This window comes from Streptomyces sp. TAA486, assembly GCF_000426165.1.
Genome location: NZ_AUEV01000023.1, coordinates 1 through 56,713 on the forward strand (window position 1 = coordinate 1; position 56,713 = coordinate 56,713).

Below are 56,713 nucleotides of genomic sequence, written 5' to 3' on the forward strand. Positions count from 1 at the left end.
TCGGCTGGGGAGGTGACCCGGCAGTTCGGGACCACGCGGCTGAGTTGTTCGGCGACGGTTCTGTCGAAGACCGTTACCACCAATGGGACGTTGGGCCGAATGTGCTCGGTCGTCAGTGCGTAGCGCAGGGACTCGACGTCGTCGTCGAGCAGGACCGCGACTCCCGCGACTTCTCCGTCCAGCGCACCGCGCAGTTCCTCGTCCGTGGGCCGGCCGAGATGGCATACACGGTGTCCGGCCGACTGCAGCGAACCGCACACCCTGCGCGCCATGTCGGCGCCGATCACCACGAAGTACCGTCCGGATGCCCCGTGTTCGCCACCGCCGTCATCCCGGTCGCGGGGTCTGTCGTCGACTAGCGCGCTGCCGCGCTCGTCTTCACGGGGGTGCTCAGAGAGAGAAGACACAGTCATCGGACCGGTAGGGGTCGCAGTTGAGGCAACGGAAGTCGCTGCAGCCGCCGCATCTGATCAGCAACTGGCCGCAGTGGCAACGGAGATGGAGCGGACGCGGCGAAGGGAGCGGCTCAGGCGGTGTTGCGCCGCCAGACCTCTCGATGCTCATGGTGTCCCTCTCGTGATGGATCGTCGGAGAGCCCCGGTGCGTGGTCGGTCCGGCACGGCCGAGCCACCACCGGGGGGCTGGGGGAGGGAAGGTTTGATTCCGAGGCGTACCCCGGGCAGTCCGCCCGATGGGGCGGCCCTCCAAGGGGTCTATGAGTACAGCCACCCACTCCGGTGACGGCGCCCGCTGGGCACGCCGACCCGCACATGTGGGAAGCGGGGCGCCGGGGATTGCCCGGCGACGAAAAGCACGTGCCCAGACGCTAGGAGTGCCACCGGTTCAGCACCATGAACAGATGTCACACCCCGCGGGCCCGTGTTCATACAAGTGCTCAACACCGGAAAATCGTCACTATGACCCACGGGCGGGCGCACAGTTGGAATGAGTCCGTCGCCGCTGCAGCCGAACTGGCTGAAACTCCGTCTGAGGGCCCCAGACGAAGAAGAGCCTTGGACACGAAGAGCGAAGCGGCCGATTCCAAGAACGGAGCCGGCCCCTCGGGGGCATAGATGAGGGGGAACTGATCACCAGTACCTATTCGGCGTCGGTTTGCGTGACAGCCTGCGGAGGCTGGGCGGAGGGCACGAGACTCGAACCAGTGAGGGGCTGAACCCAACACGCTTTCCAAGTCTGTTCGTACTGCTCGGAGCCGCGTACGACCTCGTTGACCAGGGTTAGCAACCGTGCTTGAGCTGCGGCGGAAGCGTCTCTTCGTACGTTCGTGAACGGCGATGCTCGCCGAGAAGGCCTCCGACCTGATTCTCGGCAACACCCCCTCGCTCCAGCGACGATAGGGAATCACCGCTGGAGTACTAGCTGGTGCCGGCGACGGCGGCGCCCACGGTGGCGGCGCCCACGACGGCGACGAGTTCGTACTGCATTGCCTCAAGGGCCCTACGTACTGCGGGAGCGGCCCAGTTGTCATGTGCCAGCTTCGCCGTGCGCCGTTCGACGTCCCGGGCCGGGACCCCGGGGAAGGCGCACTCGTACATACCAGCAGCACTCAGCACAACCGCCAAGCCGACGGTGCGTTCATCCGGTGTCTCGCCCCGTAGCACCACACCGGCCAACCGATCCCGGAGCGCGACCTCTAGGGAGCTGTCGAGCGTGGGGTAGCGACGTGTGGTGAACAGCCCCAGCGTCCTGCTCACCTCCTCGCCCACTGTCCCCCTTTCCCGAAGCCGGTCCAGTGCCTTACCGCGAACGCTCTTACGGAGCTCACGCACCCAGCTCTGCGCGGTGGCCGGCTTCTCGCGTGCGGCCAGCACCGCAAGCACGTCGTCCAGTACGGCAGAGCCCACAGGTGTCCGGTCGGCTACGACGACCTTGTGGTCGTCCACGTCGAGCCGCCCTGCCAAGGCCAGTTCAAGGAGGACAGCTCCGGCGGCGGCGCAATCTGTCCGCCACGGCTCCGGAAAGCGCCCCCGAGCGTCAATGGAGAGCAGAACTACCTGCTCATCGAGCGTCATTTGCATACCCACAACACTCCCACACGGCTGGCGGCCTAATGGAGGCCCGATGCTGCCGCATGCGAGGCAGCAAGATGACACCGAAACCCCTTCGTTCGGAGATTGACGCATGCCATCGTATGTGATGTCGGAAGCGAGCAGCCGAGGAATCCAATCACCATTCTGATGACGGGATTCCGTGATTTCCGCGCACTCGGCTCCCGAGTCCGGTGCCATACGAGAAGCCACGAAAGTACGAGAAAGAAGGAGACACATCCATGCTGCTTGAGAAGGTCAACAACAGTCACCTGCTGGACACCGTACTGACGGATGCCGCGAACGCGGAGGACCTGTCGCCGGCCGAGCCCGTCCTGTCCACCCCGGCTGCCGTTGCCGGGGGAGCCCTGGTCACCGCGGGTGCGTTCGGAGCCGGCGTCGGGCTCGGGGTCACCCAGGCCCAGGCCGGCTGACAACCGCCACATCGGCGCCCCAAGCAGAATCAAACCGTCGCTCAAGGAGTAAACGTGACTGCAGTCTCCACCAAGGTCAACGCAAGCCAGGAACTCAACGGCGTCTCGATACACGCCGGTGAGAACGAGTGGAACGGCCGGATGTCTCCGGTCCTCGCCACTCCTGCCGCGGTCGGCGCCGGGCTTGCCGGCGCAGCCGCCATTGCCGGTGCGGCAGCCGGCGGCATTGCGGTCGGAAACGCCGCCGGGCAGGCCGCGGGCGGCTGACTCACGCCGCCCGATGCCGCCTCTCGATAACCACCTGCCACCCACGCCGGTGAGAGGCGGCACATAATTCCTATGGCCGGGGAAGGGAAAGGGAAAAGCAACGATGAACATCTCCTCTGCAGCACGGAGATCAATCTCCTCCCCGGTCATAGGCCGGGAGCGCGCACTGACGACCGCGGAACAGCTCAGCGCGACCGCATATCTCATGAGCAGTCTGGAAATACTGGCAGCCGAACGCGACCGCCAGAAAGGCGGATTGAACAACTGGGATCTGGCCCGGGACAATTACACATGGGCACCGCCGAAGGTGCGCGCGTCGCTCGATTTCCTCGCCAGGCCGGACGTCACCCGGTGGATCCACGGGGCCCGCGCACTTGCCAGCGCCTCGCTGCTCGTACCGGGCACCAGTCGGCACCACCGCGCTGCCGCGAACGGCTTCCTCGCGCTCACCTCGGTCGCCACCTACCCGAGGCACCACTACGGCACCGACGGATCGGATCAGCTCTCCTTCCTCGTGCAGTCCGCGGCCATGATCGCCCGACTCGGCCAGCGGCAGCCCGCACTCGTCGACAGCTGCCTGTGGTACGTGGCGCTCCAGGCCACGCTCTCGTACGCCACATCGGGCTATGTGAAGATCGCCAGCCCCGTCTGGCGCTCCGGCGAGGCCCTGCCGGGCATCATGCGCACCGAGACCTACGGTGACGGCAAGGTCTACGACCTGATGAAGCGCTATCCCAAGGCATCCCGGAAGCTGGCGCACGCGGTACTCGCCATGGAGTGCGCCTTCCCCGCGGTATTCCTCGCCAAGGGACGGCTCACCCCGGCGATGCTCGCCGGACTCGGCTCGTTCCACGTGGTCAACGCCCGGGTGATGGGTCTGAGCCGTTTCGTGTGGGCCTTCCTGGCGACCTATCCCGCGATCCTCTATGTCACCCAGAGCCGTGTCACCCAGAGCCGTGGGTTCACGAAGCCCGGCGGAGGCGGACGATGACCGCAACCACGAGGATCACGATGCATCCCCGCAACGATGCGCTCCCTCGCATCGCCGGCGGCCTGCTGAGCGCCGTCGTCGCGACCGGGCTGACCGTCCAGCAGCTTCGCCACCGCAGGGTGCTGCGAGGCCAGGGCGACGAGTCGTTCTTCGAGACGTCCACGGGCAACGTGCTCGCCTATCAGCTCACCGAGGCCGAAGGACCGGATTCGTCGCCGGTCCTGGTCTGCGAGACCGGCCTGTGCTCCACCGTGGAGCACTGGATCCGGCTGCGCCGCATGCTCGGCTGCGACCACCCGGTTCTGGCGTACAACCGGGCCGGGTACGGACGAAGTGAGTACCGGCTGCGGGAGCCCTTCTCCCTTGCCGCGGCCGTCGCCGACCTGTGCGACCTGGTCCGTGAGGTCTGCCCGTCCAGGCCGGTGGTACTCGTCGGACACTCGCTCGGCGGCCATCTCACGCTACGGGCGATCGAGCCGCTGCGCGACCTGGTGACCGGCGTTGTGCTGCTGGACCCCAGCCACCCCGCCGAGCTGCTGCGGTCGCGCGTACAGGCCGACGGCGCCAACGTGTTGACCTCCGCTCTGGCGCTCATGCCGGAGTCCGCCAGGCTCGGTCTGGGCAGCCTGCTCACCTCGCCTCCCTGGCTGCGGTGGCTGCCTGAGGACATGCGGCCGCTGGTTCTGGACCAGTTCCGCGACTGGAAGCTGTGGAAGGCCACCGTTCGTGAATGGCGCGCGACCCACACCGAGTTCCTCAATCACGACGGCGTGCTGCCGAAGGTTGGCGTACCGCTCCGGTTGGTGGCCGCGGCCACCACGCACGCCAGGGACCCGATCCACGCCGAGCTGCACCGGGAGCTCGTTGGCACGTCGCCCGATGGCGACCTGTGCCTGATCGAGGACGCAAGGCACGACGAGCTCGTGATGAACGAACGGCCCGCGGCCCAGGTAGCAGAGCTGATCCGGGAGTTCACCATCGGGCTCCGCACGAGCGGGCTCCGCCCGACACCCGACGCGCCGGAGGTGCGCTGATGTTGCTGCCCAGGACCAAGAGCGAAGCGATAAGGCGGGCGGTGGAGTTCGGCTTCGCGAGCTGGCTGACGATCACGATACTGAGCCAGCACCCGAACACAGCCTTCGATCGGCTTCGGATAGCCGACAAGGTCGGGCTGCTCATACCCAACTGGCGGTTCTTCGCCCCGACCCCGGCCCGGCACGACTTCCACCTGCTGTACCGGACGCTGGACACCGACGGCGAGCAGTCCGCCTGGCAGTCGGCATCACAGATCAACAAACGGAAATGGGCCCACGCCGTCTGGTTCCCCGGCCGCCGTCAGGAGAAGGCCATCTTCGACGTGTGCGGCGAACTGGGCCGGTTGATCGGCCGTAAGGATGTGAAGGTCGCCGACAGTGCGGCGTACCGGCTGCTTCGCGACTTCGTCATCCGGCACCTCGACGAGTCCGACCCGCGACGGGTCTCGCTCACGGGCTTCCAGTTCCTGGTGGTGCTCTACAGCGGACACGACGACTCCGAGGACCCGCAGTACTCCTTCATCTCTCCCTTCATCCGGCTGTCCGAGCCAGATCCCACGGACCACGCCGACGACGCCGATCACACTGGTGCCGCAGACCAATTGGAGCACGCGGCATGACGAAGAGCGAGGCCGCGCCGCAGGTCGACGACCCCGGCTACGGCCGCAGGTTCGCCGACTTCTACGACAAGCTCTTCCCCAAGAACGCCGGTGCGGAGGCGATTGCCGAGGCTCTCGCATCCATGGCCGATGGCGGTCCCGCCCTGGAACTGGGCGTGGGCACCGGGCGGATCGCCATACCGCTCGCCGAACGCATCGGCGCTGTCATCGGCGTCGACTCCTCCCCGGAGATGCTCGAGGAACTGCGCCGCGACGTGGAACGCGCCGGCGCTCCGGTCCAGGCCGTCCACGGTGACCTGCGCACATACGAGGACGAGTGCAGCTATCCCCTCGTCTACCTGGTGTGCGGGACCCTCTCGATGGTGCTCGAACCCGAGCAGCAGCGGCAGGCGGTCGCCATGGCCGCACACCGCGTTGCACCGGGCGGCCGCCTGGTGATCGAGAACTTCAACACCCCGGGAATCCTCGCCATGAGCCAGGACAGCGGGCACTTCACCTCTTTCGCTCCTTACCCGGACCCCAACACCGGGCTGCTCACCTCCTGGTGGGTCGAGAAGGACACGGGTCTGTGGCAGTCGTCCCACATCTGGTTCGAGGACAACAGCTTCCGCATCGCCTCCGACGTCAACCGGCTCATCCCGCCGGAGGAGGTCGACCGCCACGCCACCGCGTGCGGGCTGGAACTGGTTCACCGCTGGTCGGACTGGCAGGGCACGGCATACGACGAGCGCGGCGCGATGTACATCGCCGTCTACGAGGTCCCCTGACGGGATGGTGAGACGGGCCGGCGAGCCCGGCGCGGAACCCAGCAGCCACCGAAGCACGACCCACCAACTCCGGGACACGACCCACCAACTCCGGAAGGAGCCCGCAATGACCGCCACGCGGTACACCGATCGTCGGCGGGGCCGCGGACGGCACAGCCGCAAGACCGACCGCACCACCTGGGAGGGGACCTGCGGCAAGCCGGAATCAGTCTGGACCGTCTCTCTCCAGCACCGGGCGCTGCTGATCACGGGCATGCTGCTGGGACTGCTCGGTGTGGTCGCCTCGCTCGCCCAGCCCTACGCCATCGGCAAGCTGATCGAGACTGCCGAGCTGGGCCGGTCGCTCGCCGGGCCGATCACTCTGCTCGTCGTACTCTTCTGCGCGGACGCGGCCTTCTCCTCACTCCAGGCCTACGCCATCGGACGAACCGGGGAGAACATCGTCTTCGACGTCCGCCGGATCCTGATCGAACGGCTGCTGCGGGCGAAATTGTCGTCGGTCAACAAGCAGCCACAGGGCGACATCCTCACCCGGACGGTGACCGACACCTCCCTGGTGAAGATCGCGCTTTCGCAGAGCCTCGCGCAGCTCTTCATCAACGGGGCGACGATCATCGGCGGTGTCGCCCTGATGTTCGCCATCGACATCTGGCTCATGCTGATCACGCTGGCCTGTCTGGGAGTGGCCAGCCTGGTGTCCATCGGCCTCGCCCGCAAACTCCGGCAGGTAGCCGTGCAGAACCGCGAGGACACCGGTGCGTTCGGCACCGATGTGCAGCGGGTGCTCTCGGCGCTGCCCACGGTCAAGGCCTCCCGTGCGGAGGACCGGGAGATGCTGCGGATCGGCCAACAGGCCCACCTCGCACGTACGTCGGGAATCCGGGTCAACGCGTTCAACGCGCTGCTGATGCCGTCCATGAACGTCGGTACCCAGGCGGCGCTGGCCATCGTGGTCGGCGTCGGGACGACCCGCGTGGCCGGCGGAGCGATGTCGATCGCTGACCTGACCGCCTTTGTCATGTACCTCTTCTACCTGGTGTCGCCGCTGGTGCTGTTCTTCATGGCCATCGGCCAGTTCGTACAGGGGCGCGCCGCGGTACAGCGGGTGGACGGGCTGACCGTACTGCCCCAGGAGGGGCAGGAGGAACGGGTCCAGCAGCCCGCTCTCGTCGGATCGCTGGTCCAGGACCGGGGCGCGATCGAGTTCCACGACGTCCGGTTCGGGTATGACGGGCAGAGTGCGGAGGCGAACGCGCTGGCGGGCGTGTCCTTCCACGTACCGACGCGCGGACTGACCGCGATCGTCGGCCCGTCCGGAGCGGGCAAGACGACCCTGTTCCAGCTCATCGAGCGCTTCTACCGGCTGGACGGCGGCAGGATCCTTCTCGGCGGCCAGAACATCGAAGCACTGCCCCTGGACACCGTCCGCGGACTGGTGGGCTACGTACAGCAGGACAGCGCGACGATGCGCGGCACCATCCGGGAGAACCTCACATACGCCAACCCGGAGGCCGCAGACGCCGACATCCGCGAGGCCGTGGAGATGGCTGGTCTCTCGGACGTCATCCAAGGTCTGCCACAAGGACTCGACACCGATCTGGGCGATCAGGGCAGCGGGCTCTCCGGCGGTCAGCGGCAGCGGCTGTGCATCGCCCGCACGCTGCTGCAGAAGCCCGCGATCACACTTCTGGACGAGGCCACTTCCCATCTGGACTCCGACTCGGAGCGGGATTTCCGGCAAGTGCTCCAGCGGATCTCCCGGCACTGCGCGGTCGTCGCGATCGCGCACCGCATCTCCACGGTGATCGACGCGGACCAGATCGTCGTGCTGGAGAACGGCAGGGTCCGTGCCACCGGAGTCCACGACGATCTGATGGAGCGGGACGACCTCTACCGCCGTCTCGCCGGCTCCCAGCTCCACGCCGAGTCAGGGCTCGTGGGCGAGCCGGTCATTCCGCGACTGGAGCAACAGCACCCGGCCTACGAGGCGTTCGAGCACCCGCCGCAGCAACTCAGGCCGGATGCGGACGCGTTCCAGCCGCAGAGCGCGGAGGGCACCTCGGACGTCCAGGCCGGTCAGCAGTTCCCGGAACCGGTGGGCGGCACCGTATGACCTCCGCCGACGTGGCGGTTGTGGGTACTGGGCCCAACGGGTTGGCGGCGGGGGTGACTCTGGCCCGGGCGGGTTTGAAGGTGGAGCTGTACGAGGCGGCCGACACCATCGGCGGCGGACTGCGCACCCAGCCGCTCTTCGAGCAGGACGTGGCCCACGACATCTGCGCCGCCGTCCATCCCATGGCCGCCGCCTCCCGCTTCTTCCGCGAATTCGACCTCGCCACCCGCGGCGTGGAACTCCTGCACCCGGAAATCTCCTACGCCCACCCGCTGGAAGGCGGCCGGGCCGGACTCGCCCACCACGACCTGGCCGCCACCTGCAGGGAACTCGGCCCGGACGGCGAACGCTGGCGGACACTGATGCAGCCACTGCTGAACCACAGCCAGGGCGTGGTGGACCTGATCCTCTCCGGCCAGCGCACCCTGCCCCACGACCCGTCCGCCGCACTGGCACTGGCCACCCGGATACCGGTACACGCCAGCCGTCTCGGCGCCGCCCGCTTCGCCACCGAAGAAGCAGCCGCCCTGCTCACCGGCGTCGCCGCACACGCCATGGGCAAACTCCCCAGCCTCGCCTCCGCAGCCGTCACGATGCTGCTGGGTCACCTCGCCCACGGCTCCGGCTGGCCATTGCCACGCGGAGGCAGCGCCCGCATCGCCCGGGCCATGGCCGCCGACATCACCGCACACGGCGGCAGCTTCCACACCAACTGCCCCATCACCAGCCTGGACCAGCTCACCAGCGCCCACACGATCCTGCTGGACACCAGCGTCAAAGGACTACTGACCCTCGCAGAGGACCAACTGCCACCGCGCTACACCCGCCGCCTCAAGCGATACCGCTACGGCCCAGCTGCCGCCAAGGTCGACTTCCTGGTCACCGAACCCATCCCCTGGGCCAACCCCGCCGTGGGGAGAGCCGGAACCGTGCACCTCGGCGGCACCCACGCCCAGATGACCCACCAGGAGACCCTGACCGCCCGCGGCATACCCACCCAGGAACCCTTCGTGCTGCTGGTCGACCCAGCCGTCACGGACCCGGGCCGCGCACGCCCCGGCAAACGCCCGGTATGGGCCTACGCCCACGTCCCCAACGGCGACCCCAGAGAACCCGCAGAACTCGTGCGCTCCCGCATCGAGCACTACGCCCCCGGCTTCACCGACACCATCCTCGCCCACCGCTCCGTCACCGGCGCCGGCTACGAGACCTACAACCCCAACTACGTCGGCGGCGACATCGGCTGCGGCGCCATGACCCTGACCCAGTCCCTCGCCCGCCCCACCCTCAGCATCGACCCCTACCGCACCCCACTACCCGGCCTCTTCCTATGCTCCGCGGCAACCCCACCAGGACCCAGCGTCCACGGCATGTCCGGCTACCTGGCCGCACGATCCGCACTACGCACACGCTTCGGCATCACCACCACACCCTCACTGGCACCCGAGCCGACTGTGGCGGAGGGCATGGGCTGACCCGGGTTCAGATCCAGCCCCGCTCGCGGGCCAACAGTGCCGCCTGTGCCCTGTTGTCAGCCCCCAGGTGCTTCATCACGGCTGCGACTTTGCGCCGGAACGTACGCACCGATACGCCGATGCTCCGTGCGGCGGCCTCGTCCTTGTCGCCCGAACACATGGCCACGAGCACCTCGCGCTTGGTCGCGGCGATCAGCGCTTCGTCGGCTGACTCCTCGTCGCTGGCCGGGAGTTCCTCGGCCTGTTCCCAGATCCGCCAGAAGAGGGCGACGATGCTGGAGACCAACCCGCTCTCGTGGGCTATCAACGCTCCGCGTGACGTTTCAGCGGGATCCACGGGCACCACGGCGACGTTCCGGTCGTAGGCCAGGATGCGTTCCGTGGTCTCGTCGACCACCCGGATCCGTGCTCCTTGGCCCGCCAGTTCGCGCAGATAGGCGGCTGTAGGGGGATGATCGAGCGCGGCGCGCAGCACGATCATGTGCAGCCGGATTCCCCTGCGCAGACAGCGCAGGTCCAGGCGGCGGGCGTACTCGATGCTCTCCGGCTGCAATTCCTCGTAAGGTTCGACGGAGAGCACTTCCTCCCGCGCGAAGAAGGAGAGGTCGTCTATCCGGTTGCGCATCTCCGCCAGATCCGTGAGCTGCTCGACATCACACGAGGCGGTAGTCCGTGAACTCTGCTCGGTACGCAGCGAATCGGCGATCTGCCGACACCCGGTGACCTGCTGGAGTTCGCTGTGCAGCGCTCCCAGTCGCTGGTCCGCGAGCCGCGCGATGGCGGTGTGCGGATCGGTAGGGATCATGCGGCGCCCGCCGATGATGCGCAGCATGCCCAGGTCCAGCAACCTGTCAACACAGTCCGGTACTGACTCCTTGTCGAGGTTCAGCTCCGCGTGGATCTCCTCAACGGGGGTGTTCGGGTTGCGGAGGAAGTACCGGTAGACCTTCTCTTCGGCCGCGCTCACACCGAGCACTGCCATCGCATTGGTTTCCAACCCGCGCCCACGTTGCTCTCGGGTCGGCTGGGGGTTACGACCTGCTCTGATGCGCGACGGACGAGGCGGTGGCGTGGGAGCAGGGACACTAAGAAGCACATCACGCATGGGAGTTGGACTCAGAGCTCCTCATTCAGGGGCAGGTTCATGTGGGCGGGCCACACCGCTCACAGGTGTCGGCCGTACGTGAACTCTGTTGGCAGTTGGTAAGTGACCCCGGCGGTCTTGGTGGAAGGCGCGCTGCTCGTGGGCCCGCGCGCCCGTGCGTCGGGTACTGCCCGACGCGACCGGTCCGGTCGATATCGAGATTCACAGAGTCTGTGGCAGCGTTTCAGGTGGGCTGTCTTCGGTAGCCGGAGGTCTGCCCCCGGTCCGGTGACGCCGACCGCCTTCGACCCGCTTGCCGCGCTTGTGTGTCCTCAGTGCCGTGGATCTGAATGGTCTGGCTCATCGCAGTCATCTCTGGGTTCTAGAGTCATTTTCTTCGGCCCGAAGTGTTGGACTACGAGCCAAAGTGATCTGCCCCATCACCTGTCTTTCGATCCTCACCGGCTGCTGACTGAGTGTGCATCGGCAGATCGTGCAGCGATGAGGGGCGGTGCGAATCCGCACCCGCACAACCTGGCCGGCCGCTACCGGACGTCGGGGGCGACAGGGGCCACCGGGGGTGACCGCAGGACGCCTGGGGCGTACCGATCTGGTTCAGCCGCATGACGGATAGCACCCCCACACAAGTGGAGAGGAACGCAAGAGATCGGAATCAAACACCACTCGACTTCTCACGCACATCGCAATCCCGCCCTGGTCCTTGTCACACAAGCACCATGAACTCCGCCCACTTCGCGGCCACATGCACGATGAGGTGGTGAGTCATGAGCAGGATGCTTCCGCTTCCCTCCGCACTCTTGTGCGCAGCCTGGTGCGCCTGGAGGTAATTGCGCGGACATCTCCGAATGGCGAAAGCGAGAAGGATCAGGCCTCGGTACTGGCCGAACTGCAGAGGACCAGTGGCTGGGCCCTGCGAGCCGCTGTGGCACGTGCCCGGCAGCGGGGAGTGAGCTGGCGTCAGCTCGCCGTCACACTCGACATGCCGGCGATGACGCTGCACCGGCAGTTCAACTCCGGACACGGCGTCTTCGCGATCGGACAGCACCGCGGCGGCCCGCCGCCCACGGAGACGAACACGGAGACGGGAGACCGACAGGCGAACGCGGCCGGACAGGGCACGTTCGCCGACGCCCCGGCCACCTCCACAGGAGCGCCGCCACGCCAGCAGGACGGCGATCCCCCGGCCGTACTGGACCAGCTCGTCGGGCGGGAACGCGAACTCGCGGACCTGCGTCCGCTACTCGCCAAGAACCGCCTGATCACCCTGACCGGTCCGGGTGGCGTGGGCAAGACGCGGCTGGCGCTGGAATGCCTCGCGAAGATCCGCGCTTCCTACGGTGGTGGTGTGCGGTGGGTGAACCTCGGGCCCCTGTCGGATGGCTCGCTGGTCGCGCCCACGGTCGCATCGGCCGTCCTTGGCGGATCCATTCCGACCGGTTCCGTCGAGGAGGCCGTCGCTGACGGCTGCGGTTCCCGGTCCGCCCTCATCGTGCTGGACAACTGCGAGCATGTGATCGAGAGCTGCGCGGAACTCGTCGAACCGTTACTGGAGCGATGTCCCCGGCTCAGTGTGCTGGCGACCAGCCGCGAAGCTCTGCAGATCACCGGTGAGACCGTCTTCCCTGTCACACCCCTGCCCGTACCCGGATCTGGCAGGGGCACCGTGGCCCGCTCCGGCGCCGCCGTCCAACTGTTCGTACACCGGGCGCGCTCGGTGCAACCATCCTTCACCCTCACGGACACGATGGCCGAAACCGTCGCGACGGTGTGCATGCGTCTCGACGGCATCCCACTCGCCATCGAACTGGCCGCGCGGCAGACCGCGTTCCTCTCTCCCACCCGTCTGCTGGAGGACGCCGACCGGCGGCTCGACCTGCTGGTGGGCGGTCTGCGCACCGCGCCGCACCGCCACCAGAGCCTGCGGTCCGCCATCAGCTGGAGCTACGACCTGCTCGACGCGGAGCAGCAGCAGGTGTTCCGTCGGATGTCAGTGCTCCCAGGCGGCTTCGAGGAGCCATTGGCGACGGCTCTGTGCGCCGGTCTCGGACTGTCCGGACACCGTGTGTGGTCACTGCTGACCGCCTTGGCCGACAAGTCCCTGCTGGTGAGCGACCAGGCAGCCACGGGTCGATTCCGCATGCTCGAGTCACTGCGGGTCTTCGGCGGGGAATGCCTCGAAGCGGCAGACGAGACCGAAGAAGTGCACGAGCGGCTGCTGGCCTGGATGGCGGATTTCTCGGAGAGGCTGTTGCTGTGGACCAGCAACCCCGCCGTCGACCTCGCCGGACAACTCGACCGGGAACGCCACAACCTGCACTACGCCGTCACCACCGCTGAACGTCTCGGCGATCCCCGGACACCTCTCCTCGGCGCCGCGCTCACGTCCTGCTGGAACAGGCGCGGCGTTCCCCGCCAGGGCGAGAGGCTCGCGGAGAGGCTGCTCGCAGCCCACCCATCCCCCTCGGTAGGACGCGCCTGCCTGTCCACCATGCTGTCGGAAGCACTCTGCCGACGAGGGCACCATGCGGATGCCGTCGCCCCCGCGGAGGAAGCTCTCAGCATCGCCCAGACCCGAGAGCATCCCACGCTCATCGTCCGCGCGCTCGGTGCGCTCAGCAGAGCACGTAGCTGCCTGGGCGAGCACGACGTGGCGCTCGGGATATATCAGCGGCAGGTGGAGCTGCTCCGCACACTGGAGCAGCCCACACTCCTCGCGATGATCCTGAACCGCCTCGCCTGGAAGCTGCTGATGATCGGCCGGGCCGACGAGGCGACCGGGCACATCGAAGAGGCACTGTCGTTACTTGACAGCGACAACGCGCCCGAGGCACTCGGCGCCACCCTGCACACCGCGGCCGGCGTCTCCATCACCCGGCAGCGGTTCGAAGAGGCCGCCCAGTACTTCACGATGGCGCTCGCCATGCATTCCGTTGACGCCGAGGGCAAGCTGTACAACCTCGAAGGCCTGGCGCTCGTCGCCATGACCGACGGCCAGCCCGAACGCGGACTGCGCCTGCTCTCCACCGCGAAAACGATCCGGGAAAAATCACATCTGGTCGCTGACGCATGGTGGAAGGACATGGTGCAGACGGCCGCGGACCGAGCCCGCCAGGACCTGCCCCCGGCCCGTGCCGCCGCCGCGCTGGCGGACGGGGCGGGGCTCAGCCATGACGAGGCCATCCGCTACGCCCTGCACAACGCCTGGCCGCTGGGCCGTTGCGACCACCCCGATTCGGTTCTCACCTCCCGCCAGTGGCAGGTGGCCGAACTCGTCGCACAGGGCCTGACGAACCAGCAGATCGCCGCACGCCTGCACATCTCCCCACGTACCGCCGCGAGCCATCTGGAAGCCGTGAAGATCAGACTGAACCTGCAGACCCGAGCACACGTGGTCACCTGGGTAGCCGCCACCGAACACACTCGCAAGGAATAGCCACCACACGGGCGGCGGCAGTTCTCAGGCCGCGACTGGCGCGGCTCCGTTATCGCCCTCGCCGTCCTTGGCCGCGACGAACGTGGCGTCGATGGCGTTGCGAGCGCGATCCTGACTGTTTGGCATCAGGTGCGTATGCGCCCGCAGCGTGAACCCAAGGTCGGAGTGGCCGAGGCACTCCGCAAGGGCGTTGATGTTCTCACCCGCGTCCAGCAGCACGGAGGCGTAGAAGGGGACCGATGCACGGGGCGGTGACAGATGTCACCAGACCCTGCATCAGTCCCCCGTGTCCTCGTGGAGCACCGAAAGCCTCGGATCCTCGACGGCGCTGTCGATGGCAGGTGAGGCGGGGCACGCCTCACCTGACCTGCAGTCTCTGATGCTGGTTCAAGTGGCGCGGATGGGGGACGATGTCGCTTCGCCCCCTGCAGGAAGTGATACGGATGCTGAGCCTGGCCGATCTTCTGTACTCCCCGGCGGTCAGGCTCTGTTACTACCCGGGGATCCATACATTGCGGCGGGAGTCCGCCGTGGTCGAGCGCGTGGTGATCACGGATACGGACTGGCGGCTGAGTGAGGCGACGCCGGGCACGGCGACGCTGGCCGTCATACCTGCCGAGGGCGCAGACATCGACGCCGCCGCCATCCCGCAGGCCATAGCCCGCCTGGTGCAGCAGGGAGTCACGGCCGTAGCCCTCACAGCGGCTGACGGTGTGACATTCCCGGACGGCATCGAGCGGGAGGCCGCCCGCCGCGGGGTCCCGGTTCTTGTCCCTGTGCGGCCGGGGTCGGCCACCGCGGAGCGTATCCGCGGTGACCTGGTGGACCTCCAGGTGGTCGTGCAGGAGGCGCACAGGGAGCAGATCGCGTACGGGGCGCGGCTGGCGACGGAGCTGGAGCATCGCGACCCGGAGAATGCCCCGGCCCGTCTGACCCGGTGGCTGGCAGGCGAACTGGCCCGCGTGGAGGCCACGGCACGACGGGTACCGCCGAGCGAGTGGCCTCCCGACATCATCACCGGCAACGAGGTCGCCGAGGAGGCGTACAGACAGGTGCGTGACGGGAAGCGGCCCACCGCTCACATACCGGGGAAACCGCATGTGCTGCTCCATCGCACGAGCGCGACGCGGCCCTTCGAGGTGCTGGTGGCCGCCGGTCCGCGGGAATGGACTCCGCACCTGGTCGATCTGGCGCAGCAGACCGCCCGGCACATCCTCTACTCCCAGGGCGTCGCGCTGCGGCAGCAACTCAGGAAGACGGAACTGGCCGTCCGGGTTGGGATTGTTCAGCAGCTGCTGACGGGGGATGTCGGCCATGCCCGTCGCGCCGCTGCGGGGCTGCCCTCCGGTCAACTCACAGGCCAGGACGCGCGCATGGCCGTACTGCAGTGTGCGACGGCGGAAGACCGTGAGCCGGCCATGTTGGCTGCCGAGGACGCGACCGGGGGGCGTGCTCTGGTGTCGGAATGCCCGGCGGTGAAGCGGGACGTTCTGATCGTGCTGCCGAAACGGATCGCCCGGGACGATGCCGCAGTCCGGTCCATGCTCTCCCCTCTGACAGAGGGCACCGGGGCGGCCGTGGGTGTCTCCAACACGATGCCTTACTGGAGTCTCGCTTTCCTCTACACCACGGCACGGGGGGCTCTGGCCGCGGCCCGGGGCGCCGAGGACCGCATCGTGGTCGCTGCCGGCGGCACCACCTTGAGCGGTGAGCTTCCGCAGCATCTCTACGCAGCGTGGGCCGCCGCGGTGCGAGCCCCCCTGGCACGGCGTTTCCCGGATGGTCAGCGGGACATGGTCCACGCCACCGTCGTCGCCGTAGCGGAGGGCACCACCATCGCCGCCCGGCTGCTGAACCTGGGACACACCACCGTCCGTACCTACATGGAGACCGTCATCGGTGCAATGGGCCTGGACCACCGTCAGGAGACGCACCGGGCCGTGGCCCAACTCGCGCTGACCGCACCGTCCGTACCGGCCGTCGGCGACGCCTCGACCACTCCCGTACAGCCGCTGGCGAGTCTGCTGGGGCATGACGGTCCCCGCAGGTGGGCCGAGGCGGTGCTCTCTCCCCGGACCGACCCGGACTCGATCGAACTGCTGGCGACGTGGCTGCGGAACAACGCGGAGACGATCGCGACAGCCCGCGCCTGCGGGCTCGGCCGGAACACCGTGAGGCGGAGGTTGGAGGCACTCGCGCACAAGTTGGCCCTTCCGCTGACCGACCCGGGCGGTAGTGGGCTGCACGAGGTGCTGTGGGCGCTGGTGATCCGTGGTGACCTGGACGTCGGGCTCCTGCCCGAACCCACCGCAGAAGACCCAGCTCCGCACTGATCCTCAAATCGCCTCCCTGACCAGCCGATTCATCGAAAGCGGACCGGCTGGTCTCTCCTGCGGCGCCAATGCACCACCTGATCGGTGCCTATGCACCACGGGTTTCGGCCACCCGCCTTCTACCTTCCTCTTGAACCACCGGTGACGGCAGCGAGGAGGGGTGATGAACACACCGGAGCGCATCGCGGTGCTGGCGAGCGACCAGGCCGTGCCGAGCCTGCACACCTGGCTGACCGAAGGCGGCTACGAACCGCACTCCTGGACCACAGGCACCCTGCCTGTGCACCGACTCACCACCCTCATCAGTTACCTCCCCACCCTTGACTCGACAACCGCCGCGGTCCTGCCCGCACTTCCGCTCCTCTCTCCGCCCGCCACCTGGGTACAGCTCGGCCCCTTGCCGCTGGCACACGCGGCCGGCTTAGCGGAACGCACAGCCGCCGCCGGGGCGCGGTACATCCACGTCCCGTACGTCCAGCACCCGGGCACTCTCACCCCTGACCGTCCGCTGTGCGTGGCATTCACCTGGGCCGACGACCCTCTCGCCGATCTGATCTGCGCTCTGACCTCACCGCTCCGACTCTGGGCAGGACCGCTCAAAGACCGGTCGGCACCCGGCCCGGACGATGTGGACGCCCTCACAAATTTCATGACGACCACAAACGACTCCCACCCGCGGGAGGACTCATGACCCCCACCACAGATGTCCGCCCGGACAGACCGGGCGGGATACCCAGAAGGGCACTCCTTACCATGACAACGAATCTGATGCGGCGGGCTGCGGTGTGCGCAGCCGGCACCGCCGTACTGCTCGGTGGCGTGGCCGTACCCTCGGTCTCGGCCGCCGGTACTTCCGCGCCGGCGGAGGCGAAGGCGGGCAGCTGGCACTGCAACAGTTCCAGCCGCAGCCTCGACAATCCCGGCTACTCCGGACCGTGGGCGGACAACGTCGCGTTCAAGGTCAAGGTCTGCTCCAAGCGGTCCGGCGGCACGGTCTACGGCAAGTCGCGAGTCAGCTGGTCGACGCCCAGCAGTTACTCGAGCAGCCCCTTCGACGGCGCCCGCCTGCGGACCTACGTAAAGAAGAGCAAGTCCGGGTCGGACCCTGTGCGCTGCTACAAGACCTCGCGGTCCCTCCGGGGCAAGTTCGGGAAGTCGACCGGAAGCTACACCGCCGAAGGAGTCGGCTGCCGGGTCAGCAAGTACGGCCGCGGCGACGCAGCGCTCCGGCTCAACTGGAACAACGACGGCAAGGGCACGCGAACCTACAAGTTCTCGGCCGCACCTCGCGTTTGACGAGCTGACCGGGCACGATCCGAGAGGCACCGAAACCAACAGGGGGGTATTCGGCGTCGTCGAGCGATCTAACCCCGGCAGCGCGATGGCGGTGGCCGGAGACAAGTGAACTCCGGCCACCGCACTACTCCAACGTACGGGAATCCCCTCCGCGCGACGAAGCACCTCGAGAATCACGGCATCAAGCCCGGGAGAGGCTGAGCTGGGTGGACGGCATCCATGTTCTGGATGCGACCGTGCGCTCGTCAGCGACAGTGACCGGCGTGTGCGACGCACACTGGCCGGAGCAGCGGCTTACCTTGCGCCGGACCCTCCCGAATCAGCCACGGCGATCCCGGAAGCCCTCGCTCAGGACCCATGCCGCAGCGTCTGATTGGGCAGCGTGGATCCGCGGACAGGCGAGGACCGGGCGCTTGCCGCACGAGGTCAGAAGCTAGCCCATGCCCTGTTGCGGCGGTATCCAGTCGAGTTTGTGCCGGATGTGTGACGACATCTTGGCGTCCAGTTGCACGTGCAGTTGGATATGCCCGCAGGCCGCGCACACGTAGGCGTCGAACACCGGCTGCTTCGCCCCCAACTTGCCCGCTCCGGGCTGGCGGAGCCCGGCCTGCGACACGTACTCACCCCGGTACACCTCGCCGCTGCCGCACACGCCACAGCGTCCGTAGCGCATATCCGCAGTAGTCATGAGGACGAGCCTAGATGTATCGACCTGATGCGTCGTTGACACGGCTGATCGGTGGCTTGCCTTCGAGTGGGTGTGGCGGGCAATGAACGGCTGTCGGGCAGCGGGATGCCGTGAATGTCGGCGTCAAGGCGGGCGATGACCGTGTACTTCCCGACAGTTGACAGCGCGGGCGGAAGTGCGCCGCCCGCGCTGTTCACCGGCCCAGCCAACGTCTCGGTTCTGTGCCGGCCAGAGCTCTTTCGCAGCTGTTCTTCGACATCTGAACCGGGGGCCGGTCGAACCGGTCTTCGCGGTACGGGAACTGATGACCCGCGGAAGCGCCCTGCGAGCGCCTCCGCGGGTCATCGTCTTTTCCGCCCTCATGTGCACGGAAGTGCACCGGGTGTCGGATGTGCTGCCGAGTAGTCAGGTGCCGCCGTCAAGGGGAGCTGCAATCCCCACACGAAGCCGAGGGCTGGCAAAGCAAACCAAGTTCGGGGCTTCGGTGTTGATGCCGGTCGCTGCTGGCCTGCCAGCAGGCTGGCGGGTGAGGGCATCCAGGCGGGCATCCAGACCTACGTGGCTTGCAGCGAGGCTCAAGGTGCCCGGAACGCTTTGCGTCCCGCGCAGCATGGGTGGGCGGCAGTCGCGGGGAGAGAGTTGCACGTCTCAGTCGTCTCAGGCCGCGGTTGTCGGGTCCGCTGATTCGGCGGCGCGGTGGTGTTCAGCGTTGATGCGCTGGGCTTCTTCGAGTTGGTCTTCGAGGATGATGATGCGGCAGGCAGCCTCGATGGGAGTCCCCTGGTCGACAAGCTCCCGGGCCCGGGCGGCGATGCGCAACTGGTAGCGGGAGTAGCGGCGGTGGCCGCCCTCCGATCGGAGCGGGGTGATGAGGCGGGCTTCTCCGATGGCTCGGAGGAAGCCCTGGGTGGTGCCGAGCATTTCGGCGGCCCGGCCCATCGTGTAGGCGGGGTAATCGTCGTCGTCGAGACGGCTGAACGAGTCGTCTGCTGTCATTGCACCTCTCTGTGGACGCATTGAGGGGTCCTGGCGCCATACGGCACCAGGACCCCGAAGGAACTGCTACACCATCTGCCGACCTTGATGCTGCGTCGGCTTCCTGTTTCCGCAGACCCGACCGAGATGCTGTCGAGGGTGCGGGGATCGCGGTTGCTTGACCGGAGACCACCTCACTATCGATGTCCTGCGGTACCCGGGCTCAAAACTCCGCCCGGGCGATCCTGATGGCGCTTAGGTCCTCCGTTCTTCCCTCGGTGATCAACTACTTACCAAGCGGGATACTGCGTACTGCTGGTGATGCGAACTGCTAGCGGCCTGTGATAGCGCCGCCCTTCGGCAGCCAGCCCCGTCGCCCGTCCTGCGTCTGCTCTGGCTTAGAACCCCACTGCCGAACTTCCCAGTGCGCGCGCCCGCAGCCGACGCCTTCACTGAGGTGCTGCTCACTGAACTTCACTGCTGGGTACTGCGGTCCTGCTCACGGCAGCCCCTGATACTGCGGCCACCCGGTCCGGTCGTCAGTCCGTCGCCGTCCTGCAACAACTCTGGCTTCGGAACTCCACCACCGCACCATCCTGCGAACTTCGGGTACTGCTGGCCGGCAGTTCGTCTCTGCCAGGCCCTGCTGTCTCTCTGGGCTACGGGAGAAACCCTAACCACATCAGCACTCCATGTCTACTCCGGCCAACATAGATTTTTGCGAGTTCGACGGTGAGGTAATCGACCTCGAACGGTGAGCGGACAGGTGCGAGGGTCGTCACCAGTCGGGTCAACAGGCTCTGCCGGGGCACAAGCCCTGACAGACGGGACCGGGCATTCACGAACAGGGCGACCGTGAATGGACATGATGAGCATCAACGCCGCAACCGCCCCGCCCGCGCCACCGCGGTCATCACCCGGACGCCCGGCGACAAGACACGTAAGCGCCTCCTCGCCCGGTGGCGCCAAGGCAGCGGTATCGGCAGGGCTCACCGGATCCGGTGCTCTGCCGATCCTCCTCGCCGGACGTCGATGGCTCCAAGAACTTTGGCGTTCCGGGTGGATCAATATCTACGACCGCGAGGTGAGGGTTTAATCCGTCGGGCGGGGAGTGTTTTTGCCGCAACGAAGAGAGCGGACTTAACTGACGTCCGCAGGCTGCGATCGCGTGCTACTGTCGATGTCAGTTGCAGTCTTGGTTCCCAAAACTTCCGATGCTCCCGGTGGTGTTTTTCTTCCACTGGAAGCGTTTTTGTATTTCCGGGTACTTCCCGGTCGGGGCATCATCGCGGCGACCCGGTACCCGTGCATTGCGGGTCCCGGCGTACTGCCCCAAAGGGAGATATGGCATGACATCTGGCACCGTGAAGTGGTTCAACGCCGCCAAAGGGTTCGGCTTCATCGAGCAGGACGGTGGCGGTCCTGACGTGTTCGCCCACTTCTCGAACATCGCAGTCCAGGGCTTCCGTGAGCTGATCGAAGGCCAGAAGGTCACCTTCGACATCGCGCAGAGCCAGAAGGGCCCGACCGCCGAGAACATCGTTCCCGCCTGACGTTGACACGCACTTTGTAGCTGGCGTCTCCCGGGGCGAGTCCAGTTGCGGGAATTTTCCGCAGTGGTTTCGCCTGGGGGCAACCGCAGCCTGCGGACCGCTCTTCCATCTGCACACGTCGACGTCCTGGATTTCACGTCCACATGACGTCACTCATTTCATCACCTGGACCCGCACCGAATTCGCTGCAGGGCCAGATTCTCATTCCATTCGGCCCGTTCTTGTGATCCCCTGCGCTGCTCTTCCGCTGCGGGAATTCCTTGATACGTGCCGTATCAAGGAAAGGTTCTGAATGAACTCCACACGTACGAACGACCGCTCCTCCCGCAGGCGCACCGGCGGTCCCGCTTTCGGCTCCGGCGGCGCCGGTACGGGGCGGGGCGGCCGCTTCGGGTTGCCCGCCCCGAGCCGTTCCGCGGGCCCGCGCCGCTCAGGTGGCCACGGCCGGCGGTCCGCCGCCGTGCAGGGCGAGTTCGCCCTGCCGAAGACGATCACTCCCGCGCTGCCCGCCGTGGAGGCATTCGCCGACCTCGACATGACCGAGCGGCTGCTGGCCGCGCTGACCGCGCAAGGCGTGAGCGTGCCATTCCCGATCCAGGGCGCGACTCTGCCCAACACCCTCGCCGGCCGCGACGTCCTCGGACGCGGGCGCACCGGCTCCGGCAAGACCCTCGCCTTCGGACTGGCCCTGCTGGCCCGCACCGCCGGCCAGCGCGCCGAGCCCCGTCAGCCGCTGGCTCTGATCCTCGTACCGACACGTGAGCTGGCGCAGCAGGTGACCGACGCTTTGACCCCCTACGCCCGCTCGGTGAAGCTGCGCCTTGCCACCGTCGTCGGCGGAATGTCGATCGGCAGGCAGTCAAGTGCGCTGCGCGGTGGCGCCGAGGTCGTCGTCGCGACGCCGGGCCGCCTCAAGGACCTCATCGACCGCGGCGACTGCCGGCTGAACCAGGTCGCGATCACCGTTCTGGACGAGGCGGACCAGATGGCCGACATGGGCTTCATGCCCCAGGTCACCGCACTCCTGGATCAGGTCCGCCCTGAGGGCCAGCGGATGCTGTTCTCCGCGACCCTCGACCGCAACGTCGATCTCCTGGTCCGCCGATACCTCACCGACCCGGTCGTGCACTCCGTCGACCCGTCCGCAGGTGCGGTCACCACGATGGAGCATCACGTGCTGCACGTCCACGGGGCCGACAAGCACTCGACGACGACGCAGATCGCGGCGCGCGAAGGCAGAGTGATCATGTTCCTCGACACCAAGCATGCCGTCGACCGGCTGACGAAGAACCTGTTGAACAGCGGGGTGCGGGCGGCCGCGCTGCACGGCGGGAAGTCGCAGCCGCAGCGCACCCGGACCCTGGCCCAATTCAAGACCGGGCACGTCACCGTGCTCGTGGCGACCAACGTCGCTGCGCGCGGCATCCACGTCGACAGCCTCGACCTCGTCGTCAACGTCGACCCGCCGACCGACCACAAGGACTACCTCCACCGCGGCGGACGCACCGCGCGGGCGGGCGAGTCCGGCAGTGTCGTCACCCTGGTCACCCCCAACCAGCGCCGCACCATGACCCGCCTCATGGCTGCCGCCGGCATCGTGCCCCAGACCACCCAGGTCCGCTCCGGTGAGGAGGCACTCAGCCGGATCACCGGCGCCCGGACCCCCTCCGGCATCCCCGTGACGATCACCGCGCCGGTCACCGAAGGTGAGCAGAGGCGTAAGCGCAGCGCATCCTCACGCGGCCGACGCAGCCCCGCTTCGGCTGCCCGGCGCGTGAAGGTGCGGCGCTCCTCCTTTGGTGCGGCGGCCTAGAGCCTTCGTGATCAGGAAGCTGACCAACCTCTGCAGAAGGCACGCTCTGACGTTGGTTCAGATGCAGTCCCGAGCGGCGAGTGCCACCCCCGTGCACAGGACGCAGGCTGACGCACTGGAAGCGACCGGACCGCAGGTCTGTGACGACATGACCATCGAGGTCGCCCCGGCCGCCATGGACAGTGCCCGCACCGGGCACCTGCTCGTCAGCGACAACGACGGCCTGCGCACGGGACCGGCCACCCAGGCCCAGCTCGTCGCGGTTCGCGACAGCTCCGAGCACACGGACCGTGTCCAGCTGCGCAACATCCTCGGCGACCGCGGGCCGTCCACCACACCCGTAACCACAATGTCCGAAGCCCAGCACGCGATGCACTACCGCCAACTCGACGCCTGTCATTGATGAACAAGTCAGCGCCCCGGGCGTCCCCGCCGTGTCCGCTGAACACTTCACCGCAGCAGAACCGTCCCCCTTCGCTCTTCTCCTTGTGAGGCACCCATGCGCTGCATCATCGCCCGCTTCCCCTTCGACCTCACCAAGACCGGCGTCCTGGAATCGATGAAAGGCGTCAGGCCCGAGCAGGTCGTCGGCGAATCCGTGACCATCGGCCGCCGCACCTACCCCGTCAAGCAGGTCGGCCAGGTCATCACACGCCAGGACCGCCGCGATTTCAGCGCCGGCGAAGTCCTCCGGGCCATGACCCGGCTCGGCTTCACCTGCCGCGGCCTTCCCCAGGCCGCCGCGCCCACGCGCGGCCTCACCCCCTTCCAAGAGGCTTCCGCGATGCTTGGAGCCCCTGAGACCGTCTGACCGACGGGCAGCGCGCGCCGCCACCAAAGCAGCAGTGAAAGTCCGAGCGGTGACACCGTCGCCACTTCGCTTACCACTCCCGACGCTCAGGCGGGCACGCTGCACGGGGTTGCCCAGGCACTGCCGGCCCTGGTCACGGGAACCGGGCCCAGCAGGGAGGCGAAGCCCTCGCCAACGCACTGACCTCACTGCTGAGTTGATCAACCCAGATCAATTCCGGCGAGTGGGGTCAGCGCTGAGTCTGGATGCCGGGTTGGTGCACAGGACATTCGAGAGGTCAGCCGGATGCTGGCGACGCAGGGTCGACGTGAGATGCCCGCGCTGTGCACCCGAGGTGCACCTGATGCGCGCCGACTCACAGAACGTCCTGCTTCTGTGCAGGTCAGGTCTCCTTCGCAGCTGTACTTCGACATCCAGAAGCAGAGCGGGGCCGGTTGATCCGGTCTCCGACGGCGCGTCACCTCGGTGGCCCGCGGAGGACGCCCCAAGGGGTCCTCCGCGGGCCACCGTTCGTTTCCAGCGTCGTGTGCGCCCGGTCGACCACGCCTCGGACGTCTGCCCTGAGGTCGGGGCCCCGAGGATGCGCGGGCGCCGTCGCGTCCTCGGGCGGGGACCGCTTCGGCAGCGCCGGTGAAGCGCCGCCGGGCAATACCCATCACCGTCATGACAATTCTCCTGCCATGAGATGTAACTCACCGTCGCAGTGCGGAGCTGGGTGTAATCGGCGTGTCGGGGGAGTGTTACTGTCGATCGTCGGCGCAAGCCCCAGGCAGTAAGTAGCAAGCCAGAGTTGACCGAGGCAGAAGCGAGGCTTCTGCTCAGGGTCTTCCAGAAGAATTCCGGCTCCCCGTGAGATTTCCGGGACGGGCCGTAGAACGCTGTACTGCACGAACTGCAGCTGAACCACCCCACACCCCGACGGTGTCCGCTCTTCCGGGGCGCCGTTCTCCTACGCATGCCGTGAAGCAGGAAACGAAACCATGCCCGTTCAGTCACTCGCGGAACTCGTACGCTTCGTCCGCCGCAATTCGTCCTTCTACGCAGCTCTTTATTCCGGTCTGCCCGACCGTGTGACGGAGCTGAGTGAACTGCCAGTCATACCCCAGACCGAGTTCTGGCAGGCCAACACCCCTCGCGGAAACACACTGCTGACCGGCCCGTTGGACGAGGCAGTGGTTTTCAAGAGTGGAGGGACCACCGGGGCGCCGAAGTTCTCCTTCTACACCCGGGAGGAATGGCACGAATTCACCACGGCTTTCGGCGCCGGGCTGGTCGAGGCCGGGCTGCGGCCCGGTCAGCGGGTCGCCGACCTCTTCTACACGGGCGATCTCTACGCCAGCTTCACCTTCATCCTGGACGCACTGCACCGGGCTCCGGTCGCCAACGTCCGCCTTCCGATCGGCGGCGCCGCGCCCCTGGCCTCGACCGTCGGCACACTCGAGCAGTTCGACGTCGAGGTGATCGCCGGAACCCCGACGACCTTCTGCTCCCTCGCCGAGTACTTGCAGGCCGACGGTCGCCAACTGCCTTGCGTGACCACCCTGTTCTTCGGCGGCGAGAGCATCTTCAGCGACCAGCAGCGCCTGCTGGCGACGGCCTTCCCCAACGCCCGTGTGGCCTCCGTCGGTTACGCCGCGGTGGATGCCGGACTCGTGGGCGCCGCTGTGCCGGGCGACGACCCGCGGCTGCACCGCGCCTTCACCCCGCACACCGTGGTGGAGATCCTCGACGAGCACACCGGGGAACCCCTCACCCGCCCCGGCGTTCCCGGCCGCGTCGTCGTGACTGACCTGCGCCGGCGCCTGATGCCGGTCCTGCGCTACCCCGTCGGTGACCGCGCTGAGTGGACCGACCCCGCAGCCGGACACTTCCGCATTCTCGGGCGCGCCGAAGAGGGGCTCCGCGTCGGCCCGGTGGCGCTGCACACCCAGGACGTGCACGACCTGGTGCATTCGGTCGACCCCGCGGGCCACATCACCGGTCTGCAGCTGGTGGTGCGCCGCTGGGAGGACCGCGACGGGCTGGTGCTGCGCCTCGGCTCCGACCTCCGGGACGAGGGCCGGCCCGAACTCACCGCGGCCGTGGACAAGGCGTTCCGGGCGGCCCGCCCGATGTACGAAGCGGCGGTCGCGGCCCGGCACATCCACCCGATGGCCGTGGAGTGGGTACGGCATGCCGACCTGGCCGTCAACTCCCGCTCCGGGAAGCTGATGCGCGCCATCGATGAAAGACCGCACGCATGAGTGCGGCGAAGGCGCGTCGCGGACGACTGCCCGTCGTCCTGCGCAACCCGGCCTTCGGTGCGGTGTGGATCGCCCAGGTCCTCACTCAGGCCTCGGCGCGGATGTTCCAGGTCGGCATCGTCTGGTGGCTCGTGCGGTACTCCGCCGAGTCCGAACCGGGCCTCGCCTCCGGCGCGTTCCTTGCCGTGAGCACGCTCCCCGCGGTCGCCCTGGCCCCGGTGGTCGCCGCCGTCATCGCCCGCAACCCGTACCGGTCCGTCATGGCCGCGTCGGCCGCCGCGGCCGGACTGGTCGCCGCGTGCACTGCGGCGTGGGCGTTCACGACTCCGTTGCCGACGGGCATCGCCTACGGCGCGGCCCTGCTTCTGGCGGGCTGCCAGGCCCTGTTCGACCCCTGCCTGACCACGTCCGTGCCCGAACTCGTCGACGACGCCGACATCGAGGCGGCGACCGGCTTCGAGCTGTCCACGCAATCCCTCGCGGGGCTGGCCGGCGGCCTCCTCGGCCCGCTCGTGGCCGACGCCTGGGGGCTGCCGGGCATCGTCGCCGGATGCGCCGGCGCCTACCTGCTGGCCGCCGGGCTGATCGGCGTCACACGCTTCCCCGGCACGGCGCCCCGACGGACGGGAGCCGAGGGGACGCCGGACGGCGCAAGCGCGGCACTCTCCGCCGAGGAGGCGGCGCCGGGCAGCGGGCACGCTCCCGCCCCGCGCCGTACGCTGCGGCAGATCCTCGCCGGACTGCCGTTCATCCGGCGGGTGCTGCTCAGTTTCGCCGCGGCGAACGTCTTCACTACGGCCGTCTTCGTCGTCATGCCGCTCTACACCGCCTCCGTGCTGCGGGCCGACGGTTCGACCGTGGCGCTGCTGGAGGCGTCGCTCGGCATCGGCACCCTCGCCGGGTCGTTCACCGGCGCCCGGCTGCCGGGACGCCCGACCACGGTCGGCGCCGTCTGCCTCGGACTCATGGCGGCCTCGTTCGCCCTTCCGGGCATGCTCGCGGACCGGACCGCCTACGCGGTGGCCATGGTCGTCGCGGGATGGTGCGTGGGCGCCGTCGGCGTACGGTTCGTGGCCCTCTTCCAGCGGCTCGTACCGCCCGCCGACAAGCCGGGGTTCTTCGCCGTCATGCAGTCGCTGCTCGGAGCCACCTTCCCGCTCGCTTCCCTGCTCTTCGGCGTCCTGGGCGACCAGATCTCGCCGCAGACCCTCTGCCTGGTCCAGGCAACGGGGCTGGTGCCGGTGGCGCTCGTCCTGTGGTGGACGGGCGCCCGGGGGAAGGCCGCCGACGAACTGACGGTCCCGCCCGGCTCCGGGTCGACGGCGGCAGCCGCCGGGCAGTGCCCTGGTGCTCCGGGCCCCGGCGACTCCGCTTCCGCCCATGACAAGGAGCACGTTCTGCCGGACGCGACGGCTGCCACCGCCACCGCCACCGCGGCTGCCGCGGCCACCGCTGAAGGAGGAGCACGATGACCGTCACGATCACCCCCGCCGTCCTCCAGGACGTCGCGGAACTGCGGCAGTTGTACTTCGAGGTCTACGGCCACGGATACCCGGTGCCGCTCGGCAGCGACCCCGCCGAGATGCGACGGCTCATCGCCGACCCGCACACCCACTGGCTCGTCGCACGCAAGCCCGGCACCGGGGAACTGGCCGGCTCCGTGGTCGTGCAGACCGACCCCGGGAGCCGGATCGGCAAACTCGTCGGACTCGTCGTCCACCCCGTCCACCGCGAGGGCGGACTGGCCGGACGGCTGACCGGCGCCGTCTGCACCGGCGCCCTGGCCACCGGTTCCCTCGACTCGATCTACACGACGGTGCGGGTGGTGACCGAAGGCCCCCAGCACATTGTGGTGCGCAACGGGTTCCGCCCGCTGGGGCTGATGCCCAACGCCGTCGAAGTGGCGGGCTGCGAAAGCCTCGCGCTCTTCGCCCGCTACGCCGACGACGTACTTGACCGCCGCGAGCAGGTGCCGTACGTGCCCGCCCCGCTGGCTCCGCTCCTCACCGCCGCGGAGGAGACCTCGGGCATCGGCTACGTGAACGTCCGTCCTGTCGAGGCACCGGACGCGGGCCCGCTCACCGGACCGGCAGCCCCCTCCACCACGGCCATGGAGATCGTCACCGCCCGCTCCTTCGTCAACCGGCGCTTCCTCGAACAGTTCCCCGACCCGGCGGGACGCTTCTTCCCGCTGCACTCCCCGAACGCGATCCTCACCCCGGAGAACGGTGAGTTCGAGGCGTACGCGGACCTGGACCCGATCACCGGAAGCTGCTCACTCCTCGCGGTGCACCCCTGCCCCGCCGCCATGGCGCATGCCCTGGAACCACTGATGACCGCGGTCACCCGTACCGGCGTGGACTACGTCGAGACGCTGCTACCGCTCTCCGACACCGCGGGGCTCAGCGCCTTCCTGGCCGCGGGATTCGTTCCCAGCGCGCTCTATCCGGCCATGCGCCGCCTCGGCGACCGCTTCCACGACTACGTCGTGCTCTCCCGGACCAACCGCCAGATCGACTTCCGTGCCACCGCCGTGAGTTCGCTGGTGCAGCCGTACCTGAGCGCGTACTTGCGGGCCTGGACCGCGACCTACCTTCCACTTCACGAGGTTGTCTCATGAACCGCCACCTGCTTCCCGTCGAGGTCCCCGATCCGGCGTCGCTGCGGCACGTCCAGCAACTGTGCGACCTCGCGGCACCCTATGAGCAGGGCACTGCGACCGACGGACTCTTCGCCGCCGCGATGGCAGAGAGCAACGCATGGCATGCCGAACGCTCCCCGTTCTTCCGGTCGTTGCTGACCGAGGAGCCCGGGACGCCGTCCCTGAGCGTGGGTCCGGACGTCCGCGCCCCGCTCGTGCACGCCAACTTCTTCAAGCGCCACGAACTGCTCTCCATACCCCGGGACGAGGTCTTCCTCCACCTCACCTCATCCGGCACCACCGGTCAGAAGTCGCAGATGTTCTTCGACGAGTGGACCATCCGCTCCGCCCAGCGCATGGTGGCCCGCGTCTTCGACCACTACGGGTGGATCACCCCGGACCAACCCGTCAACTACCTGCTCTACAGCTACGAGCCCGCACCCCGACTGAAGCTCGGCACATCTTTCACCGACAACTACCTGTGCGACTTCGCACCCGCCCGGGACACCACTCACGCCCTGCGCCACACGGGCACGGGACACGAGTTCGACGTGCGCGGCTGCATCGAGGCGCTCCAGCGGTACGCCGACGAGGGACTGCCGGTACGGATCTTCGGTTTCCCGGCCTTCCTCCACTTCACCCTCGAGCGGATGCGTTCGCTGGGGGTCCCTCCGGTGCAGCTGCCGCCCGGCTCGCTCGTCGTGCTCGGCGGCGGCTGGAAGGGCCACGCCGACCGGCAGATCGGCAAGGACGCCTTCTACGCGGAGGTCACCGAGTACCTGGGCATCCCCTCCGAGCGCATCCGCGACACCTTCGGGTCCGTGGAGCACTGCGTGCCCTACGTCGAGTGCGAACGGCACCGGCTGCACGTCCCGGTGTGGTCCCGTGCCGCCGTGCGCGACACCGCCACCCTCGAGCCGCTTCCCCACGGTGAGCGCGGCTACCTCCACCTCGTCTCCCCGTACATCACCTCGGTCCCGGCGCAGAGCGTGCTCATGGGCGACCTCGCCTCGCTGCACCCCGGCGAGGAATGCGGCTGCGCCCAGCCGACCCCCTGGTTCACCGTCCACGGCAGGGCCGGAGTGAGCCGCAACCGCAGCTGTGCGGTGGCCGCCGCCGAACTTCTGAAGGGAATGTCATGACCAGCGCGCCGAACACCGGAGCGACCAGCGGACTCCACCTGTGGCAGGGCACGTTCATCGACGACGCGAAGGTCACCGAGCTCCTCGCCGACCTGCCCGCCCTCACCGAGCGCACGATGGCGGAGCAGCTGCCCACCGACGTCGTGCTGTGCGCCTGCGACCGGCTCTCCGAGGCACTGCTCACCCCCGGTGACCCGGTTCATGCCCGGCTGACGGACTGTCTCACCGAGAGCGGCACGGAACCGGAGCAGGCAGCTTCCCTGCTCGCCGAGTTGGCCGAGGCCCTCAGCCGCCCGGCGCTGGAGCGCAAGCTCCGCCGCGAACTCGGCGGACTCCACCCGGAGAGGCTGACCCGGCCCGACGCCCGGGAGACCGTCTACGAGGCGTGGGCGCCGCTCGGCCTCGTCGTGCACATCGCACCGGGCAACGCGGCGGGCGTGGCTCCGCTGAGCGTCGTCGAGGGACTACTGACCGGCAACCTCAATGTGCTGAAGACGAGCAGCTCCGACACACCAATCGCTCCGCTTCTGCTCGCCGAACTCGCCGCCGCCGACGAGACCGGCATCCTCGCCCGCCGGGTCATCGCCCTGAGCTTCCCCTCCGGCCGCCGTGCATGGCTGGAGCCCCTGTGTGCCGCCGCCGACGCGGTCGCCGTCTGGGGCGGCGAGGAGGCCGTGGCCGGCATCGCCGCGCTCACGCCGCCCGGCTGCCGACTGGTCGAGTGGGGCCACAAGATCTCCTTCGCGTACCTGACCCGGGACGCCTGGAGCGACCCCTCCGTCCAGTCCGCGCTCGCCACGGACGTCTGCCGCCTCGACCAGAAGGCCTGTTCCAGCCCTCAGGTCGTCTACCTCGACACCGACGACCGGGAGGAGGTCTTCGCCTTCGCGGACAGTTTCGCGGCCCGACTGGCCGAAGCCTCCGACAAGTTGCCTCGCATCCCACTCGACGTCGCCGAGCACGCCGAGGTCACGAGCACCGAACTCGTCGCCCGGCTCGAACAGCACCTCGGCCTGACCCGGGTCGTCGCCGCCGCCGACGGCTCCTGGCGCGTCCTCGCCGACACCCGTCGCGCGATGACCGCCTCGCCGCTCCACCGCAGCGTCTGGGTCAAGCCGCTGCCACGCCACGACATGGCCGCCACCCTGCGACCCATGCGGCGCTACCTCCAGACCGCCGCGATCGCCGGCAGCCGCGTAGACGTGGCGGAGCTCGCCCGCTCCGTTGTCAGCGCAGGTGTCACGCGCGTGACCCCGGTGGGCGCCATGCTCGACGCTTACGACGGCGAACCCCACGACGGTGTCTACGCGTTGCAGCGATACAGCAGACGGGTCGCCGTACAGGCCGACGAGCGTTTCACCGCCACCTCCTGCCTGGACGACCTCGTGGCTCCGGCCGTACAGCCGGCCCCGCCCACCGGCCCGCTGCTCGACAAGGCAGGCGTCCAGGAGCAGTTGCGGAGCCTGGCCCCCGAACACGCCCACCTGTACTTCCGCAGCGGCGGCAGCACAGGCGCGCCCGCCCTCTCGGTCTTCACCAACACCGACTACGACACCCAGATGCGCGCCGCTGCCAACGGCCTCCTCGACTCCGGGTTCGATCCGGCCCGCGACCGTGCCGCCAACCTCTTCTACAGCGGCGGTCTGTACGGCAGCTTCATCAGCTTCTTCTCCATACTGGAGCGGCTGAACGCCACGCAGATCCCGCTGTCCGCGGGCACCGACCTCGCCGCGGTCGCGGAAGCCCTGGTGAGCTACCGGGTCGACACCCTCTTCGGCATGCCCTCCTACCTCTGGCAGCTCTTCCACGCCCAGGGGGACACACTGCGCGCCTACGGCGGAGTCCGGAAGGTGTACTACGGGGGCGAGCACTTCACCGCCGAGCAACGCCGCGTCCTCACCGACGACTTCGGTGTCGAGGTGATCCGGTCGGCGGCGTACGGGAGCACCGATCTCGGGCCGCTGGCGTACCAGTGCGAGCACGCCGAAGGCTCCGTCCATCACGTACTGACCGACCTGCACACCTTGGAGATCCTCGACCTGGAGGAGGACCGGCCGGTACGAGCCGGTGAACCGGGGCGACTGGTCTTCACCAGCCGGGCCCGCTCCGGGCAGCGGCTCGAGCGCTACCAGATCGGCGACATCGGCCGGGCGCTGAGCGGTGTGTGCCCCTGCGGCAGCCGCGCCCCGCGGATCGAACTCCTCGGCCGTCACGGCGACGTGGCACGCATCGGCACGAACTCCTATCACTACCGGCGCTTCGTCGACGCCGCCGAGAGGCACCTCGGCTACCGCGGAGAACTCCAGATCGTCCTCACCTCGGAGGCCGCGCGGGAACGGCTCACCGTCCGGCTCGACGAGCGCTACGCCCCGTCGGCCGACTCGGCCCGGGCCGCCTTCCTGGCGGAGGTTCCGGCCCTGCGCTCCGCGGTCGAGGAGGAGGACCTCCTCACGTGCTCCGTCGAGATCACCGACGGCGCCGCGTTCGAACGGACCGCGGGCAGCGGCAAGTTGCGCACGTTCGTGGACCGTCGCACGACGGGATGACGTGCGGTACGGAAGCCGGATGCCCATGCTGTCCACCCGATGTGCACCGACCCACTGATCGTTCTGCTTCTGTGCAGGTCAGGGTTTCCTTCGCTGCTGTACTTCGACGTCTGGAGACCGTGCAGGTCAGAGTGATGTCTTGCTGACCTGTGCCGTACGTACGTGGGCCGTGGGCCGTGTATTCCACTCTGGGAAGGCACGGCCCACGGCATGTTTCGGTCTGCGGTTGTCAGGAGACGTCGAGGGCTGTCCCCTCGTCCGAGCCGAACGCGGCGTCGAATCGATGAAATCCGGGTTCGCTCACGGTCCGACTTCGTAGGTGGGAAGGCGTCGCCTGCGACAGGAGCAACGACCTGGACCTGCGTCACGGCCTTGTCGCCTTCAGAAGCGATCACAGCCGCGCCCACAACTGCCCAAGGGACCTCATGCTGCTGGAGAACAAGACCGCCATCGTCTACGGCGGCGCGGGAGCGATCGGCTCCGCGGTCGCCCGCGTCTTTGCCCGCGAAGGCGCCACACTCCATCTGGTCGGACGCACCCAGGCACCTCTGGAGGAACTTGCCGGCACGATCGCCCGAGCCGGGGGGCGCGCCGAGGTCGCCCCGCTCGACGCGACTGACCGAGCAGCAGTCGAGCGGCACGCCGACGCCGTCGCCCAGCACTCCGCGGGCATCGACATCGCCTTCAACGCCACTTCCAACGACGATCTGCACGGTGCCCCGCTGGTCGACATGGCGGACGAAGACGTGCTACGCCCCGTCACCAAGGCGGTCACTACCCACCTGAACCTTGCCACCGCCGTAGCCCGCCACATGATTCCCCGCCGCACCGGGGTGATCCTGGCAATGGGCGGTGGCCGAGAAGCCATCCCCCACCTCGGCGGCTCCCACATCGCCTGGTCCGCCCTTGCCGGCCTGTGCCGCCAGCTCGCCGGCGAACTCGGCCCGCACGGGATCCGAGCCGCCTGGCTGCTCTCCCCGGGCTCGCCCGATTCATCCAACCCGCCCGAGGACGACCCGGAGGCGACCGCGACCCTGCTCCGACGCCGGCCCCGCCTCGAAGACGTCGCCCATGCCGCCGCTTTCCTCGCCTCCGACCGCGCCGCGACCATGACCGCCACCGAGCTCAACATCACCGGCGGCGCCGTCGTCGACTGAACGTGCGCCACTCACGGTCGATCAGCGAGCCCTCGCTCTCTACGGGCGACTCGGCCTGCACCAAGTCCGCGCTGCACGTGAGAACAACGTCAAGATCTGGATGTCCACCAGGGCGCCTCTGTAAGGGCCGGGGAGGCCCGTCGGCTCCTCTGCTCGGGCAGCCACCTTGAGGGCGAACCTCGAAGTTCGAGGGCCCACTTGGCGGTTCGTCCACTCGGAGCCGTGAGCGCCGGCCTCCACTCGGAGCCAAGGGTCCCGCCACGCGACGGGGCCCTCCCCGAGCGAACGGTCTCAGGAGGCTCGGGCCAGCAGACCGTCGCTGACGAGCTTCGTACGGATCGTTCCGGCGTCGCTCCCGCGGTCGAGGCTCCCGCTGAACGGTACGGGCGTCCAGGCGTACTCACCGGGGAACTGGTGGGCGGACAGCTCGTCGAAGCGCCGTGCCCCGTCCTCGCCCACGTTGAAGACGTTGTACGGGAGGGTGAAGCTCTCCGAGCAGTGGTCGTTGCCCGCCGCACCCGCTTCGCAGGAGTCGAGGGAGGCGTAGTTGCCGTGCTTGTTCTCGGCCGAGTAGATCCTTGCGACCTGGGGCGAGCCGCCGGCGGCCCGGCCCCAGTCGCAGTCGTTGCCCAGCAGGCGTTCGTCGGTGTGCTCGAAGGCGGTGCCCTCGTGTGCGGTCGTCTTCAGCGCAAAGGCCGCGTAGCCGGTCGCGCAGCCGGCCTGGGGCGTGAGCGTCAGGGCGAACGGTTCGACGTCGCCGGAGTGCCCGCCGCCGAACCAGTCCCCGCAGTCCTGGCGGTAGAGGACCGTGTACAAGATCGCGATCTTCCCGGGGTCGCCGGGGTGGGGTCTGACCCGGGCGAGTGCGGTGCCGGGGTTGCTGCTCGTCGCCGGATCGGCGCAGCCGGAGTCCTCGCCGCTGTCGAACCAGACCCACGGCATGAAGTGGGTGGCGAGGGTGTCCTCGAGCGTGTCGTCGAGTCCGTCGCCGTCACCGTCGGCGACCTGGGCATGAGCGTGACCGGACAGGCCGGTCACCATGGCCGACAGGATGAGCAAGGGCGCTGTCAGTGCGCGCAGCAGATGACGTTTCACGTCTCTCCCTGGTAGGCAGTGTTGGGGGAATTGCCTTCGGTGCCGTGGTGACGGCTCAGGCGCGCAGCCGGCACGATGCCGCCGGACGGCGGCCATCGAACATGAAACTGGACCGATAATCCCCTGCATAGGCGGAACCCGAACCCGGTCGGCCACAACCGTTGCCCCAACGTAGGGGGAACCACGAGGACTTGGGGGCTACGAGCGTCGGTCACTCCGGGGTGCCGTTGCGCGCATCCATGCACTCACTCCGGGTGACGTGAACGAAGCACGACCGCTCGACCGGCGACCTCAACGGCGCGCGGCTTGCCGGCCCGACGGGCCCAGCCCGAACGCCGTCACGGAAAACGGGTGTCATGGGGTGAGCTGGCCGGTGGCTGCGACGTGCAGGGGCCCAGGTCAGCGTTGATCTTCGGCAGCGATAACGCCAGATGCCCTGGGGCCAAGCGGGTCACGCTCGGAGCGTACCGAGGCACTAGGATGGCTTGTACTGGCTCGTCCTGCCGTCGCGCGACGGGGCAAGATCACTGGCGCACAGAACAAGCAAGGCTGCACGAAATGACAGCGTGCATCGCGGGAGCCGTTGCCGGCAAGCGGCCCCTCAAGGTTCCGGTCCGCGTTGGCCCGGGATGACGAGGCTCAACCAGAAAGCCGGCGAGAGACGGGCGATAGTGGCCAGTGAGCGCATGGCGGACGTCTTGGCACGCATCACCTCGCACGGTGACCTGACCGGGGCGCTCGCTGACCAGGTAGCAACCGTGGCGGGCGTGAGCGGTCTTGGCGCGGTCGTCACCACCACGGCGGGAACCGCCGAGAGTGTCTGGTCCAACGGGGCGACCAACGCCGCCTTGGGGAATCTCCAGTTGACGCTGGGAGAGGGCCCGTCCATCGACGCCGCACGTCACGACGTTCTCGTGCTCGAGCCGGATCTGGTCGATATGCCGATACCCCGCTGGCCGGCCTTCGCCAGCGCAGCCGGTGAGCTCGGGGTGCGCGCGGTGTTCGCATTTCCGCTGCGAATCGGGGCGATCGGTCTCGGTGTACTGGAGCTGCACCGAGATTCGCCCGGCTCGATGAGCACAACGCAGATCGGTGACGTGCTCGTCCTGGCCGACGCGCTGACCTCACTGCTGCTACGGCTTGGGTTTGACGGCGAGTTCGTCGTCCTGCGTACCTCGGTGCACCAGGCCACCGGGATGATCGCTGCACAACTGGGCGTCGGCCTGGACGAGGCACTGCTCCGCTTGCGGGGCCACGCCTTCGGCAGCAACCGTCCCATTGACGAAGTCGCCGCGGACGTCGTGGCGAACCGGCTGGACTTCAACGACCACCTATGACGAACCTGCCCCACACCGGACAATGGACGAGAACGGCTACCCTTACCGCCCGGTGGCGGAGCCGCGGCTGGAGGAAGACTCACGATGCGTGAACAACAACTGGTCACGGTGTTCGTGGAGTTGGCGGACACTCTTGTCGACGACTTCGACGTCATAGATCTCCTGCACACCCTGACCCACCGCTGTGTGGAACTGCTCGACGTGCAGGCCGCCGGACTCATGCTCGGCGATCAGCACGGTCGGCTGCGGTCGGCCGCGGCCTCCTCCGAGCACGCCCGGCTCCTGGACGTGTTCGAGTCACAGACCGAGGCCGGGCCCAGCGCGGAGTGTTTCAGGACAGGGCAGCCGGTGATCAACGCAGATCTCGATACCCCGAGCTGGCCGCGCCTCAGGGAGGCGGCACGCGAAGCCGGTTTCGCGTCGCTCCACGCACTCCCGCTGCGGCTGCGCGGCGAGATCATCGGCACCCTGAACCTCTTCCACAGCGAGTCCCGCACGCTGACCGAGGCCGACATGCACGTCGCTCAAGCACTGGCGGACATCTCCACCCTGAGCATCCTGTCCCAGCGCAGTCTCCGGGAGGGTGAGATCCTCGCAGGCCAGCTGCAGAACGCCCTGACCAGCAGAGTCACGATCGAGCAGGCCAAGGGAGTACTGTCCGCGAGGCTGCGAGTGCCGATGGATGAGGCGTTCACGGTGATCCGGGATCACGCACGGACCCACCACGAGCAGCTGTCGGTCGTCGCCCGGCGGATCGCGGCGGGCGACCAAGCGCTGATCTCCGTGCTGACGGGCGAGAGTCCATCAGAGGAGTCGACCCCGAACACCACTGCGCGGCCGCCCAGTACGTGCTGAGCCGTCGAGTGGTCGGTGAGCTCACGCGCGGCGTCCCGGCAACCGCTGGGGGAGACTCATGTCGTTCCTGAACATCCATCGCGAACGCCCGGGACCGCACCACCCGGTCTGCGGCTTCGGGTGTCCGGCCTTGCGCTGCGGGCAGTTGCGGCACTGAAGGCCCTGTCCCCGGCTGGCCGTGTGCGTGCCTGGCTGTTCGGCACGAGTGCGTGTACGTCCTCACCGTGAAGCCGGGGTCTCCAAGTCCCTGGTACTGGGACGGACCTTGACGCTCTCGCCCGCGTCCAGGACGACCGAGGCGTAGAAGGGCGTCGGACTAGGACCTGTCCGGTGAGCCGTCTTTCCGGCGTGCCCGGTGCTGGGCGACGTTGTGGCGGTTGCCGCAGATCGGAGGGCTGCAGTAACGGCGTCGTCCGGCGCGGCTGGTGTCCACGAACACTCCCGCGCACTCGGGCGCCGCGCAGTCCCGGAACCGGTCGTGGTCCAGGGCGTGCAGTGAGCCGAGCAGCCCGGCGCCCGTAAGGACCGCCAGTTCGTCGGCGATGCCCGCCTCGGGCGCGGTACCGACCACCCAGCGCCAACCGTCCGCATCCGGCACCAAAAGTGGGCCTCGGCCCGCGCGTTCGACCAGCGTGTTGGCCCGCTCGACCGCCTCCTGCTCGGTGGGCGCCGCCAGGGCCGCGCGCACCTCCTCGCGCAGCGCGTGCACCTGGGCGAGATCGCCCCGGGTGATCTGGTGGCTGCCCGCGGGCTCGACGGTGTGCTCGGCGAGGAAGCGCGCCAGTGCGGTGGGGTCACCCAGCGTCTCGCTGGTCCGTAGACGGACCGTGGGTGAGCTGTTCGCCAGAGCAGTGGCCACACCCGCACCCACCGTGTAATCGGAGAAATAGATCTGCACGCCTTACCTCCCACTGCCGCAACGGCTACGGTAGCCAATGTAAGTGGAGAAAGAAGACTTTACCCCTTAGCTTGGAGGCGAGGCCGTATGCCCGCGCACGCTCAGCACGACAACGCCCACGCATCTGACGACGTCCGGAGCGATCCGTGCGACGGGTGGCAACTTCCCGACCGGGTACGAGTCGAGGGCGGAGAGGTCGCCACGGGCGTCTTCGGCCACGGTCCGCCCGTCGTCCTCGTCCACGGCACGCCCGCGTGGTCCTACCTGTGGCGCAAGGTCGTTCCACTGCTCGCCGAACACTGCACGGTGCACGTCTGGGACCTGCTCGGCTTCGGCGACTCACGCCCAGACTCCGGAGTCTGCCCCTCCATCGCCCGACAGGCGGCGACCCTCACCCAACTCGTGGCCCACTGGGGGCTGACGGACCCCGCACTGGTCGGCCACGACATCGGCGGCGGCATCGTGCTCCGCGCCCACCTGCTGCACCGGACCCCCGCACGCCGCCTCGCACTGCTGGACGCCGCCGTGCTGGGGCCGTGGAACACCCCGTTCACGGAGCACCAGCAGCGCCACGCGGAGGCGTACCGCACCATGCCGCACGACGCCTTCACCGACCTCATCACCACACGCTTCCAGTCCGCCACCCACCACCCCATGCCACCCGAAGTCGTCGCCGCGTATCTGCGACCCTGGGCGGGGACGGCCGGGCAGCACCGCTGGCTCAACCAAGTGGAGAGCGTGAGCTTCGAGGACACCAGAGAGGTCGTCGCCCAGCTGGCCGAGATCTCCGTCCCCACGCTCGTCCTGTGGGGTGAGCGCGACGAGTGGCTCAGCGCCGCGACCGCCCGGCGCCTCACCCGCGCCATCCCTGGGGCCCGACTGCAAACCCTGTCCTCGACGGGGCACTTCCCTGCCGAAGACGCGCCTGACGAGACCGCCGACGCCCTGCTGCGCCTGCTGAGGTGAACAGATCGTGCCTCGTCAACAGAACCGTACGAACAGGTGAGTGACACCCGGGGTGGATTCCATTGGGTCCGGACCGGATCACGACCACAGGTAGTGGCGCATCGCGGCGACGGTGACCGTCCCGCGAAAGACGCAGGCCCTCTTATCGAAGCGCGTGGCAACTGCCCGGTTGTTTTTCAACTTGCTGATCGTCCGCTCGACTTCGTTACGCTTTGTCGCTGCTCAGATGGTTCCGGCCGGCTGCGAGGGCGCCCGCCCGACGGGCGGGGAACGAGAACTCGGTCCAGGACCGGGATCCTCTGCGGCGCGTCGCCCCACTGACCGGGTGTGATCAGCAGCGCCAGGGGTCTGCGGGGCTGTCCGACACGATGCGGATGATCGTCTTGCCGGGGCTGCGGCGTCCTGGCGCGAAGGCCGCGGGCGTTTCGGCGAGCGGGTAGACGTCGCCGACGACCGGCTTGAGCCGTCCGTCTCTCAGCCGCTGCGCGAGGTCGGCGAGCCGGGCCCGGTCGGGTTCGACGATGAAGAAGACGGCCCGCCCGTCCTCGGGCCTGACCGTGGGCGGGGCGGCGATGGTGATGAGGGTGCCACCGGCACGCACCAGCGCGGCTGAGCGGTCGAGGATCTTGCCGCCGATCACGTCGAACACGACGTCGACCTCTCCGGCGTCCTCCAGCCGGTCCGCCTGCAGGTCCACAAAAGCGTCGGCGCCCAGGCCGAGAGCCGTGTCCCGGTCGGTGGACCGGCCGGTGGCGATCACCCGCGCTCCCACCTCGCGTGCGAGTTGGACCGCGACCGACCCGACGCCGCCGGCGGCGCCGTGGATCAGGACCGTCTGCCCCGCCTTGAGTCGCCCGTGGTCGAACAGACCCTGCCACGCGGTCAGCCCTGAGATCGGCAGCGCGGCGGCCACGCTGTGGTCGATGTCCGCGGGCAGCGGGGCCACGTTGCGGGCCTCCACCGCGGTGTACTCGGCCAGCGATCCGTCACGGGACCAGTCGGCCATGCCGAAAACCCGCTGGCCGACGGTGAGGCCGGTGGTGCCGTACCCCAACTCGGCGACCACCCCGGACAGTTCGTGCCCGGGCACACTCGGGGTCCGGTCGCGGCCGGCGCGGTCGGTCCATGTCCCTGGCCAGGCGAGTTCCCCAGGGGTGAACCCCGCGGCGTGCACGCGCACGATGACGTCGTTCTCAGCAGCGTGGGGATAGGGCAGTTCCGTCAGGGCGAATCCGCGAACGCCGGCGTCACGGTCGCGGACGGTGATGGCTTGCATGAAAGTTCCTCTGGAGGGGTGAGCAGCGCCGAGCAGGCACAGTCATGTCCGCTTGGGTCGCCAGGGCGCCCGATGCGTCCTGATCCCGACCGTATGCTCCGGCCGGTCCATCCGCGTGGTGCGGCGCTCGTGCCTCGTTGGTCAGGAACGTCCGTCCGATGCGAGGTTCGGGCACTCCATGCGATTTTCGACTCTGGCGACCCAATATTCACGCAGCCAATAACACGTACTGAAGTTCATGTATATTGGGCCGGTGCGGGGCGCCGGGCGACCACGGAGCAGAGGCCGGCCCCCGAGGGAGGGGGAAGGCCGTGTACGAATGTGCGCTCTCCGCGCAGCCGCTCACCGAACAGAGCGCCGCCCAGGCGGCAGCGACGGCGCGTTCCCGGCATCCCGTCCGGGGCGCACTCCTCGCGACGCCGCAACGCTCGACCCTCGCGACTCCCGTCTCGACCGCCGATGACAGACGTGACTGCAGCGCGGCAGCCTGAATAGCCGGTGAGGAGTGCTGACATTGCCCGCGACCCGCAAGCCGGAGACGGCACCCAGGCACGCTCCGGAGACCTACCCGGCCTGGGACCCTGACAAGGTCTACGCGAAAGGCGAGCGCACCGTTCACGAGGGTCGGCTGTACGTGGCCGCGGAGTCCGTGATCGCGGTCAGACCCGACCCGGGCAGTGGCTTTGATCATTGGCCATGGGTGTATCTCGGCTGGCACTCGCTGCGGTAGACACCGCCCGGTGGCCCGATGTGGCAAGGCCGCGCAAGCCGTCGGCGCACCGCGATTCTGGTTGGACGCACTCTGGTCAACGGCCTTGTGCCGGGCGTCACTTCGGAAACTCAGAGGCCAATTTCGGGGCAGTTCAATCAGTTGGCCCATGCCCCGGAGAATCATGTACGTGCAGCTCAAGACGGGTCATGACACCGACGCGGGCCCGTCGTGGATCGGCTGGGTCCGATTCTCCAAGACCCAGACCGCTTACTTCCGCCATCGCACGCTGCGTCGTTGGCCGGGCATGCGGGACGCCAACTTCTACGACGTGGACACCGACGAGCAGTTCTGGGTCTCCGGCCCGAAACGCGATCGGTCCGACGGCCGGTTCGGCCGCGCGGCGCCGGAGATCGACGATGACGCCCGCGATGCCTACGAGGCGTTCCTGGGCGGAGCTCCGCTACCGGGACGTGAGAAAGGCTGAGTGTTCCCCCCCCCCCCGTGGGGCTGCCGTTTCCGGTACGGGCGTCGTACCGGCTGAGCACCGCGGCGTCGGCCCGAACCGCTTCCGGGCCGAAGCCCCGTCGACCCGCCGGAAATGCGGTTGCCGGCGGCTGTCGCCGTGGCCACGCTGGCCCGATGGATCTGCGAGGGGCGGCACAGGCGTGGTGTGAGGACGGCTTCGTGATCCTTCCCGGGTTCATCCCGCCCGAGGAGTTGCAACCTGCGGCGGATGAGCTGGAGTTGCTGTTCCCGTCCGCCGAGGGTTTCCATGACGGAACCGATCCGCGGCGCGAGCGTTTCATCGGTGACCAGTTCGCCGGGATCGACTACTTCCCGTTCGAAGGTACGGAGATCAGCCTGCTCGCGGTGAACCACCGGCTCCTGGCGCTCGCCGGGACGCTGCTGGAGGACGACGGCTGCCAGATGTACGGGGCGGAGGCCTGGGCGAAGTACTCGGGTGCCAGCGACTACGACCAGGATCTGCACCGTGACTACCTGGGCCACACCCTGCTGGTGCCCAGCAGCGCACCGGGCTTCCGGCAGTTGGAGATGTTCGTGTACCTGGCGGACGTGCCGGAGGAGTGCGGCCCGGCGCACCTGGTCTCCCGGGAGCACACGGCGGATCTCCCCGCGGTGCCCGACAGGTATCTGCGTCCCGGCCTCGACAGCGACAGCCGCTTCCACGCCGGCAGCGAAAGCCCCCGTTTGTACGGGGCGGAGGTGTCTGCGGCCGGTCCCGCGGGGACCGTGGTCGCCTTCGAGATCGGGACACTTCACCGCGGAACTGCCATGACCGCGCAGCGCGGCGCGCGCTACACCATGCACCTCAACTTCCGTCCCTCCGGCGTCCATTGGGGCCAGCGCCGGGGCTGGGCCTACTCCGCGGTGCAGGAGGACTGGTCCAGGTTCGTCGAGCGGGCCACCCCGCGCCAGCTCCACGCCTTCGGGTTCCCACCGCCCGGACACCCCTACTGGACGCCGGAGACGCTGACGGGGATGGCACTGCGGTACCCGGGGCTCGACCTCACACCTTGGCGCGAACTTCGCTGATCGGGCCCAGCCCACATCCGCTGCATCGGCCTCGCGTAGGGACAGCAACTACCGGCAGGGCCGCGTGAACCACGGGGATTTCTCCCCACCGGGACGGCTCCGTGGGGTGGTTGCGGTGGCCGATATGGTCGCTGTGTGTCATCTGGGCTGGAGGCAGGGACACTTGCTGTCCGTCCCTACCGACAAGGCCGCTCGCTACCTGGTGAGGGATCATCGGAGGCAACGAACGAGCGGGGGAGGTGAATAACGTGCGAACCGGCGGGGACCCAGGCGGCATGGATCCCGACGAGTCGGAGGAGCGGCTCGGGGTGCCGGAGGAGGACGACAGCGACACCCGGTGGCGCGGCTTCATGGCTGATTCGACCGCACTCCCGCCGCCGAGCGAGTTGGTTGGCGGGATGCCGGAGCGGCTCTGCGCCGCATGTGTGCGGCTGCTCCAGGTGGCCGGTGGTTCCCTTTCGCTGGCCGGGGGAGCGAAACGATCGCTGGTGACCCTGTGCGCGAGTGACGACATCGCCGCGCGACTGGCAGAGATCCAGTACACGCTGGGTGAGGGCCCCTGCCACTATGCGGCCGAGATGAGAGCACCTGTCTCCGCGGTCGATCTGACCGCCGGGCCGGACACGCGGCGGTGGCCGGTCTTCGCCAGTCACGCCGTCGATGCAGGTGCCGGCTCGGTGTTCTCGTTCCCGATGAGCCAAGGCGGCCACATACTGGGCACGGTCGACCTGTACAACACCACCCCCAGCACCCTGGAGGAGCCTGAGATCCGGCTCGGCATGCGAGCGGCCGATGCCGTTGTCCTGGCACTCACCGGCCTCCATCAGGAGCAGCCGTCGGACGACGAGCAGCCGAGAGTAGCCTGGTGGATGGAGGCGGAGGCCAATCACGAAGAGGTGCACCGGGCCGTCGGGATGCTCATGGTGAGGCTCGGCGTGGACGCCGAAGAAGCGATGGCAAGGCTGCGTGCACGGGCATTCTTGCTGGACAAGACCGTCACCGACTTGGCAAAGGACGTCACCGGCCGCAGGGATGATTTCCGTGCTGGAGAGTAGGCCGGTGGCCGTATCGGTGTGCGCGACAGGAGGCGGAGAGCTTGAGCCGTGAGCGAGAGGTGAGCGAAGCCTTTCTCACCTTGGCGGACACCCTGGTCGAGGACTTCGACCCCCTGTCTCTCTTCCAGCGTCTTGTCGATCACTGTGCGGGACTGCTGGATGTCGAGGCTGTGGGCGTGATGATGATCGACGCCCGCGGCGGTCTGCGGACAACGGCCGCCTCCAGTGAGGAAGCGGATTTTCTCGAGGTTCTGCAGCTGCAGAAGAACTCGGGTCCCTGCGTGGACACCTACCACGAACAGCGTCAGATGAGCGTTCCGGACCTCTCCTCCGAGCGGGAACGCTGGCCGGAGGTCGTAGCCGCCGCACTGGCATCCGGTTTCGCGTCGGTCCATACGGTGCCGCTGCGACTGCACGGACACGTCGTCGGTGCAGTCAATCTCTTCCGCACCGGACGAGGGCCGCTCGCCGCGGAGGATCAGCATCTCGCTCAGGCTCTGGCCGACGCGACGATGCTCGCCCTGATGCAGTGGTCGACGGAACCGACGCCGCGAGGAGAGATCCTGACGCGGCTGCAGAGCGTCATCGCGGCGAAGAGCACCTTCGAGATGGCCAAGGGCATGATCGTCGAGTACGCGGACGTTTCCTTCAGCACTGCTGCGCGCATTCTCCGGACCTATTCGGAAGATCAGCGCGTGAGGCTGGGCGACACCGTTCAAGCTCTCGTCAGCAACGAGCTCGCGCCGGCCACTGTCGCGAGCGGCTCGGGCAACAGAAGGTCAGGGCAGGGAACATAGCCTGCCGCTCACGAAGGAGCCTCCGATCGCGTCCGGCCCTCGTGACTGCCCCCTTGTGCCGTTCATGTGCGGTGCTCTGCTTCCGCACCGCCGACCACGACCGGTCTGCGGATGGTTGAGCTCGTCGGCCGTGGGCCGCGCTCCCTGACCGGGAGGCGCGGCCCACGGCTTCGTGCGGGGAATTCCGTTCCGGCCAACTTCCCTGGCCCGTGGCCGCGTTGCCTGCTCTCAGCGCGGAGACGGTGGGCTCTGAAGGCCATGGAGCCGGCTCTATCCCCGGCCGGTCGCTCAGTCGCTCTCCGGTGGCTTCGCCGAAGCCTTCGCCGGAACCGGTGAGTTGCCGCCACCGCCGGCGGCCGAAGGAACGGCGGACCCCGGCGAGCGGCGCACGATCTGCGGCAGCCGGCCCCGGACCAGCCGCCAGACCACCAGCAGCACCGCCAGCGCGGCAAGGAACGGCAGCGCCGCACCGATCACCACCGCGACCCAGCGCATCGTCGTGATGAAGGCGTCCCAGCCGCCCCCCAGTGCGTCCGTGAAGCCCGTCCCGTCGTCCTTCTTCTCCACCTCGGTCTCCGAGAGCACGAGAGTGATCGTGGCCAGCGACGTACGGTCCTTGAGCGACGCCTGCTGCGCCTGGAGCGCTTCCAGCTCCGCCTGGCGGGTGCTCAACTGCCCTTCCAGAGTGACGATGTCGGAGAGCCCTGTCGCCTTGTCCATCAGCTTCCGTACACGTTCGACGCTTGCCTTCTGCGAGGCGATGCGGCTCTCGACGTCCACCACCTTGTCGGTGACGTCGTCGGCCGACACCTTCCGCTCGATGAGCTTGCCGCTGCCCGAGAGCTCCTCCAGGACGTCCGCGTACTCCTCCTGCGGTACCCGGAGCACCAGACGCGAGCGTTCGTGGCTCTGGCCGTCGCGGTCGGTGGTCTCGTCGCCGACGTACCCGCCCGAGCTCTCCACCGTGGTACGGGTGTCGTCCAGGGCGGACGGCACGTCCTTGACCTGGACCGTGAGCCTGGCCTTACGGATGACGTGGTCCGGTTCGATCTTCGGTGGCTTCTTCTTGGCCGGGCCTTCCTGTTGGCCCGTCGTGTCGTCGGTGTTGGCGCGTGCCCCACTGTCGGCCGCCGCGCCGGCGCGCCCCTCGCGCTTTCCGGATGCCTCGTTCGCGTACTGCCGCTCGCTCGTCGAACTCCCGGAGTCCGTGGCTGAGTTGTTGCTGCAACCCGCGACGGCCAGCGCCGAGGCGAGCACTCCCACCGCGAGGAGTGCGAGCGACCGGCGCGGACGCCGGCCGGGACTGCGACGGTTCCATGTCGCGGGCGGTGTCGGATCGTTCATGAGGGGTCCCCCTCTGGCTGTGCGCGGTTCGTTGTCGCAGGTTGGACGGGGGTGCCGTCGGGCGGGTTGCGGGACGCCGGTCGCGATGCCGTCTCGGTCGGGAATCGATCAGGAACCGGTGCGGCCGGGCCGTACAACCTTCGAGATCCGGGGCGGGTCGCGGCGCCGCGCGCTGGGGGCCATGAGCGGTGTCAGGCAGCGGCCTGCCTCCGGGCGCCCCCGAGCTCCCTCGCGAGCGGCTTCGGAGGCCGTGAGGGGAGCGCCGTTCGGGGCCGGACGTCCCTCCGGCCCCCGCCTCCCTTAAACCCGGCCTAAGTGTGGCCTAAGTCCCTTCGTCCACGTCCGCAACCTGCTGATACTCCGTCCCGTTGTCGTTAGCTTGCTGAGGGAGGAAGACCACCCCCCGCGCACAGAAGGAGACTGCCCCACGATGGCGAACCACGCGGAAGCGCAGGCTGCCCCGAGGATCCGCGCAGGGAAGCGTGCCGTAACCGCCTTGGCCGCGGCGGCAGTTGCCGCGTCGTTGCTCGCCGCCTGTTCGAGCGGGGAGACGGATCCCGGGCCCACCGGCCCGCCTCCGGCGACGCCCTCGCAGACCGAGGACCCGCTGCCGGAAACCGGGGACTTCGCGCCGTACGTGGACACGTCCCTCAAGCCCTCCTACGACCTTCTGGAGAGGGCCGAGAGGACCGGTGTGAAGGAGTACAACCTCGCGTTCGTCTCCCCGGGAGGCGGCTGCGTGCCCAAGTGGGGCGGCAGGCAGCAGCTGGAAGACAATCCGGTGGCGGCGCAGGCGAACGAGCTGCGCGACGAGGGCGGCGACGTAAGGGTCTCCTTCGGCGGCCAGAGCGGCAACGAACTCGCCCGGGTCTGCGGCTCGGTGGACAAGCTGACGAGCGCCTACACGAAGGTCATCGACACCTACGGGCTGACGAAGCTCGACTTCGATCTCGAGGGCCCCGCGCTGACGGACAAGAAGGCGAACGAGCTTCGCAGTCAGGCGATCGTGCGGCTCCAGCGGCAGCGTCCGAACCTCAACGTCTCCTTCACCCTCCCCGTGATGCCCTCGGGCCTGAACCGGGACGCCCGCGCGGTTCTGGAGAACGCGCAGAAGAACGGCGCACGCGTGAACCGCGTGAACATCATGGCGATGGACTACGGCACCTCCTACGACGGAGACATGGGCGAGTACGCCGTCCAGGCAGCAACTGCCGCGCACAAGCAGATCCAGGCCGCGCTGGGCGTCAAGGACGCGGAGGAGGCCTGGGACACGCTCTCGGTGACGCCGATGATCGGCGTGAACGACGTCGAGGGCGAGGTCTTCCGTCCCGAAGACGCCACGGAACTGCGGAAGTTCGCGGACAAGAAGGAGCTGGGCGGCCTGTCCATGTGGTCCGCAACCCGCGACAAGCCCTGCCCAGGAGGCCCGAAGTCCAAGGCGCAGGCGACCTGTTCGGGCATCGGGAAGACGGCGGACGAGTTCGCGAAGGCGTTCAAGGGCTGAACCCGGGCAGGCTCACCCGGGCCGGGGTCAGGCGTCGAGCTCCTCGGCGAAGACCCGGAAGTCCCCCCGGTCGCGGTGCATGTCCCGCAGGGTCTCCGCGAGCACCGCGGGGTCCTTGCGCGGGTGTCCGGGCGTGATGGCACCGGGAATGACGAGCTGGGCGACGTGGATGTTCTCGTCGGCGAGCGCGGTGTGCAGCATCTGCGCGTAGGCGCTCTCGGCGGCGAAGGCGACCGACGTGCCGGCGAAGTCCGGGCGTGGCCGGACGGCGGTGCCTCCGTTGACGAAGAGGACGGTGCCGCGGCCGAGGCGGCGCATGCCGGGCAGTACGTGCTGCACGGCGGCCGCGGGCGCGTAGAGGGAGAACTCGACCGGGCCGGACAGGTCGGCGGGAGTGGCCTCCAGCACGGGCCGCATGAAGTCCTTGTGCGGCGCGGGGCTGTACTGAAGGACCTCGATGGGGCCGAGAGCGTCGGCGGCGGCCTCCAGCGCGGCGGTGAGGGCGCCCCTGTCGCGTACGTCGGCGGCGAACCCCCGCGCGGTCACACCTTCGTCGGCGAGGCCGGCGGCCAGCGCGTCGAGTCGCTCCTGGCTGCGGGAGACGAGTGCGACGTCGAATCCCTCGCGTCCGAACTGCCGCGCCGCGGCGGCTCCCAGTCCGCGTCCCGCTCCGATGATGGCGATGGTGGTCATGCTTCTCCTGAGGTGTGACGGCTGCACTCGGTTCTTCGGGCCGACGCCGGCCCGCTGCTCCCGGGCGAATGCCCGCCCCGAGGGCGCGTACCGACCCGGTGCGTACCGGATCCATACCGACCCCGGATGCCGGGCCCCGGATGGTTACCGGCCCCGGGCGAGCGCCGGGGCCGGCGCCGAGGACGGCCAGGGTTCAGCGCGGCGTCAGCTTGAGCGTCGCGGACCGGGCCCCGGAGGCGACCATGGGGTCCACGTACTGGGCGCTGTGGCGCTGGTACTTGGTGCGGTAGGCGGCGTCGATGTGCTCGTTGAGGCCGGGATCGGTCTCTTCCGTGAAGCTGACCTCCTTGGCGACTCCGTCGGCTTGGATGTGCCCCTCGCGACCTGCCTGGGCTGCCTGGAACCATGCGCCGTCCCGTCCTCTGTAGGAGCGGACGTACAGGTCGTCGCCGTGGCGCACGACCCAGATCGGTACGGGGTTGCGCAGGGAGCCGTCGTTCCGACGGGGCGCGATCTCCAGTTCCTCGGCTGCTGCGATCTTGTCGAGTTCGTCGCTCGTCCAGGCCGTCATAGGGGTGTCTCCTTCGTGTGCCGGCGCTTCGGGCTGCCGGGTCTGCCGGGTCTGCCGTCAGTCAACGACGGTTTCCGTGCAGGTCTGAAGCAGGCCACGCCGCGTCCGAAGGCGATTCCCGTCCCGCTCCGCGCGGCTGGGCGACCGTCCGCCGCCCCGGCAAGCCCGCCGGGCCCGGACCGCGTCGGCAGCGGCACCCGGCCCGGCGGTCCGTCAGCCAGGCGTCAGCATCGTGCGGGCTTCTTCCAGGAGCACTCCGGGCCGACGAGGGGCCCCGACGGGCGCCGGTCCTCGCCCTTGCCCTTCGTCCCGGGCTTCTTCCCGGACCCGGTCTCGCGGCCGTCGGACGCGAGGGCGACCACGATCGAGTCCTCGATGCCCTTCACCGAATCGGCGAGGTAGTTGTTGAGGATGATGCTGTAGGTGAGCTTGCGGCCGTCCGCGTCGGTGACGTATCCCGACAGCGCCGAAGCGCCCGTCAGCGAACCCGTCTTGGCGTGCGCGTTGCCCTCGGCCGGTGTGTCGCACATCCGTGAGCGCAGCGTGCCGCCCGTCATGCGGTCCCCCGCGCAGGCGATCGGCAGCGCGTCGTACCACTGCTTGAACCAGGGCTTCTTCCGCACCGAGTGGAGAAGCGTGGAGATGTGGCGTGCGGAGACGTTGTCCATACGGGACAGTCCCGAGCCGTCGACCTGGCGCAGCGTGGCGGTGTCCACCCCCTCCTTCTTCAGGAAGCCCTCGATCGCCTTCAGCCCCGCGCTCCAGGTGCCCTTGCCCGCGCTCTCGTCACCCATGGTCTTCGTGAGGACCTCGGCGTGGTTGTTGTTGGACAGCTTCATGAACGGAACGGTGATCTTCTTCAGCGGCATCGACGAATGACGCGCGACGCGCTCGGCCCCGTCCGGTGTGGCCTTGCCCAGCTGCGTCTTCCCCGCGACGTCTACGCCGTGCCGCTTCAGCGCGTCGGCGAAGACGGAGGCGGCGTAACCGGTGGGCTCCCACACGCTCGTCCACGACTCCTCCGGGTCGGCGCCGACCGGGATGCCGCCGCTCACGGTGAGGGTGTTGCCGCCGTGCTCGCGGTCGACGGAGATCGAGTTCTCCCCGTTCCCGGCGACGGTGGTGGCGGTGACGTCGACGTCGACGTAGTCGTTGGACGGCGTGACCTTGACCTTGGGCTTCTCACCCGCCGTGGAGCCGGGGACGATCTCCAGATAGACGTTGCCGGTGTCGTAGTCGGTGTCGGGCGCGAGGCTCAGCGCGGAGATCTGCGAGGAGTAGTACGCCGACTCGTCGTCCGCCGCCCAGGAGCGTCCCAGCCGCTCCGAGTCGAACCGGGTGTCATCGGCGACGAGCTTGCCGGTCACCGTCTTGATCCCGGCTGCGGCGACGTCGGCCGCCATCGCGTCGTAGTCCTTGGCGAGCAGCGTCGGGTCGCCGGTGCCGCGCACGTACAGGTCGCCGTCGAGACGGCCGCCGCTCCGGTCGCCGTCGGCGAGGACGTCGGTGCGGTAGCGGTAGCCGGGGCCGAGGAGGTCCATCGCCGCGGCGGAGGTCAGCAGCTTGGTGTTGGACGCGGGCATCAGCCGCTTGCCGGGGTTGCGGTCGTACAGCACCCGGCCGCTCTCCGCGTCGCTGATCACGATGCTCGTCGCCGCTCCGTCCAGCCGCTTGTCGGCGAGGATGCGGTCGACGGCCTTCTGCCACGAGGGTGCGGGCGCGGCGGTACGCGCCCCGGCGGAGCCGCCCGTACCGAGCGCGAGGGCGATCCCGGCGGTCACGGCGACGACCTTCGTACGCGTGCGGGACCAGGAGACCGGCCGCGACGGTCTGTCCGTGCCCGGTGCCAGGTGGGGGGAGCGGGCACCCCCGGGAAATGTGAGTCGCGTCATGGCGTGAGCCTGCCAGCCCGCGGAAGGACCCGCGAGGGTTCCGGGCAGACAACCGTGGCCACCTCGAACACCGGCAGGACTGCCCGCGCGGCTCCGGAACTGCCTTTCCCCTGACCGCGACGAGCCGCGGCCCGTCAACACGCTGTCCGCCGCCGTGGGAACCGCCACATGCCAGGATCGGCACATGCTGAGAATCGGATCCGTCGTCGTGGGCGTCTCGGATGTGCGGCGTGCGGTCGCCTTCTGGACGGAGGCCCTCGGTTACGTCCCGCGTGACGAGGTGGAGGACACCTGGGCGGTCCTGGTGCCCCCGCACGGGCCGGGTGCGCAGCTGTCGCTCGGTCTGAGCGAGACGCCCGTGCAGACGTATCCCCGGATCCATCTGGACCTGTACGCGGGGGACAAGGCCGATCAGGCCGCCGAGGTCGAACGGCTGGTCTCCCTCGGCGCGCAGCGCGTCGACTGGGACATGTATCCGGCCGACGCCGACTTCATCGTGCTCGCCGACCCCGACGGCAACCGCTTCTGCGTCATCGACACGGGCGGTCACTGAAGGGGGCTTCGCCGCCTCGGTTGTGCCTTGTGCGGTGCGGCAGCTGCGCGTCCGTGGGTGTCGGCGGAAGGGCAGCGGTCCGCTCTCACCACACCCACGGCTCCCGCTCGACCTCGGCCCAGACTGTCTTCCCGACCGGGCTGCGCGGTGAAGTGCCCCAGCGGGCGGCCAGGATGTCGACGAGGAGCAGTCCCCGTCCGGATTCGTCGTCCGGTCCCGGGTCCACGGGACGGGCGGGCGGCGGTTCCGGATTCGCGTCCGAGACCTCGATGCGGACGCGGCCCGTCTCCGGGTCGAGGACGAGGCGGAGCGCGAAGTCGCGTCCCGGGGCGCGGCTGTGGCGGACAGCGTTGGCGGTGAGTTCCCCGACCAGCAGTGCACGCTGCACCGGATCACCCGGAACTGTGAGTGGTGCTTGATGAGGCAGTCCTCAGGCGACCCATCGGCGGACCCGCCGTCATGCGCGACCAGTTGCAGCGCCTGAGGGCTCCGAATACGGCCAACTCCTCGAGGAAGCAGTCGAGGTCAAGCGGTATGTGGCAATTTACGATCGCTTGCGGGCGATGGCGCTGCCCTCGAAGATGTCGACCAGATTCGCTGCGTGATGGAGGGCAGTCACCGTGGAGCCAACGATCCGTCCCGGTCTGAACGGCGCCGCGTGGCGCAGGAGTAGTTACAGCAATCAGGAGGGCGGCAACTGCGTGGAGGTGGCGGACGGGTTCCCCGGCGTCGTGCCGGTCCGTGACAGCAAGGTTCCCGATGGTCCGGCCATCGTCGTGCCGGCCGCCTCCTGGAAGCTCCTCATCGGCGACGTGAAGGCGGACCGCCGCTTCTGACGCGAAAGGGAGGCCCGCTGTGTGCGGGCCTCCCGAATTCGCTGTGTTCCGCGGTGTCTTCACCGTGCGGAACGTCAGCCACGCGGTGAGTTGGGGGCGGCCCCCGCGGTGAGGGTGCGCTTGTCGCGGATCTGACCGTCCGTGCCGTGGACGACGAGTTCGCCGCCACCGTCGTTCTGGATGATTTCGCGGGCGCGCTGGACGGCCTCTTCCTGTGTGTCGGTGTGGGTCGTCGCCTTCACGCCGTCGGGGTTGGTGATCTTCCACTGGCTGCCGTCGGGCATTACGTGCCGGTCGCCCATGTCGGGCCTCCTTGTCCTTCGGTTGACGCTGGTTCCTGCCGGTTGTCGTGACTAGGCGCGTCTTCTTGCACCACCGAGCAGGCGGGCGACGACTCTGAAGGGCAGCGTGACGACCGTGAGGATCGTTGAGAACACGGTCGGGATCGCGCCGATGATGGCGGCGAGCACGGTTTGCCTCCAATGCACGGATCGGGTTTCCGCGCCCGGGTGCCCGGCGGGCAGAAGGCCATGCATGGGCGAACCGGCCCAATTCGCCGGGGTGTTGAAGCCTCGGCTCAGCGGCCGAGCGGCCGGGCCCCGGCCGGGGACGCCTGCGCCGCCGGTCTCGCGGGCGCGCTCGGTGAAGGGGAAGTTCTGAAGCGCCTCGCGGAAGTGCCGGGCGGCACCCGCCCGTTAGTGGTGGCCGCCCCCGCCGTGGTGGCCGCCGCCGCCCCTGTGGTCGCCTCCGCGGTCGTCGCCGCCGCGGTCGTCTCCTCCGCGATGGTCCTGGCCGTCGTCGCGGTCATCGTCGTCGCCGCCGCCGAACAGGAGGCCCAGGAGGCCGCCCAGGATGCCGCCGTTGTCGTCGTCGTCCTGGTCGCCGCCGCCGTTGTCGCCGCCGCCCTGCGAACCTCCGGCGTCCGACTCGTCGTCGCCGCCGTCATCGTCGTCCTCTCCGTCACCCGGATTGCCGGTGGAGCCGCCCTGAGCGGCGCCGCCCGCCTCGTCCCCGGACGGTGCGGGGGAGGGCGCCCCGTCATCCGACGCGGGGGGTTGCGAGCCGGGGCGGTCTTCGTCTCCGTCGCCCGCGGGCCGCATACCGTCGTCACCCGCGGCCGGCGGGGGATTGCCGTTCTCCGGTTGATCGGGTGTGTTCGCCTCGGAGCGCTCCGCCGCCTCTCGCGCGGCGATGTCCGGGTCGGGTGAGACCGAAACCGCCGGCCTGCCGCCCCCCTGGACCGTCGAGCCCGAATTCATCGCGTCCACGCTGAATGCCACGGTCCCGAGCGCGACGGCCGCGGCGACGCCCACGGCGACACCCGTGCTGCGCCGGTCCATGGGCCGACGGCCACCCCTGTGGCTCACCGGTGCGGCCGGGCCCGCTTCGAGCTGCTGGGATGCGGCCGGGCCCGCTTCGAGCTTCCGGGATGCCGCCGGGCGCGCTTCGAGCCGCCGGGATACGGCTGCCTTCTTCAGGCGTGGTCGGAAGGCCTGGAACGCCGACACGTCGTTACGGCCGGCGGTCTCGGGCGCGCACGAACATGACGACGTGCCGTCCAACTGAATTCGTGCTCCGCACTTGGAGCACCTCAGTGCTGCCATCGCCGGCCCCCTCGATGGAATCCGTTACGACGCGTTCCCTCGTTTTTGCCTCCCGCACGCTGGCTGGGCACACGGTTGGCAGGTCACCGTCAAATGTAGCCAGGAAGTGAGTGATCCATGCGTTAGTTGTCAACTTTCGAGCGGCGCAGTTTCAACTGAACGCCGCTGTGACCGGTGACGATTCCGGACAGACCTGACCGCCGGACCCCTGCCTTCGCCCGGCTGCCGCGAACTCGCCCACTTTGTCCCGGCGTTCACACCGGACGTTGCCCCACCCGCTCAGCGCAGGAAGTCCGCCAGAGCCTCCAGCAGCCGGTCCACGTCCTCCGCGTTGTTGTACGGAGCCAGGCCCACGCGCAGCCCTCCGGCGTCGCCGAGTCCAAGACGGCGGGAGGCCTCGATCGCGTAGAAGGACCCGGACGGGGCGTTGATGCCCCGCTCCGCCAAGTGGCGGGAAGCGTCCGCGGTGTTGTGGCCGTCCTCGAAGGTGAGCAGCAGCGTCGGCGTGCGCACGGCGGCTCGCGAGTGCTTGCGGACGGCGGGGAGCCCGGCAAGGCCGCCCTCGATCCGCTGCAGCAGCGCGTCCTCGTGCTTCTCCAGCATCGAGTAGGCGGCGACGAGTTGCTCCCTGCGGTCGCGCTCGGGGTGTACTCCCGGAGCTGCGAGGACGTCGACGGCGGCGCCTGCCCCGGCGAGGAGTTCGTAGGGCAGGGTGCCGAACTCGAAGCGTTCCGGAACGACATCGGTGGACGGCAGCAGCTTGTCCGGAGTCAGCGTCTCCAGGAGCTCGGGCCGGGCGGCGAGCACGCCCATGTGCGGGCCGAGGAACTTGTACGGGGAGCAGGCGAAGAAGTCGGCGCCCAGCGACTCCAGATCGATGAGGGAGTGCGCGGTGAGGTGGACGCCGTCGACATAGAGCAGGGCCCCCGCCTCGTGGACGACGCGGGCGATCTCGGGGACGGGCGGGCGTGTGCCGATCAGGTTCGAGGCGCCGGTGAGCGCGACGAGGCGGGTGCGTCCGGAGAGGACCGCGCCGACGGCCTCGGCCGTCAACTCGCCGTCCGCGGGGTCGAATTCGGCCCACCGCACGGTGGCGCCCGCCTGCTCGGCGGCCTGTATCCACGGGCGGACGTTGGAGTCGTGATCCAGGCGCGTGACCACCACCTCGTCGCCCGGCGACCAGGACTTCGCGAGCGTGCGGGAGAAGTCGTAGGCGAGCTGCGTGGCGCTGCGGCCGAAGACGACGCCGCGCGGGTCCGCACCGAGCAGGTCGCCCAGCGCCTGCCGGGCCTCGGCGACCAGCGTCTCCGCGTTGCGCTCCGCGGGGTTGCCGTCGCCGCGGTTGGAGAGCGGGCCGGCGAGCGCGCCCGCGACCGCCTCGATGACCGCGCGCGGCGTCTGCGTACCGCCGGGCCCGTCGAAGAACGCCGTCCCGGTCGCGAGGGCCGGGAACTGGGCGCGGAAGAGGTCGATGTCGAACGGCATGCGGACTCCGGCAGCGAGAGGACTTCGGTCGGGCGACGGCAGCCATGATCAAGCGTGGCGGCCGGTTTGGCCAGAGCTTCCAGGGCTCTCGTCTCATCGCCCGATACTCATCACGTTCCCGCAAGCGACGTCACGACGCCTGCGCTGGTCAGTAGTGATACCAGGCCTGGACCATGATGAGTTCGTCGCCTCTGGCTCGGTACACCAATCGGTGCTCGTCGTCGATCCTCCGGGACCAGTAGCCGCTCATGTCACCCTTGAGCGGCTCTCCGGTTTGCCGATCCCCGCGAATGGATCACGCTTGCATTCCTCGATGAGCCGGTTGATGCGCCTGGTCATGCGACGGTCCGTCTCCGACCAGTGGACATAGTCCGCCCACCCGTGCTCGGTGAATACGGTCTTCACTCGTTGTCGTCGACCTCGATCAGTTCGCGCGGTTCGGTCCTGCCCGCCTCGGCCTCGGCGATCGACTCGGACAATCGCCTGGCGTTCGCGGGCGAGCGCAGCAGGTAGATCGTCTCCTGCCAGGACGAAAAGTCTTCCTCCGACAGCAGCACGGCGTTGCCGTTACGGGAAGTGATGTGCACGGGAGCGCGGTCGTTGTTGACCTGCTCGATCAATGGGAACAGGTTCTTGCGGGCCTCGCTGGCTGTGATGGACACGGGTCACCCCTTTCTCGACTGGTACGAGAACTAGTTCCGGTAGCGAGTTCGACCTGCCAGTCATACTGATCCGACCCGGCGGACCTGTGCCTGAACACCTGTGTGTCTGCGCCGGTGGCGGCTTCGTGGGGCATGGTTGCCGGTCAGCACCGGACCACCGGGGGCTGACGTGCGCGGGTCGTCGGATGAGAGGCTCTCACGGCGGAAGGAGACACAGCCGTGAACTTCTTGAACCTGCCCGCAGATCTGCCCGTGCCCGAGGACGACGGTGCCGCCCAGCACCTGCCCGGCACGGCGTTGCCGAACGTCGAACTGCTCAGCACGGCGGGGGAGTCGGTCCGCATCGACGGGCTCGCCCCGGGCCGTACGGTCCTCTACGTCTACCCGCTCACCGGCCGTCCGGGCAGGGACCTGCCCGAAGGCTGGGACGACATCCCGGGCGCCCGTGGCTGCACTCCCGAGTCGTGCGGCTTCCGCGATCACCACAGGGAGCTGCTCGACGCGGGCGCGGAAGCCGTGTTCGGTCTCTCCAGCCAGGACAGCGACTACCAGCGTGAGGCCGTGGAGCGGCTGCACCTGCCGTTCGCGATGCTCTCCGACCCCAACCGTCGCCTGGCCTCGGCACCCCTCGCTCTGCCCACGTTCGAAGCCGGCGGGATGCGGCTGTACAAGCGGATCACGCTCGTCATCCGTGACGGCGCGGTGGAGCACGTCTTCTACCCCGTCTTCCCGCCCGACGAGCACGCGGGGCAGGTCCTGGCCTGGCTGCGCGACCACCCGGTGTGAGTGACGGGCCGCCCTGCGACCGCCCGCGGGCCGGATTCGGGGGCGGGTGTCCGGGGAGGCGCCCGGACCAGATATCTTGATATCGAGACGATGTAGACGTGGAGCACGTGGAGCGGAGTACCGGTGACTGACTCGACCATCATCTATACGGACACCGACGAGGCCCCGGCCCTGGCGACGTATTCGTTCCTGCCTGTGGTCAGGGCGTACGCCTCGACGGCGGGGGTCGGTGTCGAGAGCCGCGACATCTCCCTGGCCGGGCGGATCCTCGCCCAGTTCCCCGAGCGCCTGGAGCCCGGGCAGCGCGTCGAGGACGCCCTCGGCAACCTCGGTGAGCTGGCCAGGACGCCCGAGGCGAACATCATCAAGCTGCCGAACATCTCGGCGTCCATCCCGCAGCTGAAGGCGGCGGTCGCCGAGCTTCAGGAGAAGGGCTTCGCGCTGCCGGACTACCCGGACGAGCCGAAGACCGACGAGGAGCGCGACATCCGCGCCCGCTACGACAAGGTCAAGGGCAGCGCCGTGAACCCGGTGCTCCGCGAGGGCAACTCCGACCGCCGCGCGCCGGCGTCGGTGAAGAACTACGCCCGGTCCAACCCACACCGCATGGGCGCCTGGTCGGCGGATTCGAAGACGAACGTCGCGCACATGGACGGCGACGACTTCCGGTCCACCGAGAAGTCCGTGATCGTCCCCGCGGACGGCTCGCTGCGCATCGAGCTGGCCGCCGACGACGGCAGCACCACGGTTCTG

At 68.7% G+C, this 56,713-nt stretch carries 51 protein-coding genes and 6 pseudogenes (1 of these 57 cut by a window edge); 36 read left to right on the top strand and 21 right to left on the bottom strand.

Going from position 1 to position 56,713, the window contains the following annotated elements; all coding sequences use genetic code 11:
- Positions 1–287, bottom strand: a pseudogene (locus I004_RS36300) (portal protein); the annotation flags it as partial.
- Positions 288–1,376: 1,089 nt separating this feature from the next.
- Entirely contained in the window at positions 1,377–2,033 is a 657-nt protein-coding gene (locus I004_RS0127020) for a GOLPH3/VPS74 family protein (protein WP_158677113.1), read from the bottom strand.
- Positions 2,034–2,290: 257 nt separating this feature from the next.
- Between I004_RS0127020 and I004_RS0127025 the strand changes: the two genes are divergently transcribed.
- From I004_RS0127025 to I004_RS0127055, 8 genes are all read left to right on the top strand, one after another.
- Positions 2,291–2,482, top strand: a complete 192-nt coding sequence (locus tag I004_RS0127025) for a hypothetical protein (RefSeq protein ID WP_028438060.1) — start codon at positions 2,291–2,293, stop codon at positions 2,480–2,482.
- Positions 2,483–2,536: 54 nt separating this feature from the next.
- A complete protein-coding gene (locus I004_RS39210) occupies positions 2,537–2,749 on the top strand; it encodes a hypothetical protein (protein ID WP_028438061.1) in 213 nt (70 codons plus the stop codon).
- Between the two features lie 103 nt (positions 2,750–2,852).
- Positions 2,853–3,740, top strand: coding sequence for a hypothetical protein (locus tag I004_RS36305; RefSeq protein ID WP_037978033.1), 888 nt, complete (start codon positions 2,853–2,855; stop codon positions 3,738–3,740).
- Positions 3,737–4,774 carry an alpha/beta fold hydrolase gene (locus I004_RS36310; RefSeq protein WP_037978036.1) on the top strand — a complete coding sequence of 346 codons (1,038 nt, stop codon included), beginning with the start codon at positions 3,737–3,739 and terminating at the stop codon, positions 4,772–4,774. Before I004_RS36305 ends, I004_RS36310 begins: the two co-directional genes overlap by 4 nt.
- A complete protein-coding gene (locus I004_RS36315) occupies positions 4,774–5,394 on the top strand; it encodes a hypothetical protein (RefSeq protein WP_051345488.1) in 621 nt (206 codons plus the stop codon). Before I004_RS36310 ends, I004_RS36315 begins: the two co-directional genes overlap by 1 nt.
- Entirely contained in the window at positions 5,391–6,161 is a 771-nt protein-coding gene (locus tag I004_RS0127045; RefSeq protein WP_028438062.1) for a class I SAM-dependent methyltransferase, read from the top strand. The genes I004_RS36315 and I004_RS0127045 overlap by 4 nt, the downstream gene beginning before the upstream one ends.
- A 106-nt stretch (positions 6,162–6,267) precedes the next feature.
- Positions 6,268–8,274: an ABC transporter ATP-binding protein gene (locus I004_RS36320; protein ID WP_486580431.1), complete on the top strand. Its 2,007-nt coding sequence runs from the start codon at positions 6,268–6,270 to the stop codon at positions 8,272–8,274.
- The gene (locus I004_RS0127055) at positions 8,271–9,749 is read left to right on the top strand and encodes a phytoene desaturase family protein (RefSeq protein WP_028438063.1); all 1,479 of its coding nucleotides are present in this window, start codon (positions 8,271–8,273) and stop codon (positions 9,747–9,749) included. Before I004_RS36320 ends, I004_RS0127055 begins: the two co-directional genes overlap by 4 nt.
- Positions 9,750–9,756: 7 nt before the next feature.
- Here the strand turns inward: I004_RS0127055 and I004_RS0127060 are convergent, their stop codons facing one another.
- Positions 9,757–10,731, bottom strand: coding sequence for a helix-turn-helix domain-containing protein (locus tag I004_RS0127060; protein WP_028438064.1), 975 nt, complete (start codon positions 10,729–10,731; stop codon positions 9,757–9,759).
- A 1,069-nt stretch (positions 10,732–11,800) separates the two neighbouring features.
- Between I004_RS0127060 and I004_RS0127070 the strand changes: the two genes are divergently transcribed.
- Entirely contained in the window at positions 11,801–14,287 is a 2,487-nt protein-coding gene (locus I004_RS0127070) for a LuxR C-terminal-related transcriptional regulator (protein WP_158677114.1), read from the top strand.
- A 24-nt stretch (positions 14,288–14,311) separates the two neighbouring features.
- Here I004_RS0127070 and I004_RS36325 read toward each other — a convergent pair.
- A pseudogene (locus I004_RS36325) lies at positions 14,312–14,518 on the bottom strand (site-specific integrase); the annotation flags it as partial.
- Between the two features lie 179 nt (positions 14,519–14,697).
- On the opposite strand from I004_RS36325, the gene I004_RS0127080 reads away from it, so the two are divergent.
- From I004_RS0127080 to I004_RS36330, 3 genes are all read left to right on the top strand, one after another.
- Positions 14,698–16,620, top strand: coding sequence for a helix-turn-helix domain-containing protein (locus tag I004_RS0127080; RefSeq protein WP_078511851.1), 1,923 nt, complete (start codon positions 14,698–14,700; stop codon positions 16,618–16,620).
- A gap of 163 nt (positions 16,621–16,783) precedes the next feature.
- Positions 16,784–17,311, top strand: a complete 528-nt coding sequence (locus I004_RS0127085; RefSeq protein ID WP_028438068.1) for a hypothetical protein — start codon at positions 16,784–16,786, stop codon at positions 17,309–17,311.
- Positions 17,312–17,373: 62 nt separating this feature from the next.
- Positions 17,374–17,916, top strand: a complete 543-nt coding sequence (locus I004_RS36330) for a hypothetical protein (RefSeq protein WP_158677115.1) — start codon at positions 17,374–17,376, stop codon at positions 17,914–17,916.
- A 433-nt stretch (positions 17,917–18,349) separates the two neighbouring features.
- Here I004_RS36330 and I004_RS0127095 read toward each other — a convergent pair whose 3' ends face one another.
- Both I004_RS0127095 and I004_RS0127100 read right to left on the bottom strand, forming a co-directional pair.
- Positions 18,350–18,604, bottom strand: a complete 255-nt coding sequence (locus tag I004_RS0127095) for a hypothetical protein (protein WP_158677116.1) — start codon at positions 18,602–18,604, stop codon at positions 18,350–18,352.
- Positions 18,605–19,261: 657 nt separating this feature from the next.
- Positions 19,262–19,600, bottom strand: a complete 339-nt coding sequence (locus tag I004_RS0127100; RefSeq protein WP_028438070.1) for a MerR family transcriptional regulator — start codon at positions 19,598–19,600, stop codon at positions 19,262–19,264.
- Positions 19,601–20,928: 1,328 nt separating this feature from the next.
- On the opposite strand from I004_RS0127100, the gene I004_RS0127105 reads away from it, so the two are divergent.
- The 10 genes and pseudogenes from I004_RS0127105 (at position 20,929) to I004_RS0127150 (ending at position 33,485) form a co-directional block, all read left to right on the top strand.
- Entirely contained in the window at positions 20,929–21,132 is a 204-nt protein-coding gene (locus tag I004_RS0127105) for a cold-shock protein (protein ID WP_028438071.1), read from the top strand.
- A gap of 292 nt (positions 21,133–21,424) precedes the next feature.
- Positions 21,425–22,945 (top strand): DEAD/DEAH box helicase, encoded by a 1,521-nt coding sequence (locus I004_RS0127110; protein WP_028438072.1) that lies wholly within the window; start codon positions 21,425–21,427, stop codon positions 22,943–22,945.
- A 46-nt stretch (positions 22,946–22,991) separates the two neighbouring features.
- A pseudogene (locus I004_RS36335) lies at positions 22,992–23,385 on the top strand (CBS domain-containing protein); the annotation flags it as partial.
- A 59-nt stretch (positions 23,386–23,444) separates the two neighbouring features.
- Positions 23,445–23,756, top strand: a complete 312-nt coding sequence (locus tag I004_RS0127120) for an SCO5918 family protein (RefSeq protein WP_028438073.1) — start codon at positions 23,445–23,447, stop codon at positions 23,754–23,756.
- A 980-nt stretch (positions 23,757–24,736) separates the two neighbouring features.
- Positions 24,737–25,999 carry an AMP-binding protein gene (locus I004_RS0127125; RefSeq protein WP_028438074.1) on the top strand — a complete coding sequence of 421 codons (1,263 nt, stop codon included), beginning with the start codon at positions 24,737–24,739 and terminating at the stop codon, positions 25,997–25,999.
- Positions 25,996–27,471, top strand: coding sequence for an MFS transporter (locus I004_RS36340; RefSeq protein WP_078511852.1), 1,476 nt, complete (start codon positions 25,996–25,998; stop codon positions 27,469–27,471). The genes I004_RS0127125 and I004_RS36340 overlap by 4 nt, the downstream gene beginning before the upstream one ends.
- The gene (locus tag I004_RS0127135; protein ID WP_028438075.1) at positions 27,468–28,619 is read left to right on the top strand and encodes a GNAT family N-acetyltransferase; all 1,152 of its coding nucleotides are present in this window, start codon (positions 27,468–27,470) and stop codon (positions 28,617–28,619) included. The genes I004_RS36340 and I004_RS0127135 overlap by 4 nt, the downstream gene beginning before the upstream one ends.
- Positions 28,616–29,782, top strand: a complete 1,167-nt coding sequence (locus I004_RS0127140) for a LuxE/PaaK family acyltransferase (protein WP_028438076.1) — start codon at positions 28,616–28,618, stop codon at positions 29,780–29,782. The genes I004_RS0127135 and I004_RS0127140 overlap by 4 nt, the downstream gene beginning before the upstream one ends.
- Positions 29,779–32,328: an acyl-CoA reductase gene (locus tag I004_RS0127145; protein WP_028438077.1), complete on the top strand. Its 2,550-nt coding sequence runs from the start codon at positions 29,779–29,781 to the stop codon at positions 32,326–32,328. The genes I004_RS0127140 and I004_RS0127145 overlap by 4 nt, the downstream gene beginning before the upstream one ends.
- Before the next feature lie 425 nt (positions 32,329–32,753).
- The gene (locus I004_RS0127150) at positions 32,754–33,485 is read left to right on the top strand and encodes an SDR family oxidoreductase (RefSeq protein ID WP_028438078.1); all 732 of its coding nucleotides are present in this window, start codon (positions 32,754–32,756) and stop codon (positions 33,483–33,485) included.
- Between the two features lie 291 nt (positions 33,486–33,776).
- Here I004_RS0127150 and I004_RS0127155 read toward each other — a convergent pair whose 3' ends face one another.
- Positions 33,777–34,580 carry a hypothetical protein gene (locus I004_RS0127155; RefSeq protein WP_028438079.1) on the bottom strand — a complete coding sequence of 268 codons (804 nt, stop codon included), beginning with the start codon at positions 34,578–34,580 and terminating at the stop codon, positions 33,777–33,779.
- Positions 34,581–35,278: 698 nt separating this feature from the next.
- On the opposite strand from I004_RS0127155, the gene I004_RS36345 reads away from it, so the two are divergent.
- Both I004_RS36345 and I004_RS36350 read left to right on the top strand, forming a co-directional pair.
- Positions 35,279–35,917 (top strand): ANTAR domain-containing protein, encoded by a 639-nt coding sequence (locus I004_RS36345; protein ID WP_158677117.1) that lies wholly within the window; start codon positions 35,279–35,281, stop codon positions 35,915–35,917.
- 84 nt (positions 35,918–36,001) lie between these two features.
- Positions 36,002–36,772 carry a GAF and ANTAR domain-containing protein gene (locus I004_RS36350; RefSeq protein ID WP_051345492.1) on the top strand — a complete coding sequence of 257 codons (771 nt, stop codon included), beginning with the start codon at positions 36,002–36,004 and terminating at the stop codon, positions 36,770–36,772.
- A 316-nt stretch (positions 36,773–37,088) separates the two neighbouring features.
- Here the strand turns inward: I004_RS36350 and I004_RS0127170 are convergent, their stop codons facing one another.
- Positions 37,089–37,670 (bottom strand): CGNR zinc finger domain-containing protein, encoded by a 582-nt coding sequence (locus I004_RS0127170; RefSeq protein ID WP_028438080.1) that lies wholly within the window; start codon positions 37,668–37,670, stop codon positions 37,089–37,091.
- 87 nt (positions 37,671–37,757) lie between these two features.
- Here I004_RS0127170 and I004_RS36355 point away from each other — a divergent pair, with 87 nt between their 5' ends.
- Complete coding sequence (locus I004_RS36355; RefSeq protein ID WP_078511853.1) at positions 37,758–38,636, top strand: alpha/beta fold hydrolase; 879 nt, start codon at positions 37,758–37,760, stop codon at positions 38,634–38,636.
- Between the two features lie 78 nt (positions 38,637–38,714).
- On the opposite strand, the pseudogene I004_RS38580 reads toward I004_RS36355, so the two are convergent.
- Positions 38,715–38,986 (bottom strand): annotated as a pseudogene (locus I004_RS38580) (IS5/IS1182 family transposase); the annotation flags it as partial.
- Positions 38,968–39,912, bottom strand: a complete 945-nt coding sequence (locus I004_RS0127180) for an NADP-dependent oxidoreductase (protein WP_028438081.1) — start codon at positions 39,910–39,912, stop codon at positions 38,968–38,970. The gene I004_RS0127180 and the pseudogene I004_RS38580, both read right to left, overlap by 19 nt.
- A 514-nt stretch (positions 39,913–40,426) precedes the next feature.
- Between I004_RS0127180 and I004_RS0127190 the strand changes: the two genes are divergently transcribed.
- The 5 genes from I004_RS0127190 (at position 40,427) to I004_RS0127210 (ending at position 44,030) form a co-directional block, all read left to right on the top strand.
- Positions 40,427–40,642, top strand: coding sequence for a hypothetical protein (locus I004_RS0127190; RefSeq protein ID WP_028438083.1), 216 nt, complete (start codon positions 40,427–40,429; stop codon positions 40,640–40,642).
- Positions 40,643–40,805: 163 nt separating this feature from the next.
- Positions 40,806–41,108 carry a hypothetical protein gene (locus I004_RS0127195; protein ID WP_199779471.1) on the top strand — a complete coding sequence of 101 codons (303 nt, stop codon included), beginning with the start codon at positions 40,806–40,808 and terminating at the stop codon, positions 41,106–41,108.
- 155 nt (positions 41,109–41,263) lie between these two features.
- Entirely contained in the window at positions 41,264–42,178 is a 915-nt protein-coding gene (locus tag I004_RS0127200; RefSeq protein WP_106965456.1) for a phytanoyl-CoA dioxygenase family protein, read from the top strand.
- 275 nt (positions 42,179–42,453) lie between these two features.
- Positions 42,454–43,233 carry a GAF and ANTAR domain-containing protein gene (locus tag I004_RS0127205; protein ID WP_028438086.1) on the top strand — a complete coding sequence of 260 codons (780 nt, stop codon included), beginning with the start codon at positions 42,454–42,456 and terminating at the stop codon, positions 43,231–43,233.
- A gap of 41 nt (positions 43,234–43,274) precedes the next feature.
- Positions 43,275–44,030, top strand: a complete 756-nt coding sequence (locus I004_RS0127210; RefSeq protein ID WP_028438087.1) for a GAF and ANTAR domain-containing protein — start codon at positions 43,275–43,277, stop codon at positions 44,028–44,030.
- 288 nt (positions 44,031–44,318) lie between these two features.
- Here I004_RS0127210 and I004_RS36360 read toward each other — a convergent pair whose 3' ends face one another.
- The gene (locus tag I004_RS36360; protein WP_051345494.1) at positions 44,319–45,374 is read right to left on the bottom strand and encodes a DUF4349 domain-containing protein; all 1,056 of its coding nucleotides are present in this window, start codon (positions 45,372–45,374) and stop codon (positions 44,319–44,321) included.
- Positions 45,375–45,804: 430 nt separating this feature from the next.
- Here I004_RS36360 and I004_RS0127220 point away from each other — a divergent pair, with 430 nt between their 5' ends.
- On the top strand, positions 45,805–46,878 hold the full coding sequence (locus I004_RS0127220; RefSeq protein WP_028438088.1) for a chitinase: 1,074 nt from the start codon (positions 45,805–45,807) through the stop codon (positions 46,876–46,878).
- 27 nt (positions 46,879–46,905) lie between these two features.
- Here the strand turns inward: I004_RS0127220 and I004_RS0127225 are convergent, their stop codons facing one another.
- The 3 genes from I004_RS0127225 to dacB form a co-directional block, all read right to left on the bottom strand.
- A complete protein-coding gene (locus I004_RS0127225) occupies positions 46,906–47,571 on the bottom strand; it encodes an SDR family NAD(P)-dependent oxidoreductase (RefSeq protein WP_028438089.1) in 666 nt (221 codons plus the stop codon).
- A 193-nt stretch (positions 47,572–47,764) separates the two neighbouring features.
- Positions 47,765–48,142, bottom strand: a complete 378-nt coding sequence (locus tag I004_RS0127230; protein ID WP_028438090.1) for a DUF2255 family protein — start codon at positions 48,140–48,142, stop codon at positions 47,765–47,767.
- Between the two features lie 224 nt (positions 48,143–48,366).
- Positions 48,367–50,034, bottom strand: a complete 1,668-nt coding sequence (dacB, locus tag I004_RS0127235; RefSeq protein WP_078511855.1) for a D-alanyl-D-alanine carboxypeptidase/D-alanyl-D-alanine endopeptidase — start codon at positions 50,032–50,034, stop codon at positions 48,367–48,369.
- A 184-nt stretch (positions 50,035–50,218) separates the two neighbouring features.
- Here dacB and I004_RS0127240 point away from each other — a divergent pair, with 184 nt between their 5' ends.
- Positions 50,219–50,587, top strand: coding sequence for a VOC family protein (locus I004_RS0127240; RefSeq protein ID WP_028438092.1), 369 nt, complete (start codon positions 50,219–50,221; stop codon positions 50,585–50,587).
- Positions 50,588–50,672: 85 nt separating this feature from the next.
- Here I004_RS0127240 and I004_RS36365 read toward each other — a convergent pair.
- A pseudogene (locus tag I004_RS36365) lies at positions 50,673–50,966 on the bottom strand (ATP-binding protein); the annotation flags it as partial.
- Positions 50,967–50,998: 32 nt separating this feature from the next.
- Here I004_RS36365 and I004_RS40530 point away from each other — a divergent pair.
- Positions 50,999–51,235, top strand: coding sequence for a Scr1 family TA system antitoxin-like transcriptional regulator (locus I004_RS40530; RefSeq protein ID WP_486580454.1), 237 nt, complete (start codon positions 50,999–51,001; stop codon positions 51,233–51,235).
- Positions 51,208–51,423: a DUF397 domain-containing protein gene (locus I004_RS0127250; protein ID WP_028438093.1), complete on the top strand. Its 216-nt coding sequence runs from the start codon at positions 51,208–51,210 to the stop codon at positions 51,421–51,423. The genes I004_RS40530 and I004_RS0127250 overlap by 28 nt, the downstream gene beginning before the upstream one ends.
- A 74-nt stretch (positions 51,424–51,497) precedes the next feature.
- On the opposite strand, the gene I004_RS0127255 is transcribed toward I004_RS0127250, so the two are convergent.
- The 6 genes and pseudogenes from I004_RS0127255 to I004_RS0127280 form a co-directional block, all read right to left on the bottom strand.
- Positions 51,498–51,725: a DUF2188 domain-containing protein gene (locus tag I004_RS0127255; RefSeq protein WP_028438094.1), complete on the bottom strand. Its 228-nt coding sequence runs from the start codon at positions 51,723–51,725 to the stop codon at positions 51,498–51,500.
- 51 nt (positions 51,726–51,776) lie between these two features.
- On the bottom strand, positions 51,777–51,893 hold the full coding sequence (locus I004_RS40535; protein WP_486580444.1) for an LPFR motif small protein: 117 nt from the start codon (positions 51,891–51,893) through the stop codon (positions 51,777–51,779).
- A 225-nt stretch (positions 51,894–52,118) separates the two neighbouring features.
- Complete coding sequence (locus I004_RS37740) at positions 52,119–52,763, bottom strand: hypothetical protein (RefSeq protein ID WP_051345496.1); 645 nt, start codon at positions 52,761–52,763, stop codon at positions 52,119–52,121.
- 543 nt (positions 52,764–53,306) lie between these two features.
- Positions 53,307–54,512: a cysteine desulfurase-like protein gene (locus I004_RS0127270; protein WP_028438095.1), complete on the bottom strand. Its 1,206-nt coding sequence runs from the start codon at positions 54,510–54,512 to the stop codon at positions 53,307–53,309.
- 148 nt (positions 54,513–54,660) lie between these two features.
- Positions 54,661–54,917, bottom strand: a pseudogene (locus tag I004_RS36375) (Txe/YoeB family addiction module toxin).
- The gene (locus I004_RS0127280; protein ID WP_028438096.1) at positions 54,914–55,174 is read right to left on the bottom strand and encodes a type II toxin-antitoxin system prevent-host-death family antitoxin; all 261 of its coding nucleotides are present in this window, start codon (positions 55,172–55,174) and stop codon (positions 54,914–54,916) included. Before I004_RS0127280 ends, I004_RS36375 begins: the two are co-directional and overlap by 4 nt.
- 219 nt (positions 55,175–55,393) lie before the next feature.
- Between I004_RS0127280 and I004_RS0127285 the strand changes: the two genes are divergently transcribed.
- On the top strand, positions 55,394–55,960 hold the full coding sequence (locus I004_RS0127285; RefSeq protein WP_028438097.1) for a peroxiredoxin: 567 nt from the start codon (positions 55,394–55,396) through the stop codon (positions 55,958–55,960).
- 123 nt (positions 55,961–56,083) lie between these two features.
- Positions 56,084–56,713, top strand: the start of a protein-coding gene (locus I004_RS0127290; RefSeq protein ID WP_028438098.1) for an NADP-dependent isocitrate dehydrogenase. The gene runs 1,590 nt beyond the window's last position; 630 of the gene's 2,220 nt are visible here — the first part of the coding sequence; its start codon is at positions 56,084–56,086; the stop codon falls past the right edge of the window.

Excerpts from the sequence above, each read along its gene's own strand:
- I004_RS0127020 (WP_158677113.1), bottom strand. The coding sequence starts at position 2,033 with ATGACGCTCGATGAGCAGGTAGTTCTGCTCTCCATTGACGCTCGGGGG.
- I004_RS0127025 (WP_028438060.1), top strand. The coding sequence starts at position 2,291 with ATGCTGCTTGAGAAGGTCAACAACAGTCACCTGCTGGACACCGTACTG.
- I004_RS36305 (WP_037978033.1), top strand. The coding sequence starts at position 2,853 with ATGAACATCTCCTCTGCAGCACGGAGATCAATCTCCTCCCCGGTCATA.
- I004_RS36310 (WP_037978036.1), top strand. The coding sequence starts at position 3,737 with ATGACCGCAACCACGAGGATCACGATGCATCCCCGCAACGATGCGCTC.
- I004_RS36315 (WP_051345488.1), top strand. The coding sequence starts at position 4,774 with ATGTTGCTGCCCAGGACCAAGAGCGAAGCGATAAGGCGGGCGGTGGAG.
- I004_RS0127045 (WP_028438062.1), top strand. The coding sequence starts at position 5,391 with ATGACGAAGAGCGAGGCCGCGCCGCAGGTCGACGACCCCGGCTACGGC.
- I004_RS36320 (WP_486580431.1), top strand. The coding sequence starts at position 6,268 with ATGACCGCCACGCGGTACACCGATCGTCGGCGGGGCCGCGGACGGCAC.
- I004_RS0127055 (WP_028438063.1), top strand. The coding sequence starts at position 8,271 with ATGACCTCCGCCGACGTGGCGGTTGTGGGTACTGGGCCCAACGGGTTG.
- I004_RS0127060 (WP_028438064.1), bottom strand. The coding sequence starts at position 10,731 with ATGGCAGTGCTCGGTGTGAGCGCGGCCGAAGAGAAGGTCTACCGGTAC.
- I004_RS0127080 (WP_078511851.1), top strand. The coding sequence starts at position 14,698 with ATGTCGCTTCGCCCCCTGCAGGAAGTGATACGGATGCTGAGCCTGGCC.
- I004_RS0127085 (WP_028438068.1), top strand. The coding sequence starts at position 16,784 with ATGAACACACCGGAGCGCATCGCGGTGCTGGCGAGCGACCAGGCCGTG.
- I004_RS36330 (WP_158677115.1), top strand. The coding sequence starts at position 17,374 with ATGACAACGAATCTGATGCGGCGGGCTGCGGTGTGCGCAGCCGGCACC.
- I004_RS0127095 (WP_158677116.1), bottom strand. The coding sequence starts at position 18,604 with ATGACTACTGCGGATATGCGCTACGGACGCTGTGGCGTGTGCGGCAGC.
- I004_RS0127100 (WP_028438070.1), bottom strand. The coding sequence starts at position 19,600 with ATGACAGCAGACGACTCGTTCAGCCGTCTCGACGACGACGATTACCCC.
- I004_RS0127105 (WP_028438071.1), top strand. The coding sequence starts at position 20,929 with ATGACATCTGGCACCGTGAAGTGGTTCAACGCCGCCAAAGGGTTCGGC.
- I004_RS0127110 (WP_028438072.1), top strand. The coding sequence starts at position 21,425 with ATGAACTCCACACGTACGAACGACCGCTCCTCCCGCAGGCGCACCGGC.
- I004_RS0127120 (WP_028438073.1), top strand. The coding sequence starts at position 23,445 with ATGCGCTGCATCATCGCCCGCTTCCCCTTCGACCTCACCAAGACCGGC.
- I004_RS0127125 (WP_028438074.1), top strand. The coding sequence starts at position 24,737 with ATGCCCGTTCAGTCACTCGCGGAACTCGTACGCTTCGTCCGCCGCAAT.
- I004_RS36340 (WP_078511852.1), top strand. The coding sequence starts at position 25,996 with ATGAGTGCGGCGAAGGCGCGTCGCGGACGACTGCCCGTCGTCCTGCGC.
- I004_RS0127135 (WP_028438075.1), top strand. The coding sequence starts at position 27,468 with ATGACCGTCACGATCACCCCCGCCGTCCTCCAGGACGTCGCGGAACTG.
- I004_RS0127140 (WP_028438076.1), top strand. The coding sequence starts at position 28,616 with ATGAACCGCCACCTGCTTCCCGTCGAGGTCCCCGATCCGGCGTCGCTG.
- I004_RS0127145 (WP_028438077.1), top strand. The coding sequence starts at position 29,779 with ATGACCAGCGCGCCGAACACCGGAGCGACCAGCGGACTCCACCTGTGG.
- I004_RS0127150 (WP_028438078.1), top strand. The coding sequence starts at position 32,754 with ATGCTGCTGGAGAACAAGACCGCCATCGTCTACGGCGGCGCGGGAGCG.
- I004_RS36350 (WP_051345492.1), top strand. The coding sequence starts at position 36,002 with ATGCGTGAACAACAACTGGTCACGGTGTTCGTGGAGTTGGCGGACACT.
- I004_RS36355 (WP_078511853.1), top strand. The coding sequence starts at position 37,758 with ATGCCCGCGCACGCTCAGCACGACAACGCCCACGCATCTGACGACGTC.
- I004_RS0127180 (WP_028438081.1), bottom strand. The coding sequence starts at position 39,912 with ATGCAAGCCATCACCGTCCGCGACCGTGACGCCGGCGTTCGCGGATTC.
- I004_RS0127195 (WP_199779471.1), top strand. The coding sequence starts at position 40,806 with ATGTACGTGCAGCTCAAGACGGGTCATGACACCGACGCGGGCCCGTCG.
- I004_RS0127200 (WP_106965456.1), top strand. The coding sequence starts at position 41,264 with ATGGATCTGCGAGGGGCGGCACAGGCGTGGTGTGAGGACGGCTTCGTG.
- I004_RS0127205 (WP_028438086.1), top strand. The coding sequence starts at position 42,454 with ATGGATCCCGACGAGTCGGAGGAGCGGCTCGGGGTGCCGGAGGAGGAC.
- I004_RS36360 (WP_051345494.1), bottom strand. The coding sequence starts at position 45,374 with ATGAACGATCCGACACCGCCCGCGACATGGAACCGTCGCAGTCCCGGC.
- I004_RS0127220 (WP_028438088.1), top strand. The coding sequence starts at position 45,805 with ATGGCGAACCACGCGGAAGCGCAGGCTGCCCCGAGGATCCGCGCAGGG.
- I004_RS0127225 (WP_028438089.1), bottom strand. The coding sequence starts at position 47,571 with ATGACCACCATCGCCATCATCGGAGCGGGACGCGGACTGGGAGCCGCC.
- I004_RS0127230 (WP_028438090.1), bottom strand. The coding sequence starts at position 48,142 with ATGACGGCCTGGACGAGCGACGAACTCGACAAGATCGCAGCAGCCGAG.
- dacB (WP_078511855.1), bottom strand. The coding sequence starts at position 50,034 with ATGACGCGACTCACATTTCCCGGGGGTGCCCGCTCCCCCCACCTGGCA.
- I004_RS0127240 (WP_028438092.1), top strand. The coding sequence starts at position 50,219 with ATGCTGAGAATCGGATCCGTCGTCGTGGGCGTCTCGGATGTGCGGCGT.
- I004_RS0127255 (WP_028438094.1), bottom strand. The coding sequence starts at position 51,725 with ATGGGCGACCGGCACGTAATGCCCGACGGCAGCCAGTGGAAGATCACC.
- I004_RS37740 (WP_051345496.1), bottom strand. The coding sequence starts at position 52,763 with ATGGACCGGCGCAGCACGGGTGTCGCCGTGGGCGTCGCCGCGGCCGTC.
- I004_RS0127270 (WP_028438095.1), bottom strand. The coding sequence starts at position 54,512 with ATGCCGTTCGACATCGACCTCTTCCGCGCCCAGTTCCCGGCCCTCGCG.